Origin of the sequence: Citrobacter sp. wls619 (genome assembly GCF_005281345.1) — a bacterium.
Lineage (GTDB): Bacteria > Pseudomonadota > Gammaproteobacteria > Enterobacterales > Enterobacteriaceae > Citrobacter.
Genome location: NZ_SZXJ01000078.1, coordinates 114,490 through 169,378 on the forward strand (window position 1 = coordinate 114,490; position 54,889 = coordinate 169,378).

Annotated in this window: 67 protein-coding genes and 1 other annotated feature (2 of these 68 running past the window's edge); of the genes, 19 read left to right on the forward strand and 48 right to left on the reverse strand. The window is 51.4% G+C overall.

All coding sequences use genetic code 11. The features are described from left to right. The 4 genes in view from chuS to FDX19_RS15220 are tightly spaced (each overlapping or abutting the next) and all read left to right on the forward strand, a layout consistent with a single transcriptional unit that may run on beyond the window. Positions 1–454 carry the end of a hematinate-forming heme oxygenase ChuS gene (gene chuS, locus FDX19_RS15205; protein WP_137383353.1) on the forward strand. It extends 575 nt beyond the left edge of the window, so the window shows 454 of its 1,029 coding nt (coding positions 576–1,029); its start codon lies beyond the left edge, outside the window; the stop codon is at positions 452–454. After that, complete coding sequence (locus FDX19_RS15210) at positions 451–1,272, forward strand: hemin ABC transporter substrate-binding protein (protein ID WP_137383354.1); 822 nt, start codon at positions 451–453, stop codon at positions 1,270–1,272. Before chuS ends, FDX19_RS15210 begins: the two co-directional genes overlap by 4 nt. Next, entirely contained in the window at positions 1,272–2,264 is a 993-nt protein-coding gene (locus FDX19_RS15215; protein ID WP_137383355.1) for an iron ABC transporter permease, read from the forward strand. The genes FDX19_RS15210 and FDX19_RS15215 overlap by 1 nt, the downstream gene beginning before the upstream one ends. Then, complete coding sequence (locus FDX19_RS15220; protein ID WP_137383356.1) at positions 2,257–3,036, forward strand: heme ABC transporter ATP-binding protein; 780 nt, start codon at positions 2,257–2,259, stop codon at positions 3,034–3,036. Before FDX19_RS15215 ends, FDX19_RS15220 begins: the two co-directional genes overlap by 8 nt. Here the strand turns inward: FDX19_RS15220 and selO are convergent. The 14 genes from selO to thrS all read right to left on the reverse strand — a co-directional run bounded on the left by selO (position 3,033) and on the right by thrS (position 15,825). Then, positions 3,033–4,475, reverse strand: a complete 1,443-nt coding sequence (gene selO, locus FDX19_RS15225; RefSeq protein ID WP_137383357.1) for a protein adenylyltransferase SelO — start codon at positions 4,473–4,475, stop codon at positions 3,033–3,035. The two genes, FDX19_RS15220 and selO, sit on opposite strands and share 4 nt — an antisense overlap. A 61-nt stretch (positions 4,476–4,536) precedes the next feature. Next, a complete protein-coding gene (locus tag FDX19_RS15230) occupies positions 4,537–5,250 on the reverse strand; it encodes an EAL domain-containing protein (RefSeq protein WP_137383358.1) in 714 nt (237 codons plus the stop codon). Between the two features lie 316 nt (positions 5,251–5,566). After that, a complete protein-coding gene (locus FDX19_RS15235) occupies positions 5,567–6,031 on the reverse strand; it encodes an NlpC/P60 family protein (protein WP_005120307.1) in 465 nt (154 codons plus the stop codon). Between the two features lie 77 nt (positions 6,032–6,108). Further along, positions 6,109–6,858: a vitamin B12 ABC transporter ATP-binding protein BtuD gene (btuD, locus tag FDX19_RS15240; protein WP_137383359.1), complete on the reverse strand. Its 750-nt coding sequence runs from the start codon at positions 6,856–6,858 to the stop codon at positions 6,109–6,111. Next, positions 6,858–7,409 carry a glutathione peroxidase gene (locus FDX19_RS15245; RefSeq protein WP_137383360.1) on the reverse strand — a complete coding sequence of 184 codons (552 nt, stop codon included), beginning with the start codon at positions 7,407–7,409 and terminating at the stop codon, positions 6,858–6,860. The genes btuD and FDX19_RS15245 overlap by 1 nt, the downstream gene beginning before the upstream one ends. Positions 7,410–7,483: 74 nt before the next feature. Then, positions 7,484–8,464, reverse strand: a complete 981-nt coding sequence (gene btuC / locus FDX19_RS15250) for a vitamin B12 ABC transporter permease BtuC (RefSeq protein ID WP_101741707.1) — start codon at positions 8,462–8,464, stop codon at positions 7,484–7,486. A 120-nt stretch (positions 8,465–8,584) separates the two neighbouring features. Then, complete coding sequence (gene ihfA, locus FDX19_RS15255) at positions 8,585–8,884, reverse strand: integration host factor subunit alpha (RefSeq protein WP_003030571.1); 300 nt, start codon at positions 8,882–8,884, stop codon at positions 8,585–8,587. Between the two features lie 4 nt (positions 8,885–8,888). Continuing rightward, positions 8,889–11,276, reverse strand: a complete 2,388-nt coding sequence (gene pheT, locus FDX19_RS15260; protein ID WP_137383361.1) for a phenylalanine--tRNA ligase subunit beta — start codon at positions 11,274–11,276, stop codon at positions 8,889–8,891. A 15-nt stretch (positions 11,277–11,291) separates the two neighbouring features. Then, the gene (gene pheS, locus FDX19_RS15265) at positions 11,292–12,275 is read right to left on the reverse strand and encodes a phenylalanine--tRNA ligase subunit alpha (protein WP_137383362.1); all 984 of its coding nucleotides are present in this window, start codon (positions 12,273–12,275) and stop codon (positions 11,292–11,294) included. Positions 12,276–12,399: 124 nt separating this feature from the next. Further along, positions 12,400–12,524, reverse strand: a sequence feature (Phe leader region). Further along, on the reverse strand, positions 12,475–12,519 hold the full coding sequence (gene pheM / locus FDX19_RS25130) for a pheST operon leader peptide PheM (RefSeq protein ID WP_001386830.1): 45 nt from the start codon (positions 12,517–12,519) through the stop codon (positions 12,475–12,477). (Overlaps the previous feature by 45 nt.) Before the next feature lie 120 nt (positions 12,525–12,644). Next, positions 12,645–13,001 (reverse strand): 50S ribosomal protein L20, encoded by a 357-nt coding sequence (rplT, locus tag FDX19_RS15275; protein ID WP_003030578.1) that lies wholly within the window; start codon positions 12,999–13,001, stop codon positions 12,645–12,647. Between the two features lie 55 nt (positions 13,002–13,056). Further along, positions 13,057–13,254: a 50S ribosomal protein L35 gene (gene rpmI, locus FDX19_RS15280; RefSeq protein ID WP_003030583.1), complete on the reverse strand. Its 198-nt coding sequence runs from the start codon at positions 13,252–13,254 to the stop codon at positions 13,057–13,059. Positions 13,255–13,350: 96 nt separating this feature from the next. Further along, positions 13,351–13,893, reverse strand: coding sequence for a translation initiation factor IF-3 (gene infC, locus FDX19_RS15285; protein WP_048997935.1), 543 nt, complete (start codon positions 13,891–13,893; stop codon positions 13,351–13,353). A gap of 3 nt (positions 13,894–13,896) precedes the next feature. Beyond that, positions 13,897–15,825, reverse strand: coding sequence for a threonine--tRNA ligase (gene thrS, locus FDX19_RS15290; protein ID WP_040233697.1), 1,929 nt, complete (start codon positions 15,823–15,825; stop codon positions 13,897–13,899). A gap of 303 nt (positions 15,826–16,128) precedes the next feature. On the opposite strand from thrS, the gene yniD reads away from it, so the two are divergent. Further along, positions 16,129–16,236 (forward strand): small membrane protein YniD, encoded by a 108-nt coding sequence (gene yniD / locus FDX19_RS15295; RefSeq protein ID WP_003030590.1) that lies wholly within the window; start codon positions 16,129–16,131, stop codon positions 16,234–16,236. A gap of 236 nt (positions 16,237–16,472) precedes the next feature. On the opposite strand, the gene FDX19_RS15300 is transcribed toward yniD, so the two are convergent. Further along, positions 16,473–17,231, reverse strand: a complete 759-nt coding sequence (locus FDX19_RS15300) for a YdiY family protein (protein ID WP_137383363.1) — start codon at positions 17,229–17,231, stop codon at positions 16,473–16,475. Between the two features lie 287 nt (positions 17,232–17,518). Here FDX19_RS15300 and pfkB point away from each other — a divergent pair, with 287 nt between their 5' ends. Continuing rightward, a complete protein-coding gene (pfkB, locus tag FDX19_RS15305) occupies positions 17,519–18,448 on the forward strand; it encodes a 6-phosphofructokinase II (protein ID WP_137383364.1) in 930 nt (309 codons plus the stop codon). 271 nt (positions 18,449–18,719) lie between these two features. Next, entirely contained in the window at positions 18,720–19,580 is an 861-nt protein-coding gene (locus FDX19_RS15310) for a fructosamine kinase family protein (protein WP_101741711.1), read from the forward strand. Positions 19,581–19,655: 75 nt separating this feature from the next. Here FDX19_RS15310 and FDX19_RS15315 read toward each other — a convergent pair whose 3' ends face one another. Beyond that, complete coding sequence (locus FDX19_RS15315) at positions 19,656–20,192, reverse strand: YniB family protein (RefSeq protein ID WP_048211877.1); 537 nt, start codon at positions 20,190–20,192, stop codon at positions 19,656–19,658. 167 nt (positions 20,193–20,359) lie between these two features. Here FDX19_RS15315 and hxpB point away from each other — a divergent pair, with 167 nt between their 5' ends. The 4 genes from hxpB (at position 20,360) to tcyP (ending at position 24,146) form a co-directional block, all read left to right on the forward strand. Next, positions 20,360–21,028 (forward strand): hexitol phosphatase HxpB, encoded by a 669-nt coding sequence (gene hxpB / locus FDX19_RS15320; RefSeq protein WP_137383365.1) that lies wholly within the window; start codon positions 20,360–20,362, stop codon positions 21,026–21,028. A gap of 146 nt (positions 21,029–21,174) precedes the next feature. Next, positions 21,175–21,936 (forward strand): 2-dehydro-3-deoxy-D-gluconate 5-dehydrogenase KduD, encoded by a 762-nt coding sequence (gene kduD, locus FDX19_RS15325; RefSeq protein WP_137383366.1) that lies wholly within the window; start codon positions 21,175–21,177, stop codon positions 21,934–21,936. A 95-nt stretch (positions 21,937–22,031) separates the two neighbouring features. Next, a complete protein-coding gene (locus FDX19_RS15330) occupies positions 22,032–22,619 on the forward strand; it encodes a metal-dependent hydrolase (RefSeq protein ID WP_170974385.1) in 588 nt (195 codons plus the stop codon). A gap of 135 nt (positions 22,620–22,754) precedes the next feature. Next, positions 22,755–24,146: a cystine/sulfocysteine:cation symporter gene (gene tcyP / locus FDX19_RS15335; protein ID WP_137383368.1), complete on the forward strand. Its 1,392-nt coding sequence runs from the start codon at positions 22,755–22,757 to the stop codon at positions 24,144–24,146. Between the two features lie 64 nt (positions 24,147–24,210). Here tcyP and cedA read toward each other — a convergent pair whose 3' ends face one another. The 8 genes from cedA to osmE all read right to left on the reverse strand — a co-directional run bounded on the left by cedA (position 24,211) and on the right by osmE (position 30,553). Next, the gene (cedA, locus tag FDX19_RS15340; protein ID WP_170974386.1) at positions 24,211–24,474 is read right to left on the reverse strand and encodes a cell division activator CedA; all 264 of its coding nucleotides are present in this window, start codon (positions 24,472–24,474) and stop codon (positions 24,211–24,213) included. A 168-nt stretch (positions 24,475–24,642) separates the two neighbouring features. Continuing rightward, the gene (gene chbG, locus FDX19_RS15345) at positions 24,643–25,401 is read right to left on the reverse strand and encodes a chitin disaccharide deacetylase (protein WP_137383370.1); all 759 of its coding nucleotides are present in this window, start codon (positions 25,399–25,401) and stop codon (positions 24,643–24,645) included. Between the two features lie 12 nt (positions 25,402–25,413). After that, positions 25,414–26,769: a 6-phospho-beta-glucosidase gene (locus tag FDX19_RS15350; protein WP_137383371.1), complete on the reverse strand. Its 1,356-nt coding sequence runs from the start codon at positions 26,767–26,769 to the stop codon at positions 25,414–25,416. A gap of 123 nt (positions 26,770–26,892) precedes the next feature. After that, positions 26,893–27,732, reverse strand: coding sequence for a transcriptional regulator ChbR (chbR, locus tag FDX19_RS15355; protein WP_137383372.1), 840 nt, complete (start codon positions 27,730–27,732; stop codon positions 26,893–26,895). A gap of 13 nt (positions 27,733–27,745) precedes the next feature. Next, a complete protein-coding gene (chbA, locus tag FDX19_RS15360) occupies positions 27,746–28,093 on the reverse strand; it encodes a PTS N,N'-diacetylchitobiose transporter subunit IIA (RefSeq protein ID WP_137383373.1) in 348 nt (115 codons plus the stop codon). 54 nt (positions 28,094–28,147) lie between these two features. After that, a complete protein-coding gene (gene chbC, locus FDX19_RS15365) occupies positions 28,148–29,506 on the reverse strand; it encodes a PTS N,N'-diacetylchitobiose transporter subunit IIC (protein WP_040233680.1) in 1,359 nt (452 codons plus the stop codon). A gap of 86 nt (positions 29,507–29,592) precedes the next feature. Beyond that, positions 29,593–29,913: a PTS N,N'-diacetylchitobiose transporter subunit IIB gene (gene chbB, locus FDX19_RS15370; RefSeq protein ID WP_137383374.1), complete on the reverse strand. Its 321-nt coding sequence runs from the start codon at positions 29,911–29,913 to the stop codon at positions 29,593–29,595. Positions 29,914–30,214: 301 nt separating this feature from the next. Further along, the gene (osmE, locus tag FDX19_RS15380) at positions 30,215–30,553 is read right to left on the reverse strand and encodes an osmotically-inducible lipoprotein OsmE (protein WP_137383375.1); all 339 of its coding nucleotides are present in this window, start codon (positions 30,551–30,553) and stop codon (positions 30,215–30,217) included. Between the two features lie 210 nt (positions 30,554–30,763). On the opposite strand from osmE, the gene nadE reads away from it, so the two are divergent. Continuing rightward, a complete protein-coding gene (gene nadE / locus FDX19_RS15385; protein WP_137383376.1) occupies positions 30,764–31,594 on the forward strand; it encodes an ammonia-dependent NAD(+) synthetase in 831 nt (276 codons plus the stop codon). A 57-nt stretch (positions 31,595–31,651) separates the two neighbouring features. On the opposite strand, the gene ves is transcribed toward nadE, so the two are convergent. The 7 genes from ves to FDX19_RS15420 form a co-directional block, all read right to left on the reverse strand. Next, on the reverse strand, positions 31,652–32,227 hold the full coding sequence (gene ves, locus FDX19_RS15390) for an environmental stress-induced protein Ves (RefSeq protein ID WP_048211887.1): 576 nt from the start codon (positions 32,225–32,227) through the stop codon (positions 31,652–31,654). A gap of 351 nt (positions 32,228–32,578) precedes the next feature. Then, positions 32,579–33,064 (reverse strand): ATP-independent periplasmic protein-refolding chaperone Spy, encoded by a 486-nt coding sequence (gene spy / locus FDX19_RS15395; RefSeq protein ID WP_048211888.1) that lies wholly within the window; start codon positions 33,062–33,064, stop codon positions 32,579–32,581. Positions 33,065–33,412: 348 nt separating this feature from the next. Next, positions 33,413–34,378, reverse strand: coding sequence for a succinylglutamate desuccinylase (astE, locus tag FDX19_RS15400; RefSeq protein WP_137383377.1), 966 nt, complete (start codon positions 34,376–34,378; stop codon positions 33,413–33,415). After that, positions 34,371–35,714: an N-succinylarginine dihydrolase gene (astB, locus tag FDX19_RS15405; protein ID WP_137383378.1), complete on the reverse strand. Its 1,344-nt coding sequence runs from the start codon at positions 35,712–35,714 to the stop codon at positions 34,371–34,373. The genes astE and astB overlap by 8 nt, the downstream gene beginning before the upstream one ends. Then, positions 35,711–37,189 carry a succinylglutamate-semialdehyde dehydrogenase gene (astD, locus tag FDX19_RS15410; RefSeq protein WP_137383379.1) on the reverse strand — a complete coding sequence of 493 codons (1,479 nt, stop codon included), beginning with the start codon at positions 37,187–37,189 and terminating at the stop codon, positions 35,711–35,713. Before astD ends, astB begins: the two co-directional genes overlap by 4 nt. Continuing rightward, the gene (astA, locus tag FDX19_RS15415) at positions 37,186–38,220 is read right to left on the reverse strand and encodes an arginine N-succinyltransferase (protein ID WP_137383380.1); all 1,035 of its coding nucleotides are present in this window, start codon (positions 38,218–38,220) and stop codon (positions 37,186–37,188) included. Before astA ends, astD begins: the two co-directional genes overlap by 4 nt. Further along, the gene (locus FDX19_RS15420; RefSeq protein WP_137383381.1) at positions 38,217–39,437 is read right to left on the reverse strand and encodes an aspartate aminotransferase family protein; all 1,221 of its coding nucleotides are present in this window, start codon (positions 39,435–39,437) and stop codon (positions 38,217–38,219) included. Before FDX19_RS15420 ends, astA begins: the two co-directional genes overlap by 4 nt. Positions 39,438–39,881: 444 nt before the next feature. Here FDX19_RS15420 and xthA point away from each other — a divergent pair, with 444 nt between their 5' ends. The 7 genes from xthA to FDX19_RS15460 all read left to right on the forward strand — a co-directional run bounded on the left by xthA (position 39,882) and on the right by FDX19_RS15460 (position 47,006). Continuing rightward, positions 39,882–40,688 carry an exodeoxyribonuclease III gene (gene xthA / locus FDX19_RS15430; RefSeq protein WP_116360166.1) on the forward strand — a complete coding sequence of 269 codons (807 nt, stop codon included), beginning with the start codon at positions 39,882–39,884 and terminating at the stop codon, positions 40,686–40,688. Between the two features lie 220 nt (positions 40,689–40,908). After that, positions 40,909–41,568 carry a TVP38/TMEM64 family protein gene (locus FDX19_RS15435; protein ID WP_170974388.1) on the forward strand — a complete coding sequence of 220 codons (660 nt, stop codon included), beginning with the start codon at positions 40,909–40,911 and terminating at the stop codon, positions 41,566–41,568. Continuing rightward, positions 41,565–42,275 (forward strand): TVP38/TMEM64 family protein, encoded by a 711-nt coding sequence (locus FDX19_RS15440; protein WP_137383383.1) that lies wholly within the window; start codon positions 41,565–41,567, stop codon positions 42,273–42,275. Before FDX19_RS15435 ends, FDX19_RS15440 begins: the two co-directional genes overlap by 4 nt. 26 nt (positions 42,276–42,301) lie before the next feature. Further along, positions 42,302–43,471 (forward strand): ABC transporter substrate-binding protein, encoded by a 1,170-nt coding sequence (locus FDX19_RS15445; protein WP_137383384.1) that lies wholly within the window; start codon positions 42,302–42,304, stop codon positions 43,469–43,471. Next, positions 43,444–44,979, forward strand: a complete 1,536-nt coding sequence (locus FDX19_RS15450; protein ID WP_137383385.1) for a thiamine ABC transporter permease — start codon at positions 43,444–43,446, stop codon at positions 44,977–44,979. The genes FDX19_RS15445 and FDX19_RS15450 overlap by 28 nt, the downstream gene beginning before the upstream one ends. Next, on the forward strand, positions 44,979–45,611 hold the full coding sequence (locus FDX19_RS15455) for an ATP-binding cassette domain-containing protein (RefSeq protein WP_137383386.1): 633 nt from the start codon (positions 44,979–44,981) through the stop codon (positions 45,609–45,611). The genes FDX19_RS15450 and FDX19_RS15455 overlap by 1 nt, the downstream gene beginning before the upstream one ends. An 87-nt stretch (positions 45,612–45,698) precedes the next feature. Continuing rightward, positions 45,699–47,006 carry a sulfurtransferase gene (locus FDX19_RS15460; protein WP_137383387.1) on the forward strand — a complete coding sequence of 436 codons (1,308 nt, stop codon included), beginning with the start codon at positions 45,699–45,701 and terminating at the stop codon, positions 47,004–47,006. A 149-nt stretch (positions 47,007–47,155) separates the two neighbouring features. Here the strand turns inward: FDX19_RS15460 and FDX19_RS15465 are convergent, their stop codons facing one another. From FDX19_RS15465 to FDX19_RS15540, 17 genes are all read right to left on the reverse strand, one after another. Continuing rightward, positions 47,156–48,286, reverse strand: coding sequence for a phage integrase Arm DNA-binding domain-containing protein (locus FDX19_RS15465; RefSeq protein ID WP_137383388.1), 1,131 nt, complete (start codon positions 48,284–48,286; stop codon positions 47,156–47,158). After that, positions 48,267–48,500 (reverse strand): excisionase, encoded by a 234-nt coding sequence (locus FDX19_RS15470; RefSeq protein WP_137383389.1) that lies wholly within the window; start codon positions 48,498–48,500, stop codon positions 48,267–48,269. The genes FDX19_RS15465 and FDX19_RS15470 overlap by 20 nt, the downstream gene beginning before the upstream one ends. Before the next feature lie 2 nt (positions 48,501–48,502). Next, complete coding sequence (locus FDX19_RS15475; RefSeq protein ID WP_137383390.1) at positions 48,503–48,847, reverse strand: hypothetical protein; 345 nt, start codon at positions 48,845–48,847, stop codon at positions 48,503–48,505. After that, a complete protein-coding gene (locus FDX19_RS15480) occupies positions 48,837–49,313 on the reverse strand; it encodes a hypothetical protein (protein WP_137383391.1) in 477 nt (158 codons plus the stop codon). The genes FDX19_RS15475 and FDX19_RS15480 overlap by 11 nt, the downstream gene beginning before the upstream one ends. Continuing rightward, positions 49,306–49,563, reverse strand: a complete 258-nt coding sequence (locus FDX19_RS15485) for a hypothetical protein (RefSeq protein WP_137383392.1) — start codon at positions 49,561–49,563, stop codon at positions 49,306–49,308. The genes FDX19_RS15480 and FDX19_RS15485 overlap by 8 nt, the downstream gene beginning before the upstream one ends. Before the next feature lie 48 nt (positions 49,564–49,611). After that, entirely contained in the window at positions 49,612–49,887 is a 276-nt protein-coding gene (locus FDX19_RS15490) for a hypothetical protein (RefSeq protein ID WP_137383393.1), read from the reverse strand. A gap of 29 nt (positions 49,888–49,916) precedes the next feature. After that, positions 49,917–50,216: a hypothetical protein gene (locus FDX19_RS15495; RefSeq protein WP_137383394.1), complete on the reverse strand. Its 300-nt coding sequence runs from the start codon at positions 50,214–50,216 to the stop codon at positions 49,917–49,919. Between the two features lie 198 nt (positions 50,217–50,414). After that, complete coding sequence (locus FDX19_RS15500) at positions 50,415–50,627, reverse strand: hypothetical protein (protein WP_137383395.1); 213 nt, start codon at positions 50,625–50,627, stop codon at positions 50,415–50,417. 135 nt (positions 50,628–50,762) lie between these two features. Then, positions 50,763–51,167: a hypothetical protein gene (locus FDX19_RS15505; RefSeq protein ID WP_137383396.1), complete on the reverse strand. Its 405-nt coding sequence runs from the start codon at positions 51,165–51,167 to the stop codon at positions 50,763–50,765. Further along, positions 51,121–51,348: a hypothetical protein gene (locus FDX19_RS25135; RefSeq protein ID WP_170974387.1), complete on the reverse strand. Its 228-nt coding sequence runs from the start codon at positions 51,346–51,348 to the stop codon at positions 51,121–51,123. Before FDX19_RS25135 ends, FDX19_RS15505 begins: the two co-directional genes overlap by 47 nt. A gap of 100 nt (positions 51,349–51,448) precedes the next feature. Continuing rightward, on the reverse strand, positions 51,449–51,745 hold the full coding sequence (locus FDX19_RS15510; RefSeq protein ID WP_137383397.1) for a Ref family recombination enhancement nuclease: 297 nt from the start codon (positions 51,743–51,745) through the stop codon (positions 51,449–51,451). Continuing rightward, positions 51,742–51,966, reverse strand: coding sequence for a hypothetical protein (locus FDX19_RS15515; protein ID WP_137383398.1), 225 nt, complete (start codon positions 51,964–51,966; stop codon positions 51,742–51,744). Before FDX19_RS15515 ends, FDX19_RS15510 begins: the two co-directional genes overlap by 4 nt. A 77-nt stretch (positions 51,967–52,043) precedes the next feature. Continuing rightward, entirely contained in the window at positions 52,044–52,220 is a 177-nt protein-coding gene (locus FDX19_RS15520; RefSeq protein ID WP_137383399.1) for a helix-turn-helix domain-containing protein, read from the reverse strand. Positions 52,221–52,303: 83 nt separating this feature from the next. Continuing rightward, complete coding sequence (locus tag FDX19_RS15525; protein WP_137383400.1) at positions 52,304–52,894, reverse strand: recombinase family protein; 591 nt, start codon at positions 52,892–52,894, stop codon at positions 52,304–52,306. A gap of 153 nt (positions 52,895–53,047) precedes the next feature. Next, positions 53,048–53,377, reverse strand: a complete 330-nt coding sequence (locus FDX19_RS15530) for a hypothetical protein (protein ID WP_137383401.1) — start codon at positions 53,375–53,377, stop codon at positions 53,048–53,050. 476 nt (positions 53,378–53,853) lie between these two features. Further along, the gene (locus FDX19_RS15535; protein WP_137383402.1) at positions 53,854–54,816 is read right to left on the reverse strand and encodes a hypothetical protein; all 963 of its coding nucleotides are present in this window, start codon (positions 54,814–54,816) and stop codon (positions 53,854–53,856) included. After that, positions 54,816–54,889, reverse strand: the 3' portion of a protein-coding gene (locus FDX19_RS15540; RefSeq protein ID WP_137383403.1) for a hypothetical protein. The gene runs 1,669 nt beyond the window's last position; only the last 74 of its 1,743 coding nucleotides appear in the window; its start codon lies beyond the right edge, outside the window; it ends in the stop codon at positions 54,816–54,818. The genes FDX19_RS15535 and FDX19_RS15540 overlap by 1 nt, the downstream gene beginning before the upstream one ends.

Sequence of the window (54,889 nt, forward strand, 5' to 3'; positions counted from 1 at the left end):
TCACCAGTTCTTCGGACTACTGAAGCGCCATAATCTGACCCGCCAACATGCATTTAATCTGGTAGGTGACGACCTGGCCTGTAAAGTCAGTAATGGCGCGTTGGCACAGTTACTCGAAACCACACGACAAGATGGCAACGAAATCATGGTATTTGTGGGTAATCGCGGCTGCGTGCAGATCTTTACCGGCATGGTAGAAAAACTGGTGCCGATGAAAGGCTGGCTCAATATTTTCAACCCGACCTTTACCCTGCATCTGCTGGAAGAGCGCGTCGCCGAAACGTGGGTAACACGTAAACCGACCGCCGATGGTCACGTGACCAGCCTGGAGTTGTTTGCCGCGGATGGCACGCAAATCGCCCAGCTTTATGGACAGCGTACGGAAGGTGAACCGGAGCAGGCGCAATGGCGAGCGCAGATCGATGCCTTAACGCCAAAAGGACTGGCCGCATGAAAAAACTGCTGGTCCTGATTGCGCTGCTGCCCATCGCAGCGCTGGCTGCTGACGAAGAACGCGTTGTGGCTCTCGGTGGCGATGTCACCGAGATTGTATACGCACTGGGAGCACAATCTTCCCTTGTGGCGCGAGACAGCACCAGCCAGTGGCCTGAAGCGGCAAACACGCTACCGGATGTTGGTTATTTACGCCAACTCAACGCTGAAGGGATCCTGGCTACCCGCCCTACGCTGGTGCTAGCCAGCGCACAAGCGCAGCCTTCTCTGGCGCTAAAACAGCTTGAGCAGAGCAACGTCAGGGTTGTCACGATCCCTGCCAGTAATACGCTTAGCGTGATTGATGAGAAAGTGCAGGTTATTGCGCAGGCTACACACCAGGAGGCTAAAGGCGAAGCCCTGCGCAACACGTTACGCCAGGAGCTCGCGGCATTACCCGCCACGCAGCTTGATAAACGCGTTCTGTTTATTCTCAATCATGGTGGAATGACCGCAATGGCGGCAGGGCAGGAAACGGGGGCAGATGCCGCTATTCGCGCGGCCGGCTTACGTAACGCGATGCAGGGGTTTAGCCGTTACCAGCCGTTATCACAAGAAGGCGTAATAGCCAGCCAGCCCGACCTGGTGGTGATCTCACACGATGGTATTCAGGCCGTTGGTGGTGAAGCTAACCTGTGGGCACTGCCTGGACTTGCGCAAACGCCTGCCGGGCGCAATAAGCAGGTACTGCAGATTGATGATATGGCATTACTGGGCTTTAGCGTTCGCACGCCACAGGCCATTTTGCAGCTACGTGCCAAAGCGGAGCAATTGCCCTGATGGCCCGACGAATCACCTGTTCGTTATGGACGCTGGCCTTTATGCTGGGTGTAATGACGATACTGGCGACCGGTTTTGGCGCGTTGCGCCTGCCGGTAAGCCTGCTCTGGCAGGACGGAGATGACGCATTGCGTCAAATCTGGCTCACCATTCGGCTACCGCGCGTTCTGCTGGCGCTGGTGATTGGCGGCTCGCTGGCACTGGCAGGTTGCGTCATGCAGGGATTATTTCGCAACCCGCTTGCCGACCCAGGGCTACTGGGCATTAGCAGCGGTGCGGCCTGCGCCGTCGCCCTGTGGGTGGTGTTGCCGGTCTCATTACCTGCGTTACTCATGTTGTATGCGCCAATGATAGCGGCATTTCTCGGTGCACTGGCTGCCACCGTGGTGATTTTTATCCTCAGCCAACAGCGCGACGGTTCGCTATCGCGTCTGTTATTGGTCGGAATTGCCATCAACGCGCTCTGCGGGGCAGCGGTTGGCGTGCTGTCGTGGATCAGCAATGATGCGCAGCTGCGCCAGCTATCACTTTGGGGAATGGGCAGCTTGGGTTCTGCGCAGTGGTCAACACTACTGGCCGTCACCTCGCTAATGCTCCCAACAGTACTGGTTATCTGGCGCCTGGCTGCGGCACTGAACCTGTTACAACTGGGTGAGGAGGAGGCGCATTATCTCGGCGTTGATGTCCGGACGATCCAGCGTATTTTGTTGTTGTGCAGCGCATTACTCGTGGCCGCTGCCGTAGCGGTCAGCGGAGTCATTGGGTTCATCGGTTTGGTTGTTCCGCATTTAATGCGTATGTGGCTCGGCTCAGACCATCGGGCCGTGATCCCCGGTTCTGTTCTGGCTGGCGCATTTTTACTACTGATTGCCGATACTCTCGCCCGCACCGCCGTTGCGCCTGCGGAAATGCCCGTTGGTCTGTTGACCAGCATTCTCGGTGCGCCATGGTTTTTATGGCTTATTTTTCGTCAGCGAGGCGCGCATGACTGAACATTTTATTGCAGAAGGGCTTCACTATCGCCTTGCTGGTCGCTCAGTTATTGACGACGTATCGCTCAAACTTGCTAAAGGTGAACTGGTCGCGCTAATCGGGCCGAATGGTGCGGGAAAATCCACCCTGCTACGTCTGTTGACCGGCTTTCTAAAACCGACTGCCGGACACTGTTTGTTGGATGGCAAATCACTGGCTGACTGGAGTACGCAGACGCTGTCGCGCCATCGCGCGGTTATGCGTCAGCAAACGCAGGTAGGTTTTGACTGGCAGACAGAAGCCGTCATCGCGATGGGCCGTGCCCCCTGGTCCCAACATTCCGAGCACGAGCTTATCGCACAGGTAATGGCAATCACCGGCTGCACACCGTTGGCGGGCAGACAATACGCCGCGCTTTCCGGTGGCGAACAACAACGTGTTCAGCTAGCCCGTGCGCTGGCGCAATTATGGTGCGACGCCGAACCTCGTGGTTGGCTATTTCTCGACGAACCGACGTCAGCGTTAGATCTTTACCATCAGCAACATCTGCTGAGATTACTAAAAGCACTCACCGCTTCAGGAAAATTGCATGTTTGCATCATCCTTCACGATCTCAATCTGGCAGCGCTGTGGGCTGACCGGATCATACTGCTCCATCAAGGACGCATTGTGTCTCAAGGAACGCCCAACACCGTGTTGCAGGCTGATGATCTGATACGCTGGTACGGTGCCCAGGTTCACGTTGGCCAACACCCGGCCAACGCCTCCCCACAGGTTTTTCTCGCACCTTAGCTGGAACAACTCACTTCCAGCCGTTTACCCCAGTCAGGTGGACGGCTGATATAATCATCATCCCGATCGGCAAACGGGGTACGTAACGCAGCATGTAACCGATGTAGCTCGGTGTAATCCCCCTGCTCTGCCTGGCTTATTGCCCGCTGCGCCAGCCAGTTACGTAGCACCATAGCCGGATTCGCCGTCTTCATCTGCGCGTGTCTGACAACATCAGCCACATTGTCTTGTTGCAGGCGCGTACGGTAACGTGTGAACCAGCCGTCAAATGCCGCACGATCAATAAACTCATCGCGCAGTGGGGACAAGGCGCTGTGTTGTTCCGTTTGGCTGAGCATGCGGAATGTTCGCGTGTAGTCGCTACCTTCCCGCGCCATCAAACTAAACAGTTCGCTAAGGATTTCGTTATCGTTTTTCTGCTCGCTAAAGAAACCCAGTTTTTGCCGCATGCGTTGCCCATAGCGGGTGAGCAAGGCCAGTTGATAACCGTCCAGCGCATCATTGAGCACATCAACCGGGATGAATGGCGACAGCGTCTGCGCCAGACGTTGTAGGTTCCATAACGCTGCAGCAGGCTGATTATCAAAACTATAGCGCCCCTGATGATCGGAGTGGTTGCAGATAAAATCTGGCACGTAATCATCAAGGAAACCGAAGGGACCATAATCCATCGTCAGGCCAAGAATCGACATGTTGTCCGTGTTCATCACCCCATGCGCAAAGCCTATGGCTTGCCAGTCGGCCATTAACGTCGCGGTGCGCGTGACAACATCCGTAAACCACAACTGATACTTATCCGCCTCTTCCTGCCATTGTGGCCAGTAATGACGGATCGCAAAGTCAGCAAGCTGGCGTACTTTTTCCGGTTCACGACGATAATAAAAGTGCTCAAAATGACCGAAACGCATATGGCTTTGCGCCACGCGAATGAGCATCGCGCCTGCTTCAGTGGTCTCTCGCTGCACCGGAGTCTCGCTGGTGACAATCGACAAGGCCCGGGTGGTAGGGATTCCCAGATAATGCATGGCTTCGCTGGCCAGACTCTCTCTAATCGTCGAGCGCAGCACGGCGCGCCCATCGCCCATGCGGGAATAAGGCGTTAACCCAGCGCCTTTCAGATGCCAGTCAAGGGTTGTGCCGTCTGCAAGCAATTGCTCACCCAGCAGAATCCCTCGCCCATCGCCGAGCTGCCCAGCCCAGACACCGAACTGATGCCCGCTGTAGACTTGTGCCAATGGCGACATCCCAGGTAATAGCGATTCGCCCCCCCATACACCTGCCCCATCGCAAATATCAAACAACGCAGCTGGAATACTCAATTGCTCAGCCAGAGCATCGTTATGCCAGATGATGCGCGCATTTCTCAGGGGGGTGGGCGAAAGAGCGGTATAGGTTGCTGGTAATTCATCACGCCAGCGAGTAGTAAAAGACAGGGTCATAGGGCCTCCTGTCTCTAGTGTAGACTGTTAATAGCCTGTTAAACACCAGCAAATAAAAGGGTTATCCTTTTACCAGTGAAATAATCTTTGCAGGTGATACCGCCGGCCACAGTCCCCCTTGCATCGCGCTGAATCCCAAAGGTAATACCCGCGCCAGCATCTCCTGTGTATCAATACCGCTAATGATGATTGATTCACAGCTGGGGGATAATTGCGCCAGAATAGCCCGCATAAACGGCTCAAACGAAATATGTGTAATCCTTTGTTGAACAAAGTTTTTATCCAGCACAACCCGTTTGAACAGACCATCAAAAATTGCCCGCGTGGATATGCCACCGGCACCGTAGTTTGTCAGTATTAATGGGAATCGCACAGCCAGAGCCGCCAGTGTGGGATTTTCTTTGCCACTGTTTAACTCCGGATAACTTTCATTAATCGTCAATTCAATAAATGAAAATCGTTCAACACGTGAAGCATATTCAGCGTCTGATAATAAAGTCTTAGCGACCGCAGGCGTTAAATTAATCCACGCCGGAATTTTGCGTTGAATAAAAAAGTGTTGGCACGTTTCGATTAATTCCAGCTTCTCGGCAAATAAACGGCATTGCTCGTCGTCTGACATCCGCGTCATAACCAGCTCTGTTGGCATGCGTACGTTGCCATCCGGGCTGACAAAGTTTGTAACAATGTCGACGTACTCAAGGTCACCTTTTTCACTTCGTGCAGGAAGAAAAGAAAACTCTGAATGATAAAGATAATCCAGTGAAACAATCATTGTGCCAGCCCCTCTGCATGGGTGTAATCCGGCATCCTGTAGCAAAGGATGGAAAAATACGTTGCTGCTGATACAAATAGAGGCCCTTTCATTTTTCCCTTTTTAGCCAGTAAATCGAATCCTTTTTTTTTAGCTTATCCTGATTATAAACGAATATCCAGCTTTGCACTTTTTAATATCTCGGGATAAATCATATTTTTAGCAAGATACGCTCTTAATGTTCAGGGTTATTGACCGACAAACAGCAGAAGTGAAAGTTGACATTTAAAATGTGGATGACGAGAAAGCCGCGAGCCGCTCTCGTCACCCGTAATGATTAAATTCGGCGTGCCTGCCAAAAGTTTTTACGCCAGTAGACGTTATCCAGCGAAGAACGCATCACTCCGCGACTGGTTGAAGCATGGATAAATTGATTATTGGTATCGTAAATTCCGACATGCAGACCACTTTCACCGGACCCCGTTTTAAAGAAAACCAGATCGCCGGGTAGCAAATCATCTTTATCTATCTCAGTACCAATCTTTGATTGAGTACGCGTGTCGCGCGGTAATTGCAGATCGAATTGATCACGCATCGTCATCAACACAAATCCCGAACAATCCACCCCGCTACGGCTCATACCGCCATAGCGATAGGGAGTGCCATGCCAGGTTTGCAACTGATCGTTAAGACCCGCGATAACGGCGATAGAGTCCGACAGTCGGGCATTCGGCGCAGGAGCACGATGGCTGCTGCACCCCGCCAAAAACAATGCTGTGATGAAAAGGAGCCAAAAGCGCATTCAGGACGAATCCTCTGATTTTTATTTTTGTGCCAATTTAGCGTGGAAATTATGTGATTTTCAAGAACCCATTTAACTTAAGTGGTTGATATGAGCATTCTGTGGCCTTCAATATCCAGGCGGCGGAAATTTACACCGTAGGCCAACGACAGATTGGCTGGCGTCAGCACCACATCACGCGCACCGCTCGCCAGCAGCTTTCCGCGCTTGAGCAACCACGCCTTGTGCGCATGGCGTAGCGTATGGTTAAGATCATGGCTGCTCATCACAATGGCGATTCCCTGCTGACACAGCTGGCTCAACACCCTGTCCAGCGCGTTTTGTTGCGCGACATCCAGGCTATTCATCGGCTCATCCAGCAACAAAAGTTGCCCATGCGGATTAGACTGTGGACTCATTTGCAGGATGACGGCCGCCAGACGCACACGTTGCCATTCCCCCCCTGAAAGCTGATTAACACCACGTCCCAGTTTATCGCCCAGCCCAAGCGCATCAGCCACCTCCTGCAGCAGGTCTGTTCGGGCTTTATCAGGCTGATGCAGCGTCAGAAAATGCCAGACCGGCATCGCAAATGGTGGATTTTGCTGTTGCGCAAGATAAGCACGATATTGCGCCAGCTTCGCTGCCGGCCAGTCACCGAGCGGTGTATCACCAAAGGTGATGCTCCCTTCTCCGGTCGTCAGCCCCGCCATTCGCGCCAACAACGTACTTTTCCCCGCGCCGTTGGGGCCCACTAAATGCAGGATCTCACCTGCTTTAATTTCACCAGATAGCGGGCCGAGTCGGGTCGATTCCGCAACATCCTGTAGCAGCATTAATTGGGACATTAGTTGGCCAATGCAGTCTTTATAGCGTGTACAAGAACCGGGTCCTCAGGCGTCATATCAGGGGAATAACGCTGCAGCACCTGCCCATCCCGACCGACTAAGAACTTCTCGAAGTTCCACAGAATATCGTCCGGGTAGAGCGGTGCCCGCCCTTTACTCGCCATACGCGCATAAAATCCGCTATCCGCCGGTGCAACCGCTGTGGGTGCCGCATCAATCAGCTTCTGATACAACGGATGGCGGGCTTCGCCATTGACATCAATCTTACTGAACATCGGGAAGGTAACGCCCCAGGTGGTGCTGCAATACGTCTTAATCTCGTCTTCGCTGCCGGGCTCCTGCCCCAGAAACTGGTTGCAGGGAAATCCCAGAACGGTGAAACCCTGCCCATGCCAGGCTTTCTGCAGGTTTTCCAGTTGCTCATACTGCGGCGTTAACCCACATTTTGAGGCTACGTTGACAATTAACAGTACATTTCCGGCATACGCCTGCAATGAGGTCGCCTCGCCGTCGATGGTTGTCACTTCCGTATTAAAAAGCGTGTTTTGCATAGCATCTCCAGACCAACAGGTGAATAGTGGGATGACCCTGTTCAGCTTTTAAGCATAGACCGAACCTGCGCTTTCTAGCGCGCAGCTTTTAACAATAACCAGATAAATACCGGTGCGCCCATCGTGGCCGTCACCACGCCAATGGGTAATTCAGCCGATGCCAGTACCAGACGTGCAACGACATCAGCAAACAGTAGTGCAATTGCCCCCGCCAGCGCACACCCAGGGAGTAAAACGCGGTGATCGGTTAATCCACACAGTCGCAGAATATGGGGGATTACCAGCCCGATAAAACCAATTGCCCCCGCCAGCGCCACGCTTACGCCGACCATCCATCCTGTGGCAACCACCAGCAGGTTGCGCCAGAACCATAGGGGCAGTCCCAGCTGGCGCGCGGAGGTTTCCCCCAGCGCCAGCATATTCATCGGCTGCGACTGACAGCAGATCCACACCAGCACCGGAATCAATGCCACCATGAGCCAGGCCTGATGCCAGTCTACGCCACCGAAGCCGCCCATCATCCAGTACATCAACTGTCGAAGATCAAAAGAGGTGGAAAAATAGATAGCCCAGGTCATCAGCGCGCTGCAGATAATCCCCAGCGCCACGCCTGCCAACAGCAAACGACTGGTCGATAAATGTCGGCGGGCAAAACGAAGAAGAATGAGGGTGATAATCAGCGCACCAGCAATGGCGCACAGGCCTAATGCCCAGCCGGGCAATCGCCCTTGCCCCAACAGTACTGCCGCAATAAGCCCAACCCCCGCGCCATTAGACACGCCGAGTAAGCCAGGCTCCGCGAGCGGGTTTTCAAACAGCGCCTGCATCACCGCGCCAGCCAGGGCCAGTGCGGCGCCTACCAGCAATACGGCAAGCGTACGGGGCAGTCGAATTTGCCAGACGAACAGATCGCCGCGAGCGCTAAACCAATCGCCGGGAGCAATCCACTGTTCTCCTGCGCACAAACTTATCATGGTTGCCAGCAGCATCAGCACTGACAGAGACAGTATCCAGCGCACGTTTCGTCGCTGCTGTTGATGGGCGAAAGTCAGCATGTTTTCCATTCTGCTGAAAAAAGATGGGGAGATTCTACGGTGCTGATTCAGTAGTGAAAAGGAAAAAGGCCGCATAGCGGCCTTTTTAGTTATACGCGTCATACTTTGCGTATCGTTAAATCACTCTTCTTTGGGCGTTGCGTTTTCAACCCGGCTTTTTAACTTCTGCCCGGGTCTGAAGGTCACCACGCGCCGTGCTGTAATGGGAATATCTTCGCCCGTTTTCGGGTTACGTCCCGGACGTTGATTCTTATCACGCAGATCGAAGTTACCAAAACCAGAGAGTTTTACCTGCTCACCGTTTTCCAGAGCACGACGGATCTCTTCGAAAAACAGCTCGACCAGTTCTTTGGCATCCCGCTTGCTAAGCCCAAGCTTATCAAACAGATATTCTGACATTTCAGCTTTTGTAAGCGCCATAGGTTCAATCCCTCAATGATGCCTGGAATCGCTCTTTTAATGCCTCTACACATTTGGCGACGGTAGCGGCAATCTCCTCTTCTTCAAGTGTACGGCTGGTATCCTGAAGGATCAGGCTGATAGCGAGGCTCTTATAACCCTCCGCAACACCCTTACCGCGGTACACGTCAAACAAGTTTACGCCAACTACCTGATTTACGCCAACTTTCTTACATTCGGATAAAATATCCGCTGCGGGAACGTTTTCTGCCACAACAACGGCGATGTCACGGCGGTTCGCCGGGAAGCGAGAAACTTCACGCGCCTGAGGCACCACGCGGTCTGCGAGCTTATTCCACTCCAGTTCGAACACCAGAGTGCGACCGTTCAGATCCAGTTTACGTTCCAGTTCAGGATGAACAACCCCAATGAAACCAATACGTTCACCTTTCAGATAAATCGCTGCAGACTGACCCGGATGCAGCGCTGGATTCGCTTCAGCTTTGAACTGGATGTCCGCCAGTTTGCCGGTCAGGTCGAGAACCGCTTCCAGATCGCCCTTCAGATCATAGAAATCAACCGTCTCTTTCGCCAGATTCCAGTGTTCGTCATGACGGTTGCCGCAGATCACGCCCGCCAGCATCAGATCCTGACGGATCCCGAGGTTAGCCTGTGTATCCGGTACAAAACGCAAACCCGTTTCAAAAATACGCACACGGTTCTGCTGACGGTTCTGGTTGTACACTACCGTAGACAGCAAGCCGGTCCACAGAGACAGACGCATTGCTGACATATCGATAGAGATTGGGCTTGGCAGCAGCAGCGCTTCTTCACCCGGGTGCAGCAGCGACTGGACCTTAGGATCAACAAAGCTGTAGGTAATAACTTCCTGGTAGCCTTTGTCATTCAGCATGGTCTTAACACGTTTCAGCGAGAGGTCCGCTTCACGATGTTCACCCATGATAAGACCCGCCTGAATTGGCGTGTTCGGGATATTGTCGTAACCGTATACGCGGGCGACTTCTTCGACCAGGTCTTCTTCGATCTCCATATCGAAACGCCAGCTCGGCGCGACAGCCTTCCACTCGCCCTGGCCTTCCGTCACGTCGCAACCCAGACGACGCAGAATATCGCTCACCTGCTCATCGGCAATAGGATGTCCGATCAGGCGATCCAGTTTGCTACGACGCAGCGTAATGGTGGCGCGTTTTGGCAACGTCGCTTCGTTGGTCACATCAATCACTGGGCCGGCTTCACCGCCACAGATATCAATCAGCAGACGCGTTGCACGCTCCATTGCTTTGTACTGCAGCGCAGGATCGACACCACGCTCATAGCGGTGAGAAGCATCGGTATGCAGACCGTGACGACGTGCGCGGCCGGTAATAGACAGCGGGCTGAAGAACGCGCATTCCAGCAGAACGTTTTGCGTTTCATCATTCACACCAGAGTGCTCACCACCAAAGATACCCCCCATGGCCAGCGCTTTGTTGTGGTCAGCAATCACCAGCGTATCCGCACTCAGTTTTGCTTCGCTACCGTCAAGCAGAACCAGGGTTTCCCCTTCTTTTGCCATACGCACAACAATCCCGCCTTCAATGCGGTCTTTGTCGAACGCGTGCATCGGCTGGCCCAGTTCAAGCAGCACATAGTTGGTCACGTCAACCACGGCATCGATGGAGCGAATACCGCAACGGCGCAGTTTCTCTTTCATCCACAGCGGCGTTGGCGCCTTAACATTGATGCCTTTCACCACGCGGCCCAGATAGCGTGGGCAAGCTTCTACGGCTTCGACCTGAATCGGCAGGACGTCGCTAATGGTGGCCGCTACTGGCGCCATTTCCGGCTCAATCAGCGGAGCTTTGTTCAGCACAGCCACATCGCGCGCCACACCAATAATGCCTAAGCAGTCGGCGCGGTTCGGCGTAACGCTGATTTCGATAGTGTTATCGTCAAGCTTCAGATATTCGCGGATATCGGTGCCAATTGGCGCATCGGCTGGCAGTTCGATAATACCGTTATGATCGTCGGAAATACCCAGTTCAGAAAACGAGCACAGCATGCCTTCAGACGGTTCACCACGCAGTTTCGCAGCTTTGATTTTGAAATCGCCCGGCAGAACAGCACCCACGGTTGCCACGGCCACTTTCAGCCCCTGACGGCAGTTTGGCGCACCGCAGACAATATCCAGCAGGCGGTCGCCGCCGACATTCACTTTGGTGACGCGCAGTTTGTCAGCGTTCGGGTGCTGAGCACACTCAACCACTTCGCCCACCACAACGCCGTTGAACGCGCCGGAAACAGGCTCCACACCGTCAACTTCCAGGCCCGCCATGGTAATTTGGTTTGACAGCGCATCGCTATCAATTGCTGGGTTAACCCATTCGCGTAACCACAGTTCACTGAATTTCATTGTATTACCCTGCCTTTATTTAAACTGTTTGAGGAAACGCAGATCGTTTTCGAAGAAAGAACGCAGATCGGTAACGCCATAACGCAACATGGTCAGACGCTCCATACCCATACCGAAGGCAAAACCGGAGTATATTTCTGGATCGATACCGACGTTACGCAGCACGTTCGGGTGAACCATACCGCAGCCCAGGACTTCCAGCCATTTCCCGTTTTTACCCATGACGTCAACTTCCGCAGAAGGTTCAGTGAACGGGAAGTAAGAAGGACGGAAACGAACCTGCAGGTCTTCTTCAAAGAAGTTACGCAGGAAATCGTGCAGCGTACCTTTCAGGTTGGTGAAGTTGATATTGGTATCAACGATCAGGCCTTCCATCTGATGGAACATCGGGGTGTGCGTCTGATCGTAGTCGTTACGATATACACGGCCCGGCGCAATGATGCGGATCGGCGGTTGTTTTTCTTTCATGGTGCGGATCTGCACGCCGGAGGTCTGCGTACGCAGCAGACGCGTTGCGTCAAACCAGAAGGTATCGTGGTCAGCACGCGCCGGGTGGTGGCCAGGAATGTTCAGCGCGTCGAAGTTATGATAGTCATCTTCGATTTCTGGGCCCGTCGCCACGGTAAAGCCCAGCTCACCGAAGAAACTTTCAATCCTGTCGATAGTACGCGTTACCGGGTGCAGCCCGCCATTTTCGATACGGCGTCCCGGCAGGGAGATATCGATAGTTTCTTCAGCCAGGCGCGCGTTCAGCGCTGCATTTTCTAATTCGGCTTTACGCGCGTTCAGCGCTTGCTGTACCTGCTCTTTGGCTTCATTGATTACCGCACCTGCTGCCGGGCGCTCTTCCGGTGGCAGCTCGCGCAGGGTTGTCATCTGAAGGGTCAGGTGCCCTTTCTTGCCCAAATATTCGACGCGGACATTGTCTAACGCGGCAACATCTGAAGCCTGGTTAATGGCGGCCGTTGCACTGGCAACCAGCTCTGCGAGATGTGACATGGTTTTCCTCGTTATGTTGCGATATTCACTAGTCGCTCGTATATACGCAAAATCATTCAAGTTGTATCAACGCGGCAAAAGAGCAGATGCAGCCAGCACAGAGACAACTTGAAGGATGACGCGTATAAAAAAAGCCTCCACCAGGGAGGCTTTTAGGCGCTGTTTTCCGTTTCTTCTTTCACGCGCAAGCCTCCTGAGTTCAGGTGCTAAAGTAAAAGAAGAAGCGGAAAATAGCAGCATTCATGCTTGCGTTACCTTGTGTGGTAAAAACCGGACAACCTGTATTGAAAAGGCTTACGGATAAATTGTCAACTAATTGATTGAACTACAAATAAAAGAGAGGGAGCCAGGCTCCCTCTTTTCACCGGCTTATGCCAGAGCTGCTTTCGCTTTTTCGACCAGAGCGGTGAACGCTACTTTGTCGAATACTGCGATGTCAGCCAGGATCTTACGGTCGATTTCAACAGAGGCTTTTTTCAGGCCGTTGATGAATTTGCTGTAAGAAATACCGTTCTGACGTGCTGCTGCGTTGATACGCGCAATCCACAGTTGACGGAACTGACGCTTTTTCTGACGACGGTCACGATAAGCGTACTGACCAGCTTTGATAACAGCCTGGAAGGCAACGCGGTATACGCGAGAACGCGCACCGTAGTAGCCTTTAGCTTGTTTCAAAATTTTCTTGTGACGTGCACGGGCAACTACACCACGTTTTACGCGAGCCATATGTGCTCTCCTGTTTCTATATTCTTAGTAAAAAAATGAATTAAACGTTAACGGCTTATGCGTACGGCAGGCACGCGATAACCAGACCCAGATCGCCTTTAGACACGAGGCCTTTTGGACGCAGGTGACGTTTACGCTTAGTAGATTTTTTGGTCAGAATATGACGCAGGTTTGCGTGCTTACGCTTAAATCCACCACCACCGGTTTTTTTGAAACGCTTAGCAGCACCGCGTACGGTCTTAATTTTTGGCATTTTAATAACTTCCACTTCGCATTGTTAATAAACGAAACGTAGGCGAACAACGGCTGTGGAACCCGCAGGCTCCACAGACATTGCTACTTGAAGGCCTTACTGTTTCTTCTTAGGAGCGAGCACCATGATCATCTGACGGCCTTCGATCTTCGTTGGGAAGGATTCGACTACTGCCAGTTCACTCAGATCGTCACGGACGCGGTTGAGCACTTCCATACCGATCTGTTGGTGGGCCATCTCACGACCGCGAAAACGCAGTGTGATCTTAGCCTTATCGCCATCTTCCAGAAAGCGTACCAGGCTGCGGAGTTTTACCTGGTAATCGCCATCGTCGGTGCCAGGACGGAATTTAATTTCCTTAACCTGGATAACTTTTTGCTTTTTCTTCTGTTCCTTAGAAGACTTACTCTTTTCATAAAGGAACTTGCCGTAGTCCATAATACGACAAACTGGCGGTTCGGCGTTAGGGCTGATTTCAACTAAATCTACTCCAGCTTCTTCAGCCTTTTCGATCGCTTCTCTCAGACTCACAATACCCAAAGCTTCGCCTTCCAGACCTGTTAAGCGAACTTCCAGGGCGCGAATCTCGCCATTGATACGATTCGGACGTGCCGTTTGAACTCGTTTTCCGCCTTTAATACCTTATTCCTCCAGTTGTTGAAGACTGCGGCTGCGAATCTCTTGTTGCAGCTTCTCAATCACTTCATTTACGTCCAGGCTGCCCAAGTCTTTGCCACGACGGGTGCGCACGGCAACTTTGCCTGCTTCTACCTCTTTGTCGCCACAGACCAACATGTAAGGGACACGACGTAAAGTGTGCTCGCGGATTTTAAAGCCAATCTTCTCATTTCTCAAGTCTGCTTTTACACGAATGCCCGCATTTTGTAGTTTCTGCGTTAATTCGTTAACGTATTCAGACTGAGAATCGGTGATGTTCATGACCACAACCTGAACCGGCGCGAGCCAGGTCGGGAAGAAGCCAGCGAACTCTTCGGTCAGGATACCGATGAAACGTTCCATCGACCCAAGAATTGCGCGGTGAATCATAACCGGCACCTGACGCTCGTTATTTTCGCCAACATAAGAGGCGCTTAAACGGGACGGCAGGGAGAAGTCCAGCTGTACAGTACCGCACTGCCATGCACGATCGAGGCAGTCATACAGGGTAAATTCAATTTTTGGACCGTAGAACGCGCCCTCACCCAGTTGGAACTCAAACGGGATGTTGTTTTCTTCCAGCGCCACGGCCAGGTCAGCTTCAGCACGGTCCCACATTTCATCGCTGCCGATACGTTTTTCGGGGCGAGTGGACAGTTTGACGACGATTTTCTCGAAGCCAAAAGTGCTGTACATATCGTAGACCATACGAATGCACGCGTTAACTTCATCACGAATCTGCTCTTCAGTACAGAAGATATGTGCATCATCCTGAGTGAAGCCACGTACACGCATCAGACCGTGCAGCGCACCTGACGGCTCGTTACGGTGACAGCTACCAAATTCAGCCATACGCAACGGCAGGTCACGATAGGATTTCAGACCCTGGTTAAAGATCTGCACGTGGCCCGGGCAGTTCATGGGTTTAATGCAGTATTCACGGTTCTCAGAAGAGGTGGTGAACATCGCATCTTTGTAGTTGTCCCAGTGACCTGTTTTTTCCCACAGCACACGGTCCATCATGAACGGACCTTTCACTTCCTGATACTGATATTCTTTCAGTTTCGAGCGAACAAAAACTTCCAGCTCGCGGAAGATAGTCCAGCCATCGTTATGCCAGAACACCATACCCGGTGCTTCTTCCTGCATATGATACAGGTCAAGCTGCTTACCGATTTTGCGATGGTCACGCTTGGCTGCTTCTTCCAGACGTTGCAGGTATGCATTCAGGGCTTTTTTGTCGGCCCATGCAGTACCATAAATACGTTGCAGCATCTTGTTGTTGCTGTCGCCGCGCCAGTATGCCCCTGCGGTCTTCATCAGTTTGAAGTGATGACAGAAACGCATGTTCGGCACGTGCGGACCACGGCACATATCGACGTATTCTTCATGATGGTACAAGCCAGGCTTGTCATCATGGGCAATGTTTTCATCAAGAATAGAGACTTTATAGGTCTCACCACGCTTCACGAAGGTTTCGCGCGCTTCGTACCAGCTGACTTTCTTCTTAATGACATCGTAGTTTTTCTCAGCGAGCTCGTGCATCCGCTTCTCGAGCGCGTCGACATCTTCCTGGGTTAACGTACGGTCAAGATCGATATCGTAGTAAAAACCGTTGTCAACAACCGGTCCGATCGCCATTTTGGTGTTCGGCCAAAGTTGTTTGATCGCATGCCCTAACAGGTGCGCACAAGAGTGACGAATGATCTCCAGACCTTCTTCATCCTTCGCGGTGATGATGGAGAGTTTCGCATCATGCTCAATCAGATCGGAAGCATCTACCAGCTCACCGTTAACACGGCCAGCAATAGTCGCTTTCGCCAGACCTGGACCGATGTCCAGCGCAACATCCATGGGGCTTACAGCGTGGTCGTAATGGCGTTGGCTGCCATCAGGAAGAGTAATAACAGGCATGTTATATCCTTATTTGCAGTGGTGCCCCACACGTAAGAGCACATACAAAGATTCAATATTTAAAATTATCAAAAAGGTCTGGGCTGATTCCCGCTTCACTCTGCGAAATATGTCACAGGTCACCTGACAGGCAACGCTGGACCTACGCCCGTTTTTTGATAACACCGTTTGACAGTGTACACGGCATTACGAGCCGATCAAAGCTGCAATCAATGCGCTTTCCATGATGTAAATCAATTCACGGACACCCTTCTATCTTTGTTACACTAAGTAGAATGGTCTGACCTGGGCAGGAAAAGAACAATGCCAACAAATCGTTTTGCCAAAAAACACTGGAAGATGGTTGTAATACTGCTGGTTATTTGTGCGGCAATGCTGATGCTACGCTGGGCAGCCATGATCTGGGGTTAAACGTCAGAAGCACTATGCCAACCTGAGCAAATATATTCTACAGACTGTTAATTGTGTTTAATTATGACGGTAATGCTGAAATGCCATTTTCAGGACAGCCTATTTATTCATTAAATTGAAAGCGTCTAAAAATGCGGGATGTCAGAAAAGCATCAAAAATAAAGCGCGGTTAGGATAATAAAAATACTTAACGTTAATTTATCAAAGCCGGGCCAGTTAACTGGCCCGGCTAACTATTACATCCGATAGCCGAGCGAAACCGTCGTGCGGCGATCGGTATGCTCCGGCGCGGTTGCCGGCGGTTCGGAGTTCCAGGTCACGTTGTACGCAACCTTCAACCCAAAGTGTTCGTTGATAGCAACATTCAAAGCCGTTTCAGAATTCAGCGTTGTATCATCGGCACCAAATACCGACACACCCTGCGTAAACTTGGTGTTGTCCGTCATCTGCCACGCATAAGCTCCGGACGCATAACCTAACGGCTGCGTTTCAGTGGTGCCATCAGTGTGCTCGTCATAACGTACACCAGGACCGAATTCAAAGCGGAAACTGTGCACCGGTCCATTGAGAAACTGGCGACCATAACCGGCCGTTAGCACGTCACGCTCACGGTATCCGTTATAACGGTCTGTTAGCCAACTGGCCTGACCAAAGAGATAGTCATAGTCAGTCATGTTATAACGACTACGACCACCTACAGCATATTTCTCAGATGAACGCTCATCATTTGAGGAGGTGTTGCTGGCATTTCCCCACAGAGACCACGCCGTAGATTGACCATACCAGGTCATGGTGGTGTCGGCGGTTAAAGAAGAACTTTTTGTGTTGCCTGACTGGGCAAGATATCCCGCGTTCAGGTTACCTTCAAAGGGTTTTTTCGCGCTGGAAGGGTCATCCATGACAGTAAAAACGGAATCATCGGCGGCGGCATGCATTGACGCAAACACGCACCCCGTCAGCAATACTGCTGCGGGCACTGTCTTCAAAAGCTTCATTTATAAAGAGTCCGTACAACAAAAAAAGAGACCATAACGGTCTCGGAAACTTTCATGTGGATCAATGACAAAAGACCCTTGAAAGGTAACAAATTATAAAAAGACTCGAATAACATAGCAATAAATTCTTATTTCATTTTTTGAATAAGAGCGTTCCTAATCCTTTATTTTATTTATATATCTTTGGCAGGAGAATTTTAAATAAAGCTGCGAGAAATCATGTTGTTAATTACTTCACTTTCGTGGCGTTAAGTGCCAGACTGGGGTCAGCCTAACAGGAGGTAAAGATGATACGTATCTATACGTTAACACTTGCGCCCTCTCTCGATAGCGCAACAATCACGCCACAAATCTACCCCGAAGGTAAACTTCGCTGTACCTCACCGGTTTTTGAACCTGGTGGCGGAGGCATCAACGTTGCCCGCGCCATTGCACATCTTGGCGGAACCGCAACGGCTATCTTCCCGGTCGGTGGTGCGACCGGCGAGCACTTAGTTTCTTTACTTGCCGACGAAAATGTTCCCGTCTCGACTATCGAGGCCAAAGACTGGACCCGACAAAATCTCCATGTCCACGTCGAATCCAGCGGCGAGCAGTATCGTTTTGTCATGCCCGGTGCCGCGCTGACTGATGACGAATTCTACCAACTGCAGGATCAGGTACTGGAAATTGAATCGGGTGCGATACTGGTCATTAGCGGCAGTTTGCCGCCCGGTGTGCAAATAGAAAAACTGACCCGCCTCATCACCACCGCACAAAAACAGGGCATTCGCTGCATTGTCGATAGCTCCGGCGAGGCGCTGACGGCGGCATTAGCCATCGGCGGTATCGAACTGGTAAAACCCAACCTCAAAGAATTGAGTGCGCTGGTGAAACGCGAACTCACACAACCCGATGACGTCCGCAAAGCAGCACAGGAGATTATACAAAGCGGCAAAGCGCTTCGCGTTGTGGTCTCTCTTGGGCCACAAGGGGCATTGGGCGTCAATCAAGAAACGTGCGTCCAGGTCGTTCCTCCGCCGGTGAAAAGCCAAAGTACCGTTGGCGCAGGCGACAGTATGGTCGGCGCGATGACGTTGAAACTGGCAGAAAATGCCCCGTTTGAAGAGATTGTGCGTTTTGGCGTCGCTGCGGGTAGCGCAGCAACGCTGAATCAGGGCACACGGCTGTGCGCGTTGGGCGATACGCAAAAAATATATTCGTATCTTACCCGATGATGACACCATCCCCCTTATCAGGCATTAAGGGGGATTTACCGACAAAACTGTCAGCATGCGTATTATGCGTCTATGATAAAAAATCACGTGATTACAAAGAAGTGAATCATGTTAAACCGAACGTCGCAATTTCTCAGGGAGGTATGGAAGAACGACATACAATAAGTGCCTTTCCAGCGATGACGCGTCTACGGTGTGCGTCAGTTCGTGTTTTTTTACCGCATTCTTGCGCTAACCTTATGATCTGGCAGACAACATGGGGAGAGACATCATGTGGCAGGCTATCAGTCGTCTTTTAAGCGAGCAATTAGGTGAAGGCGAAATCGAACTGCGTAATGAACTGCCCGGCGGAGAGATCCACGCCGCATGGCATTTACGCTATGCGGGGCGCGATTTTTTCGTCAAATGTGATGAAAGAGAGCTGTTGTCTGGCTTTACGGCGGAGGCCGACCAGTTAGAACTGCTTTCCCGAAGTCAAACCGTCTCTGTTCCCAAAGTCTGGGCGGTGGGTGCCGACAGAGATTACAGTTTTCTGGTAATGGACTTTCTCCCTCCCCGCCCGCTTGATGCCCACAACGCGTTTATTCTCGGACAACAACTTGCACACTTGCACGAATGGAGCGATCAGCCACAGTTCGGCCTCGACTTCGATAATGCGCTCTCCACTACGCCGCAACCCAATGCCTGGCAGCGTCGCTGGTCAACCTTCTTCGCCGAACAACGCATCGGCTGGCAACTGGAACTTGCGGCGGAAAAAGGCATCGCGTTTGGCAATATTGACGCCATTGTCGATCATGTTCAGCAACGACTCTCCTCCCATCAGCCACAGCCTTCTCTCCTGCACGGCGATTTGTGGTCGGCAAACTGTGCGCTCGGACCGAATGGCCCCTACATTTTTGACCCCGCCTGTTACTGGGGCGACAGAGAGTGCGATCTGGCAATGTTGCCGTTACATACCGATCAGCCACCGCAGATTTATGACGGTTATCAGTCTGTCTCGCCGCTACCGTTAGATTTTCTCGACAGGCAGCCTATCTATCAGCTGTATACGTTGCTTAATCGGGCAATTCTGTTTGGCGGGCAGCACCTGGTGGTGGCGCAAAAAGCGATGGAAAGGTTACTGGCGGCTTAACGTACAGATAGCCCGAAGGCGGCTTTGTTTATCAGGCCTGACGCTTCACGTAGCCCAGGCCTGATAATAGCGGACTTACAAAAAGCCCAGCAATGAGAAGAAGAAGTAGCCGATCACGATAACGATCACCGGCAAAATATAGAGCGGGAAGATTTGTAAAAAGATCGTATGGTGTGGCACCACAATACGCGACTCAATTTGCTCACGCGATAACCCTTCACTGCCTTTTGCCTGTTCCAGAATCAACTGATCTTCAACGCCCTCGCGTAAAAAACGCGCCTGACGACTCATTCTGGCGCCAGAGTCCTGCAATGCCAGGCCGATGAATATCAGAATAAAAATCAACCAAAAAACAAGATTCAGTCCGGTCTGAAAATCCGGTGTCGGCGAGTTATACCAAAACAGGTTAAGAAACGGCGTATTTACCCGCATCATGTCGATCATCACATGGGCAAAATCGAGCATTACTGCATTAATCCCTTCCTGCTTTTCGCTGTGCGCGTACATAAACTTCAGTACTGAAACCAGTGTTGAAATCAGCGCCGGAATGAAAATTACCCATCCCAGCAACCTTTTCAAGACAGCAATGCGTCCAGCTTGTTGATACGTCATGAGTTCCCCTTGATAAAGACGTGTCATTTTGGCCTAAGTTTACCCGTTGATAACCGTTTTCGCCTGATCTTTAAAGGCGGTATACTGCCAAATTAGCCATAATGAACGCTTAGAGCTCGTTCTGGTGGGCTCTTAATCCCTGTTATCACCCTAAAGGAGAGGTTGTGATGTCAACCCCGCGTCAAATTCTTGCTGCAATTTTCGATATGGATGGATTACTGGTCGATTCAGAACCGCTCTGGGATCAGGCCGAACTGGATGTGATTGCAAGTTTAGGCGTAGATATCACCCGCCGCCATGAACTTCCCGACACGCTTGGTTTACGTATCGATATGGTTGTTGATCTTTGGTTCGCACAGCAACCTTGGAAAGGCCCCTCTCGTCAGGAGGTGACGGAGCGCATCATTACACGGGCCATTGCGCTGGTAGAAGAAACACGCCCCCTGTTGCCGGGCGTACGTGAAGCTGTGGCACTGTGCAAATCTCAGGGAATCAAAGTTGGACTGGCCTCCGCATCACCGCTGCATATGCTGGAAAAAGTGCTGACCATGTTTGGTCTGCGCGATAGCTTTGACGCGCTGGCCTCGGCAGAAAAATTACCTTACAGCAAACCGCACCCGCAGGTTTACCTCGATTGTGCCCACAAGCTGGGCGTATCCCCGTTATCTTGTGTCGCGCTGGAAGATTCCGTGAACGGGATGATTGCGTCGAAAGCAGCGCGAATGCGCTCAATTGTTGTCCCCGCCCATGAAAATCAGGATGATCCCCGTTTTGTGCTTGCCGATGTCAAACTGGCCTCGTTGACTGAGCTCACTGCCGGGCATCTTCAGGGTTAATCTCCCACCGGGCAATGACCATATTGCCCATTTTTTGCCCTCTCAATATTTTTAAAACACAGTTTCATTTTAATTGTATTTTTGTTCAACCTCTTCTATTCTTCTCCTATTGCAAGGCATTAACAGTAAAAATAGCTGAGGTGAACATGGTTCTGGACGCGTTTCGTCTTGAGGGTAAAGTCGCAATCGTCACCGGTTGTGATACCGGGCTTGGACAAGGTATGGCCCTGGCGCTGGCTGAAGCCGGATGTGACGTGGTTGGCGTAAACCGCAAAATCCCGCATGACACCGAGGAAAAAATCACCGCAGTTGGTCGGCGTTTTATGGCTATCCAGGCCGACCTCAGCCAACAGGAGGCGCTGTCCAGCGTAGTGACGCAAACTGTGGCGGCATTTGGTCGGGTCGATATTCTGGTCAACAATGCAGGTACGATTCGTCGCCAGGACGCGCTGGATTTTAGTGAAAAAGACTGGGATGACGTAATGAACCTGAATCTCAAGTCTGTTTTCTTTCTGTCGCAGGCGGTGGCGCGTCAGTTCCTGGCGCAGGGCAACGGCGGTAAAATTATCAATATTGCCTCAATGCTCTCTTTTCAGGGGGGAATCCGCGTGCCGTCCTACACCGCATCGAAAAGCGGCGTGCTGGGGATCACCCGCCTGCTGGCCAATGAGTGGGCGGCTCAGGGAATTAATGTCAATGCCATCGCTCCCGGCTATATGGCGACCAATAACACACAGCAACTGCGCGAAGACAGTGAGCGTAATCAGCAAATCGTCGATCGCATTCCCGCGGGGCGCTGGGGAACACCGGATGACGTGCAAGGCCCGGTCGTTTTTCTCGCCAGCCCGGCTTCTGACTATATTAATGGTTACACGCTTGCCGTGGACGGCGGTTGGTTGGCGCGTTAATCGTGCATTTGTGACAAAGGGTTACAACGTCACCTCTTCCGCCTACTGTATAAAACCCCTATACTGTATGAATTGACAGTTTATTGGGTTTTATCATGACGGCGGAAGGCCACCTTCTTTTTTCTATTGCCTGTGCGGTATTTGCCAAAAATGCCGAGCTGACCCCCGTTCTTGCTCAGGGTGACTGGTGGCATATTGTGCCTTCGGCCATTCTAACGTGTCTGCTGCCCGATATCGATCACCCGAAATCCCTGCTTGGGCAGCGGCTGAAGTGGATCTCAAAGCCTATTGCCCGGGCATTTGGCCATCGCGGGTTTACGCATAGCCTGCTGGCGGTCTTTGCCCTGCTGGCCACATTTTACCTGAAAGTTCCGGATAGCTGGATAATCCCGGCCGATGCGCTACAAGGGATGGTGCTGGGCTATCTCAGTCACATACTGGCCGATATGCTGACCCCGGCAGGCGTTCCCCTGCTTTGGCCCTGTCGCTGGCGCTTCCGTCTGCCAATCCTCGTCCCGCAGAAGGGAAATCAGCTGGAGCGCTTTTTGTGTATGGCGCTGTTTGCCTGGGCCATCTGGATGCCTCAGACGATGCCGGAAAACAGCGCAGTGCGCTGGTCATCACAGATGATTAACACGCTGCAGATGCAGTTTAATCGGTTTATAAAGCACCAGGCTGATTAATAAAACAGCCAAAATGTCATTTTAGGAATAAACAATTCCATTTGAATATAAGAGGCAAGTCACAGTTCTGCTAATCTTGCGCCAACAGAATCACCATTGCATGGTGATACGAATAATAAGATCAGGAGAACGGGGATGAACTTTCCATTAATCGCGAACATTATCGTGTTCGTAGTACTGCTGTTCGTGCTGGCGCAAGCCCGCCACAAACAGTGGAGTCTGGCCAAAAAAGTACTGGTCGGTCTGGTCATGGGCGTGGTGTTTGGTCTCGCCCTGCACACCATTTACGGGTCCGACAGCCAGGTACTGAAAGATTCCGTTCAGTGGTTTAACATTGTCGGCAACGGTTACGTGCAACTGCTGCAAATGATTGTCATGCCGCTGGTTTTTGCCTCTATTCTCAGTGCCGTTGCGCGTCTGCACAACGCCTCTCAGTTGGGCAAAATTAGTTTCCTCACTATCGGAACGCTGCTGTTTACCACGCTGATCGCCGCGCTGGTGGGTGTTCTGGTGACGAACCTGTTTGGTCTGACTGCTGAAGGGCTGGTGCAAGGCGGTGCTGAAACCGCACGCCTGACCGCCATTGAAACCAATTATGTGGGTAAAGTTGCCGACCTCAGCGTGCCGCAGTTGGTGCTGTCGTTTATCCCGAAAAACCCATTTGCCGATCTTACGGGTGCAAACCCGACGTCGATTATCAGCGTCGTTATTTTCGCGGCCTTCCTGGGCGTTGCGGCACTTAAACTGCTGAAAGATGATGCGCCAAAAGGCGAGCGCGTATTAACGGCTATCGATACCCTGCAGAGCTGGGTGATGAAGCTGGTTCGTCTGGTGATGCAACTGACTCCGTACGGTGTTCTGGCGCTGATGACCAAAGTGGTTGCCGGTTCCAATCTGCAGGACATCATCAAGCTGGGTAGCTTCGTCGTTGCTTCGTATCTCGGCCTGGGCATTATGTTCGTCGTACACGGCATCCTGCTGGGTATTAACGGCGTTAGCCCACTGAAATACTTCCGCAAAGTCTGGCCAGTACTGACTTTCGCCTTCACCAGCCGCTCCAGCGCCGCGTCTATTCCACTGAACGTCGAAGCGCAAACCCGTCGTCTGGGCGTCCCTGAGTCCATCGCCAGCTTTGCCGCCTCTTTTGGCGCAACGATTGGTCAAAACGGTTGTGCGGGTCTGTACCCGGCGATGCTCGCCGTGATGGTGGCACCCACTGTCGGTATTAACCCGCTGGACCCAATGTGGATTGCCACGCTGGTGGGTATCGTGACCGTCAGTTCCGCAGGGGTTGCGGGTGTGGGCGGTGGCGCGACTTTCGCGGCACTGATCGTACTGCCTGCCATGGGCCTGCCGGTCACACTGGTTGCTCTGCTGATCTCTGTTGAACCGCTGATCGATATGGGGCGTACTGCATTGAACGTTAGCGGTTCCATGACCGCGGGTACGCTTACCAGCCAATGGCTGAAACAGACCGATAAAACGATTCTGGACAGCGACGATCACGCCGAACTGGCGCATCGCTAACAGCCTGTCTGCGCAAAACAAAAAACCGCCGGGGAGTTATTCCCCGGCGGTTTTTTATATCCGATTAATCGCTCAGCTCGTTTTCCTGGCGAATCTGGTTAGCCCAGCGCTGTGCCGACTCCGGAACCGTAAATGCAGGCGAACGCTGAAACGCCTCCCCCATTAAGATAAAAGCGACATATTTTCCGCGCAGTATCCATACGTCACGAAACGCATCCATTTTCACCGCATGCTCTGGTGGAGCTGGCTCCACGCGAGGAACATAGCTGATAACCGGACGATTTTGTTGGCGAAGAGGTTTCATAATCAGTTGCTTCACTAAAGACAAATTCTAAAAATCTGAAAAACGCTATCTTAGCTGATTTTACCCCCGGACGGTGCAAAAACAGTGAATTCGTGAAATGGGTGGCGATAACGGGGGGGACGACAGGTTGCAGCAAATATCAATGACGTAGACAAAAAAATGCGGCGCACCAACGCGCCGCCAACTCAGGAATTAAACGTTCAGAAAACTGCCAAGACGATAACCGCGCTCCGCAATAGCGTATTTCAATGACGAAGACGTCAGTACGTCAAGCTCAGTTAAGCGGGGGTAACAGTAGGCACTTTGTCGAATGATGTCATCGATAAACGCCGGATGACACATCACTTCCAGCGAGGACTCTCCCCGGTCTGCGGACGCGTCCAGCGTCTGCAAAAACAGGGCCTCAGAAATCGCGTCGCCATAAAACTCGCTGCTAAATCCCTGGGAGGTACGCAACGTTTCCGGTAAATCAGACGCCTGGAACACCGTCTGCCGATCGATCCGCAACGCCACCCCCTTCTCCGCGGCAAAACTGGCGACAATCGGGAAAATCTGCGGGAACATATGCACGTGGTGATGACTATCCAGGTGCGTCGGTTCCCGCCCGAACAGGTCAATAAAACGCTGATACTGTGCAGCCAGCTCCTGAGAAATCTCTTCCAGCGGCAACGTCTCTTCCTCTGCCATCTGCCAGATCCATTTCCCTAACACACCGTCACGCGTCAGACCCGGCATCGCCGTTAACGGTTTGCCGAGCGTCAGGACAAAGTGCATCCCAACGGCAAGCTCCGGTATATCGCGACTAAGCTGTACCGCATGCTCTATCGCCTCGCCATTCACCAGGGCCGTGGTTGAGGTGACAATGCCATTGCGACAGGCTTCAACAATGCCGTAGTTTTGTCCTTTGCTCAGGCCAAAATCATCCGCATTCACAATCAGTACGCGTTCCATAGCCAACCTCAGTTAGTGTTGTTCGCTTTTAAGCTTCTCGATGCATCCGGCGAAATTTGGCAGCCATTTTTCATGCGCCAGGATCAGCTCGCGGGCAAGAATTTCAGCATCAGTGTCTGAATGCACCAGTGGACTCAGGTTTAACGCCAGCAGTACATCATTCAACTCGCCGCTTAGTGCTGCGTTGCTCGCCGCTACTTCAAAACCTTTAATGGTATAGATAAGGCCCAGGACCTTTTCATCGAAATGGGTGATACGCGGGTGCGGCGTTGCACCATTGCGTCCCAGCGTGCAGGTCATCTCAACGGCCCAGTCCGCAGGAATATTATCAACATGGCCATGATGAGGAATGTTGACGTAATGTTCGGTTTGTTTGTCGTTGTAGATAGCATTGATGACTTCACACGCGGCATCAGAGTAATAAGCCCCGCCACGCTGTTCCAGCTCTTTCGGCTTAACATTCAGCTCAGGATTTTTATACAGATCAAACAGTTGCTTCTCAACTTTCTGTACTACCTGGGCGCGTGCGCCACCTTTGTAATATTCGCCCATTTCAATCGCCAGCATCTCTTTTGGCTTGAAGTAGTACAGCAAATACGAGCACGGCAGCAGTTTCAGTGAACGAATCAGCCCTTCACTGAACGGCAGATCGAAGATGTTCTTCACGCCAGAGGCTTTCAACTGACCCGACGCTACGCCGTCCAGCAGTTCATCAAAACGTGACACACCGTTGACCAGAACATCCTTAATGAAGACCATATGGTTCAGACCAAACAGATCGATGGATAAATCATCACTCTGTTTCAGCGCCAGGACGTCGCTGATAAACATCTTCATACCGATTGGAATATTGCACACGCCGATAAACTTCTTGAAGTTAGTATGGCGATAGACCGCTTCAGTGACCATACCAGCCGGGTTGGTAAAGTTAATCACCCACGCATTCGGGCACAGTTCTTCCACATCCTTCACAATGTCAAAGATCACCGGAATGGTACGTAGTCCTTTAAACAGGCCTCCAGCACCGTTAGTTTCCTGCCCCAGATAGCCATGGCTCAGAGGAATACGTTCGTCCTGTTCACGAGCCTTAAGTTGTCCTACGCGCAACTGCGTGGTAACAAAATCAGCATCTTTCAGCGCTTCTCGGCGATCCAGCGTTTTATACACTTTCATCGGGACGCCAGCTTTATCAATCATGCGCTGGCAGAGGTCAAAAATAATGTCCAGCTTCTCTTTACCACCGTCGACATCCACCAGCCACAATTCAGAGACCGGTAATTCATGATAACGCTTAATAAAGCCTTCAAGTAATTCAGGGGTGTAGCTGCTCCCGCCACCGATAGTGACGACTTTTAATTTCTGGCTCATAATTTCTCCCTTCAGTGTAAAAACACTGACACGTATTATGCTCAACCCATTCGTCAGGTATAGCGTGGCAGTCCCAACGCTATTTTGGGCAAGCTATAAAAATTGGTTATTGGTAAATAAAATTTACTGATTAAATTCCGTTAATTTCTTACGATAGCTATTTGGTGTAAACGACGTCAGCTTTTTAAACGTTTTAATAAACAGGCTCGGACTACTGTAACCAGACTCATAGGCAATATCAGTTACAGAATAGTTAGTCATTTCCAGCTGTTTTTTAGCAAAATTAATGCGGATTTCATTAATAATCTGCATTGGCGTTTTACTGTAATAACGCTGGGTTGCACGGGTCAGATACTCCTGGGATTTTGCGGACAGGTGTACCATATTTTCCAGCGCATTTTCGCTGAACTTCCTTTTGTCATGCATGCTTTCCACGGTAGTTTTAAGCCATTGTGGAATATCATCCAGCACCTGTTCTTCCCGATGATGGCGTAACCGATTAATAATATAGAAGGTGACCACTTCTACAAATTCATCCAGTCCGCTTTCACGAAAGTTCAGTGATGCTATAACCGTTTCGATGTAAGTAAGAAACGAGCTGTTCGCCCGATACACCTGCGATGCAACAAAACAAAATGGTAGCAACGGGTGGTAGTGCTGTTCAAAAAAACGTTTACTGATACCAACGTTAAGAATTCGCGTCGCGCCGAAATCATAGAAACTTTGATGATGCGATCCCAACGGGATAAAGACAAAGTCTCCGCGCTCAAGCAGTACACGCTTACCGTTGATCTCCTGATAGTAACGTCCCGTTAAGACCAGGGTAAATTCGTAGTAATCATGCTGATGCAGCCCACTGATGCTCTCAGTTTTGTTATAGATGAACACATGAAAATTTTTGCCATTAAAAAGCTGCTGCTCATAGACGGTTTTGATTTCCGGTGCGTTAATCTGTAGCTGCATTCTGCACTCCTCGTTATTTCAGCTTCTCGTGAAGCTCAATCAGTTCTGTCACCAGTTCACGTGCCAGCATCGACGTCATCAGGTGGTCCTGTGCATGGACCAGCACCAGGCTGACTTTCATTTTACCTTCACCCTGATCGCCTTCAATCAGTTTGGTCTGGACAAGGTGTGCTTCGTTCAGCGCCATGCGAGACTGTTCCATCATGGTCTTCGCTGACTCAAAATCACCCTGTTTGGCCAATTTAAGCGCACCGTACGCCAGACTACGTGCCTGACCCGAGTTGATGATGAGCCCCATCACCACTTCTTCAAGCTCTTCAGCCTCTGACTGCGTATCGACGATATTTTCGATATCTAACATACTCTTTTCCTCTGGTTCAGTCCGGCATGGCCGCATAGCCATGCCGGATTAAATTTAGAATTTCAATGCGTTAGCGATATCTTCTTCGCTTTCTTCTTTATCAATGACGTTCTGAGCTTTGTTGGCGACGACCACGAACGGCAGATACACCAGCGTTGCGATACCAAGGTTAAACAGTGCGACCAGCAGAGCAGCGACGCTACCGTTGGTGTTAAAGAATGCGCCCAACCCGGTTGGCATCGTCCACGGTGCAATGTTGGTAATCGGTGGAATAATGCCTGTGTAATAAGCGGCCAGTGTAATCGCTGCCAGAATCGGCTGAACCAGGATGAATGGAATAAACATAACCGGGTTCATGATAATCGGCAGACCGAACAGAATGGGTTCGTTAATCTGGAACAGACCTGATGGCAGTGCCAGTTTCGCTACCTGACGATAATCAGCGCGACGAGAAGCCAGGAAGATAGCAATAATCAGACCCAGCGTTGCCCCACTCCCTCCCAGGAAAATATAGGAGTCCAGCATCGGCTTCGCCCAGACGTGGAACGTCTTACCCGCTTCCAGTGCCGCGTCTACGGAACCAAACTGTTGGTAGATAGAGATGTTTTCCAGCGCCCAGGGGGTCATGATACCGCTGTCCAGTGCAGTCAGTGCCAAAGAACCGTGAATACCGAAGAACCACAACAGCGGAACAAAAATCACGTACGCCCAACCCACCACGCTACCCAGTGACGCCAGCGGAGTTGAAATGGAATCCATGATGATCTGGTGGAAGTTCGTTCCCCAGGTGTTCAACGCCCAGGCGATGATCCCCATAATAGAGAGGATAATGAAGCCAGGAATCAGTGCAGAAAACGAGCGAGAAACAGAAGCCGGAACGCTATCAGGTAATTTAATAACCCAATTACGATGCACGACGAAGGTGAACATTTCCGCGACCACCAGGCCGATAATAATACCGGAAATAATGTTCGCACCGCCCAGCCAGTTAGCACCCACGGCATAGGCCTCGCCCACGCTGTAAGGTGTGACTGTCATAAATGCGGCGACAGATAATAAACCAGCAGCCAGTGCATCGACTTTGCGTTCTTCCGCCAGCGCCATACCGATAAAGAATGGCGCCATCAATGACATAATACCCAGCGTACCGTTATAGACGTTCCCACCGATGCCTTTTAAACTATTTAGCGTTTCAATAGTTGAAGCATCAAGTCGAATGCCCATGGAATAAAAAAACGACCCCTCCCCAAAGCTCAGGAAAACGTTATTGATTAATACAAACATAGCCCCTGCGAGGGTTAACGGCATTAAACGAATAAAACCGTTTTTGATTGCATTAACGTGTGGCTGCTTTCCAATTTTTACAGCAAAAGGAAGGAGTACCTTTTCAAGTGAAGCAATAGCGTTACTCATAGAAAAATACCCTTAAATACCGCAATTAACAATTGCGGTGAATGTTAATGAAATAACTCTTTGACGGGAAATTTAAAATAAAATAATTAATTTGCTGCGGCTTTTTTAATTGCTGCAACTGCAGCCTTAAGCACGCCTAAACCATCGACTTTGCCATACAACAGCGAGTCAATCACTTCTACAGGTTTGTTGGGTAACAAACGCTGAATTTCGGGCAACATATAAGCAATCTGTGGACCTAATAACACAACATCGGCTACCTGGCCTTTTTCTCCGGCCAGCGTTTCGGGAAACGCTTCAATGATAACCGGCACTTCGTATTTTTCAGCCTGAGCACGCATCTTCGAGACCAACAAAGAAGTCGACATGCCCGCAGAACAAAACAGATAAATGTGTTTCTTTTCCATTAAAACGATCCTCATGTGCGATTATCTGTGTACCAGACACTCCGCAAGCCATAACCTGCATCCATGCTCTGGGTAACTTGCGTCAGCTAAATTACTTTTTTAGGTGGCTGAAATGAGTATACGGGATTGCACTCGCGGATGGTATTTCATTGACCAACTAAATTGTCTCTCCTTGACCTGTGGTTATGACACCCCTCACACTTCGGGCAAATAATTCGCGACAATAAATAAGATCGTGTGGCACAAAAAAACCGGCACAGCGGCCGGTTCGTCAGAGTGCTCAGGCAATAAACAGATGCAACTACTTAGCAGACTGCGGGTCGGTGTCGTACTCCGCACAGGTCTGATAGCCGGAATTAATCACGTGCCCAGTATCATCTAATGCAACAAAATAGGTCTCTGCTTTACCATCTCGTTGACCCAGGATGTAGGTCTGACATGTACCACGCGCATGGATCATGCTGACTTCAGATGACGGTTTACCGGCAATCTGCATCACTTGCGCCCGGCTCATCCCTTTCTTCACATCTTTCACCACGGGCTGCACAAATTGGTCTTTGGTACGGTCGTAAGCCGTACACCCTGCCAGCATAGTCAATACCGCCGCTGCGCTCAGAATTCCTGTTAGATTCTTGTTCATATTCCGTCCTCTTGTTTTTCAGCGTGTTATATAAGCCTGGAGCACAACAACGCATTTTTCAAGCTGTCAGTGGATACTCAGGTCATTTCAGAAAATTCTATCAAAACAAAATGATGTTATATCCGGCTGCATCCCTTGTCGTTTGGGCGTCAACGCGTTAGCTTTAACACATCGTTATTTTTGATCATTTCATTTTTTGGAGGGGGTTAAATGACTCTGCAGCAAGAGATAATCCGGGCACTTGGCGCCAAACCACACATTAATGCAGAAGAGGAAATTCGCCGCAGCGTGGATTTTCTGAAATCGTACCTCAAAACCTACCCTTTCCTTAAATCACTGGTGTTAGGGATTAGCGGTGGGCAGGACTCCACCCTGGCCGGAAAGTTATGCCAAATGGCGATTTCTGAGTTGCGCGAAGAAACGGGTAACGATGCGTTACAGTTTATTGCCGTGCGCCTGCCTTATGGTGTGCAGGCCGATGAACAGGACTGTCAGGACGCGATCGCGTTCATACAACCTGACCGTGTACTCACCGTCAACATCAAAGGCGCAGTATTGGCCAGCGAGCAGGCATTGCGAGACGCAGGTATTGAACTGAGTGATTTCGTGCGCGGCAATGAAAAAGCCCGCGAGCGTATGAAGGCACAATACAGTATCGCCGGAATGACCAGCGGTGTTGTCGTGGGTACCGATCACGCCGCAGAAGCCATTACCGGATTCTTTACTAAGTATGGCGATGGCGGTACGGACATTAACCCAATATTCCGCCTCAACAAGCGTCAGGGTAAGCAGCTTCTTGCGGCATTAGGTTGCCCTGAGCATTTATACAACAAAGCGCCAACCGCCGACCTCGAAGACGATCGTCCCTCTCTGCCCGATGAAGCCGCATTAGGCGTTACCTACGACAACATTGACGATTATCTGGAAGGAAAAACGTTGGATGCCGACGTTGCGAAGAAAATTGAAGGCTGGTACGTGAAGACAGAACACAAACGCCGCCCTCCGATTACGGTGTTTGACGACTTCTGGAAAAAAGCGTAATTCGCTGATTTACCCGTGCCGGATAACCACAAAAGGGCTTATCCGGCCCAAACGACGTCATTGCACCGAATCAGGCGAAAAACCAGGCTTCCAGTTAATCTCACTGAACAACAACTTCCCCTCGCGCTCCAACAGTCGCAACGTATGCTTACCGTCATGCCAGCACGCCCCCTGGTCAGCCGTCAGCAACTTATCCCCCAGTTGCCAGGCTCCGCTAATCACAAATACCACGCCGCCACGCGAACCAAAGGTCGTAAACGTCCGGTCAGCCACACGAACTTTCGCCTGGCAAACATCCCGACGGGTCATGATATTAAAATCCATCGACATCTGCCCTTCCGTCAGCTTCGCTTTTACCACACGGTCACCGGCGAAAGTAAAAGGCTGATGCTGTTTTAGCGTATGCGGTAGCGTGTTAGCGCCTTCCAGCGTGACTTCTCCCCCTTCGAGCAGCGTAATAACGCGCTCAACGCCGGGGAAGAGTGAAAATTCGCCGTTCGCAGCAATGGAGGCAATACTCGCCCGCCAGTGAAAGTCGCGCGTTGCTGGCGGAAAACAACATATTTCACGCGTTTCTCCCGCACCATTACGCCAGAGATTAACCGGCATTTTGCGGATATCAAAGTACTCCATCATCCCTCCAGAAAGGCACCGTGCGCCGACATGCCGTCATCAGGCAGCCAAATCATCATTGTTATCATTCACCCTACTCGTTGTTATCGGCAGCAGAGTTGATTTGCCTTAGCGATGACCATGGCGTTTTGCAAGAAAGTTTAACGCGCTGATCCAGGTAGCATTTTCGCGGGCTTCAGGAGCATAACGTGTCCGAAGCGCGGTGCAATAGGTAGGAAAGAAAAAACCGCCGATCCTGCCCACATCGTTAAACGTGTTGTGGACAAGGCCGGCGGTCTTGAGTTTTTTTCACGCTGTCTGGGGCAATCTGCTCCGACACAGCGTGAATGATTGAGTATAGACGCCTACCGATTATTCGGCAGCCTGTGGCATTTTACCTTTCTGCGCTGCACGTTCTGTCAGACGCTTCTCAAAATTGGCATTAAACTGTTTTTTCTGTTCCGGGGTCAGAATGTTATAAATTTTGTTCTGCGTTTCCATATGCGCCAGCATGTTAGCTTTGCGCTGCTCTTCCATCTTCGCAATCTGCGCTTCAGCTTTCGCTTTATCGAAGCTATCGCTGGCGATGATATCGTGCATTGCACGGCGTTCTTCCAGCGGAGGACGTTTCATCTGATCGCGCTGACCTTTCATGATGTCGCGGATCTGCTGTTTCTGTGCATCGGTCAGGTTCAGGTCTTTAAACATCATGTCATGATGCGGGGCAAACTTACCGTTGTGGTGCATCATCGGTTTGGCATCTGCCGGAGCGGCTGTGGTAGCGTCAGCGGCATGAGCCAGGTTTGCAGCGCCCAGCGCCAGGGTAGAGGCAACAAACAGAGCAGTCAATTTACGCATAATTTCTATCCTTCCTTTCAGTTATTCTGACGACATTCATGCGATGCTTATGCAATGTGATGTCGTGTTGACGGGATTAACTTTACCGGCTCAAGCGTCAATTAATCAGAGCAACGGTAAAACAATGAAAGTGTAAAAAACAAACTTTCATCAATTATGAAGAAAAAAAGAATAAATTGCGGAGAGTTGAAATAAAAAATTACAACAGGATGATTTTGAAAGGATTATGAAGAACTATACCTGAACTCTGGTTATTAAGAAAGCAACTTACCAGGAATAATCCGTAATAAATATAAACAGCACGCAAAAATAAGCCCTCAGAGATTAACCCGAGGGCGGATATATCTTTTACACCCTTTCCAGCATCAGTCCCGCGCGTAAACCACAGGCCACATTTGGATTAGGAAAGAGAACATATTCAACGCTATGGGTGACGATAAAACGTTCATCGCCATCCTGAGCCAGCACGGTTCCCTCTTTAAACGCGGTAAAGTTTAGCGTCTGGTTGTCCATGTAGAGAATGAAATCGTCGCTGCGCCGTGTAATTTGCGCGACCACGCGATAGCGTAACGGCGGCGTCTCAGCTGCCGCTACGGGTCTGCCTGTCAACAACATTGCCAGCGCCTGCGCAGTATGAGCAAACTGTGACAGGTTGTTTTGCCCAAACGGCAGCGCCTTGCCCAACTCCAGCGTGCAGGCCAGCGCGCCAAAATGCTCCCCACTAAAATGGGTAAACGTTCCGCCTGGCGCCTGATGGAAAACCAGAGCCTCCAGCCCCGCATCCCCCAGCCAGTGAAGAAACGCCTCATCCCATGCCACATCACGCTGCGGTAGCACGCCAAAACGCAAATGATGTGACCCGCGAATAGCCGTGTGGAGATCGAGATGCCAGCGAACAGGTGCCTTTGCCCGCGCGTAAAAATCTTCCAGACACCGTTCAAGCTCGCGGGCACGCCGTGTTTCACCGCTCTCATCGAAGAGCTGCCAGCGACCGCCAAACATACGGTTCAGATCGCTATGACAATAGCGTTTGCCCGCAGCTAACGCCTGCGGATTGCCCAGGATCAGCAATAGCCGCCATGTCAGCGGCAGCGTGCCGCTAAACAACCCGGACAGCAATGTATCCAGTATTTCTACTGGTGCGGTTTCGTTACCATGAATGCCCGCAGACAAAACCAGCGAACGCTCAACCGGAGCAACCGGCGTCAGTTCCAGCATGCCATGCCCAATCCATTGCCAGTCAAAACCGTGAACTTTCCCCCGGGAGGTATCTGGCGAGTCCCCCGCAAGCGTCAGCGCAAGAAAATTATCCATGACGTGTACGCTCCTGCTGGAAGGGATACACCGAACCGAGCTTGAGTAATTGTGTCAACGTATCCAATGCTTCACGCCCTTCGCGCAGCAACTGCGGGTCAGCAAGATCGGCTGCGGTAAGGCGATCGCGATAGTAACGATCAACCCAGTTATTCAGCGTGTTAAACAGCACATCATTCATGAGAACCGCCGGGTTCACCGCCTGTTGCTCCTGTGGGGTTAACACGACCCGAAGGCGCAGACACGCCGGGCCACCACCGTTGGACATGCTTTCGCGCAGATCGAATACCCGTAGATCGTCAATCGGGTTGTCATCTTCAAGCAGACGGTTTAAATAATGCCATACCCCTGCATGCTCCCGGCATTCCTGCGGCAAGATCAACATCATTGAACCGTCATCACGACTGAGTAGCTGGCTGTTAAACAGATACGTTGCCACGGCATCCTGCACTGACACTTCCGCCAGGGGAACTTCCAGCGCCGTAAATCCCGCCACCTGGCTACGCAACTGCTGTAACAACGCCTGCTGGTTGGCAAACGCCAATTCATGACAAAACAGCACCTGACGATTTGATACCGCAATAACATCGTTATGAAACACCCCAAGATCGATAACATCCGGGTTTTGCTGAGCAAAGATAATCTGCTTAGGGTTCACCTGATTCAGGCGCGCAACAGCTTCGCTGGCCTCACGCGATTGCCTCGCCGGATAACGCTTCGGCTGCGCGCCGTTGCCCTCTTCACGACCATAGACAAACACCTGCACGCCGGGATCTCCATAATCACCGCCGAGGCGGTTGTGGTTAGCCGCACCTTCATCACCCAGTAACGCAACCTGTGGCAATGCACTATGGACCGTAAAGCGGCTCTCATCGCGGAAGATCGCGCTTAGCAACGCTTCCGTGGTCGGAGCCTCCAGCGAACGGTGAAACTTGTTATTCAGGTTGGCGACGGTCAGATGCACTTTCCCGTCCAGCGAATCTGCCGAAGGACAGACCGTGGCCGCATTCGCCACCCACATCGGCGAAGCGGAACTGGCACTGGAGAGCCAGTGAGGCGACTGACGCGCCACTTTCTCCAGCACCTGTTCGTCACTGCCGCTAAATCCCAACTGACGCAGAACCGGAATATAAGGCCGCTCGTGGGGCGGGATCACCGCCTGAGCAAATCCCGCATCCGCCAGCGCTTTCATCTTTAGCAGACCCTGCTTCGCCGCCAGACGGGGATTCGACACCTGAAAACGGTGTCGGGTTGAGGCCTCATTGCCAAATGACAACCCCGCATAGTGGTGAGTCAGTCCCACCAGACCGTCGAAATTTACTTCGCGCGCTTTCATGGCTTATCCTCGCATGAAAAATCGAGTCCTGGGCTAAGCGCTGTCGGCAGCGTCAGGGTTGGAGATTCCAGGCTCGCCATCGGCCAGGCGCAATAATCTGCGGCATACCACGCACTGGCGCGATGGTTGCCTGAGGCGCCAATCCCACCGAACGGCGCGGTGCTTGTTGCGCCGGTTAGCGGTTTATTCCAGTTGACGATGCCCGCACGAGCTTCCAGTAGCAATTGGTCAAACTGATTGCGATCCGGCGAAACCAGCCCGCACGACAAACCAAAGCGGGTATTGTTGGCCATGCGAATCGCATCATCAAAGCTGTCATAACGCCAGACACCGAGCAGCGGGCCGAAAACCTCTTCATCCGCGACATTCGCCACGCCGGTCAGTTCAATAATGCCGGGGGTCAACAGTGAAGTTCCCGCTTGTACCTGGCGCGGTGCCAACAGGGTTCGCCCTCCCTGCGCTGCAAGGCGTTGCCAGGCGTCACAAACATGTTGCGCGGCCTGTTCAGAAATAAGCCCGCCAATAAACGGCTGCGGTTGTGCATCCCAGTTGCCCGGCATTAAACGCTGGCTGACGTCCACCAGCCGCGCCAGAAACGCATCGCCCTGCGCCCCTTTTTTAACCAGCAGACGACGGGCGCAGGTACACCGTTGCCCGGCTGTAACAAATGCTGACTGAATAGTCAGATGTACCGCCGCATCAATATCTTCGGGGTTCTCGATAATCAGCGGGTTGTTCCCGCCCATCTCCAGCGCGAGGATCTTTTCCGGCTGGCCAGATAGCTGACGATGCAGCTGATAACCCGTATTGGCGCTACCGGTAAACAGCAGGCCATCCAGGTCGTCCAGTGCACTCAGTGCCTGTCCTGTTTCGCGCCCCCCCTGTACCAGGTTCAATACGCCCGGCGGTAATCCCGCCTGTTCCCACAGTTTGATCACCGCCTCACCGGTCCACGGCGTCAGCTCGCTGGGCTTAAAAATGAGCGTATTGCCAGCCAACAGCGCCGGAACGATATGACCATTGGGTAAATGACCGGGGAAGTTATACGGGCCAAACACGGCCAGCACACCGTGTGGGCGATGACGTAACGTCGCTGCGCCATCTGGCAGCGCGTTATGCTGTTCACCGGTACGGGTGTGATACGCCTTCACGGAGATGGCAATTTTATTGATCATCGCCGTCAGTTCGGTTGCAGCTTCCCAACGCGGCTTGCCGGTTTCCCGTGCAATGATCGCCGTCAGTTCTGCTTTATTACTCTCCAGCAGCGTCGCGAATTTCTCGACAATGTCCTGGCGGGCGGCAAAAGCCTGTTTCGCCCAGCCCGGAAAAGCGGCCCGCGCCGCCTGGCATGCCAGTGCTACCTGAGTCGCATCGGCATCATTGCCTTGCCACAGCACATCCCCGCTCACCGGGTTCGTTTTCACCCGTCGTGCACCCAGCCCGGTCACCCAGTCACCGTTTATCCATAATGTCATACTGCTTTCTCCTCCGCACAAAGGCGCACAAAACGTACATGGTCACCCGCGTGGCATTTCAGGGCGTCCAGTTGCGCTGCCGTCAGCACCAGTCGTTGGGTATTCGGGTCGGCACGCACTAACATGACGCGGAAGTTTTGATAATTTTCATTAGCCACCAGGCAGGCAGGATATTCGCCCGGTGCAGGTTGACCTTCAGCCACTTCCACCAGTCGACTTTTGCGGATAGCGCGTACCCGGTCGATATCGCATTCCAGCGTCGGCCCGCCGTCGAAAATATCGATGTAGTTGCGGTAGCGAAACCCTTCTTTCTCCAGCACCGCACGGGCTGGCGCCGTTTGGGGATGCACTTCGCCAATCACGCTTTGCGCTTCTTCCGACAGGAAGTGGGTGTATATAGGATGTTTAGGCATCAGCTCTGCAATAAACGCTTTTTGTCCGGTGCCACAGAGAAAATCTGCGCGGCTGAATTCCATCGAGAAAAAGCGCTTGCCAAGGCTTTGCCAGAATGGCGAATAACCGTGTTCATCAATGACACCCCGCATCTCAGCAACGACTTTTTCGTTAAAACGGTCACGAAACGCCGCCATGAACATAAAGCGCGACTTCGACAGCAAATAGCCGTTACCTTCTATACGCCAGTCCGGATCGAGAAACAGGGTACAAAGCTCGCTGCTTCCGGTGTGATCGTTACTGAGAAACAGCGTCGGCAATGCGTTATAGACATTCAACTCTTTCGAAGCATGAACCAGCGTGCCAACACGATAGTTGTACCAGGGATCGTTAAGCCCTACCGCCACTTCAATCGCACAAATCCCCGCCACGGTTCCGGTGGTACTGTCTTCCAATACAAAAACGTAGCCCTGCTCGCTTTTAGGCAACTCGCCTTGCCAGGTTTTCAACGAACGATCAATACGCGCCGCCAGCGTGGCTTCATTTGCGGGCAATGACGTCAACCCACCGCCGGTCTTACTGGCAAGCTGCATTAACGCGGCGATATCCGCGTGTTCAATGGGACGGATCACCATCATGATGAACCTCCTGCTTTAATGCGTTCGCATGCCAGCGCAAAACGATCGAGCCCGGTTGCCACCTCTTCCTGGCTGACGTTTAGCGCTGGCGCAAAACGCACCACGTTAGCGCCAGCAATCAGTACCATCACGCCTGCATTGGCCGCTTCTTGCGAGATCTGTTTCGCTTTTCCGGCAAATTCCGCATTTAGCACACAGCCGATCAACAGCCCAAGACCACGGATTTCACTAAACAACCCAAAACGTTCGTTAATGGCGTTAATACGCTCCACAAACCAGTCATGACGCTGTTTAACACCATTGAGGACTTCCGGCGTGTTAACAATGTCCAGCAGCTTACCCGCCACGGCAGTGGCTAATGGGTTTCCGCCGTAAGTTGTGCCGTGAGTGCCCACGGTCATCACGCTGCTGCAACGTTCGGTGGTCAATAAAGCGCCAATAGGGAATCCACCGCCAAGCGCTTTGGCCGTCGTCAGCAGGTCTGGTGTCACACCGTAGTGCATATAGGCATACAGTTCGCCGGTACGCCCAACGCCGGTCTGTACCTCATCAAAAATCAGCAGCGCATTATGACGATCGCATAATTCACGCAGCCCCTGTAAAAACGCGGTGGTTGCCGGTACGACGCCACCTTCCCCCTGCACTGGCTCCACAATAACCGCACAGGTGGTGTCATCGATCAATTGGCTGGCGGAGTCGAGATCGTTATACGCCGCATGACGGATATCCGGCGGCAGTGGTGCGAAATCCTGTGAATAGGCTGGCTGCCCCCCGGCACTGACGGTAAACAGCGTGCGACCGTGGAAGGCGTTTTTAAATGCCACAATGCCGCTTTTTTGGCTGCCAAACCGATCGTGGGCAAATTTACGCGCCAGTTTTAGTGCAGCTTCGTTTGCCTCCGCGCCGGAGTTGCAGAAGAAAACCCGCTCAGCAAACGTCGCGTCGATAAGTGTCTTCGCCAGACGCAATACCGGTTCGTTGGTGTAACCGTTGCCGGTATGCCAGAATTTGCTGGCCTGGTCATTTAATGCCTCACGCAATGCCGGATGTGCATGCCCCAGTGCGTTAACCGCAATGCCTCCCGCGAAATCGATATACTCTTTACCCTGTTGATCCCACAGACGTGAACCTTCACCGCGCACCGGAATAAAAGGCGCTGGGGCATAGACAGGCATCATCCATTCATCAAAATTTTCACGCGTAACTGACAGAGACATAGCGACCTCAACGGTAAATAAAAGGTTATTTATATGTTAATAAATATAGTGTTTGCGGTGTAAATGTAGATTGCAGGGTTCGTGCCAGCCAGCGGAAAAAGTGCATAAACGGGGTCTGAGAACGGAATATCAACAAGTTACAGCACAGCGATATTCACCATATGTGCATATAAAGTGAATATGTTTGCGCATCAGCGGACTAAATAGAGGAAAAACCGCAATTTTATTCAGTCGCCAAATATAATTCTGGAATTGTGATCGTATACGAAATTTATCGGAAATTATTGCCCCATAGCGACGCGCTTCGCGCCAAAACGGTGCAGTTTTTGCTCCATCGTTAACACCATTAGCAATCATTGTTGGAATCAGGTGACAAGAAGCAGTCAGTTCGTCGAAATTCTGCTACCATCCTTGCACTATTCATCTTACAAAGTGGCAGCGACTATGAAATTTGTCTCTTTTAATATCAACGGCCTGCGTGCCCGTCCTCATCAACTGGCAGCCATTGTCGAAAAACACCAACCGGATGTTATTGGCTTACAGGAGACAAAAGTTCACGACGATATGTTCCCGCTCGAAGAGGTAGCAAAACTGGGCTACAACGTTTTCTATCACGGACAGAAAGGCCATTACGGCGTGGCACTGTTGACCAAAGAGACACCGATTGCAGTGCGCCGTGGTTTCCCGAATGATGACGAAGAGGCTCAGCGCCGTATCATTATGGCGGAGATCCCGTCTCCGCTTGGCAACATCACCGTCATCAACGGCTACTTCCCACAGGGCGAAAGCCGCGACCATGAAACCAAATTCCCGGCGAAAGCGGCGTTCTATCAGAACTTACAAAACTATCTTGAGACGGAGCTGAAACGCGATAATCCGGTGCTGATCATGGGTGATATGAATATCAGCCCAACCGACCTGGATATCGGCATCGGCGAAGAGAATCGCAAACGCTGGCTGCGTACCGGAAAATGTTCCTTCCTGCCGGAAGAACGTGAGTGGATGGAACGTCTGTTAGGTTGGGGGCTGGTGGACACCTATCGTCACGCGCATCCTGATAAAAACGACCAGTTCTCGTGGTTTGATTACCGCTCGAAAGGCTTCGACGATAACCGTGGTCTGCGTATTGACCTGCTGCTGGCAAGCAATCCGCTGGCGGAACGCTGCGAAGAAACGGGTATCGACTATGAGATCCGCAGCATGGAAAAACCGTCCGACCACGCGCCAGTGTGGGCAAAATTCCGCGTCTAATTATCTGCATTTTTTCGCTCTCCGGGCCTCGCCTGGAGAGTCAGTATATTCTGTGCAAAATCAATAAAGCGACGGTAATACATTGTTGCGAGCGGGATTTTAATATATCTTCGCGCGCACTTTTCGCTGGTGAAAACGCTTCATTGCCCACGGATTTACAGGAGACCCCCCATGAAAAAGAAGTTCGCATAAGGCAGAATACCGACTGCTGATTGTGGCAGTGCTATTCTGCGCCCTGGCTGGGGTTTTCCACTATTTTGGTCTGTCTGACCTGATAACCAATCTCCATCATTTACAAGATGTCATCCGCCAAAGCGGGTTGTTCGGCTACGCGCTTTATATTCTGCTCTTTATCGTCGCGGCGCTGTGCCTGATACCCGGCAGTATTCTGGTGATTGTCGGCGGTATCCTTTTCGGCCCACTGGTTGGCACGCTCATCTCTTTACTGGCCGCAACCGTTGCCTCGGCATTATCATTTTTACTGGCACGCTGGCTTGGGCGGGAACTATTACTGAAACACGTCGGGCATACAGCGACGTTTCAGGCGATCGAAAAAGGCATTGCCCATAGCGGTATCGACTTTTTGATCCTGACCCGCCTCGTTCCCCTGTTTCCTTATAATATTCAAAACTATGCGTACGGACTGACGGCCATTCCGTTCTGGTCATTTACACTGATTTCAGCTATCACCACGTTACCCGGTATCTTTATCTATACGCTGATGTCACACGAACTCGCCAGTGAAGGCATCACCTGGGCGTTTATCGTTAAACTCAGTGTTGCAGGCTTTGCCTTGTTTGCCCTCGTGCAGGCGGCAAAGGCCTGGGCCCGGTATAAACATATCGACCCCTCTGCAAATCGAGAGCTTGCCGGTAAATGAGAACACTGAATAGAACGAATATCAGAAAGTGTTGCCGGGCTGGGTTCATTGCCCTGTTGGTTGTCGCGTTAATGGCGTGGGCATGGCTGCCCGGCGTGAGAGACTTTCTCACGCAGAGCCTGACTGCGTTTACCACGCTTGATCAGCATGCGCTTGAAAATTTCATTCGTTCCTGGGGTCCCCAGGCCGCGGTCGTATCGTTCTTCCTGATGATTTTACAGGCGATCATCGCCCCGCTTCCGGCCTTCCTGATCACCTTTGCAAATGCCTCATTGTTTGGCGCATTCTGGGGCGGTGTTCTCTCCTGGGCCAGTGCGATGGCGGGTGCAGCACTCTGCTTTTTTATCGCCAGGATGTTCGGGCGCAGCGCGGTAGAAAGATTAACCGGTAAAACGGTGCTAAAAAATATGGACGCCTTTTTTGAGCGCTACGGTAAACACGCCATTCTGGTCTGCCGCCTGTTACCTTTCGTTCCCTTCGATCCGGTCAGCTACGCCGCCGGCCTGACGTCCATCCGCTTTCGTCATTTTTTCATCGCCACCGGTATTGGCCAGTTGCCTGCCACTATCGTTTACTCATGGGCTGGTAGCCTGCTGACCGGCGGCACATATTGGTTCGTGACCGGGCTGTCTATTCTGTTTGCCCTGAGTGTCGTGATTTCAGTGGCAAGAGGCCTTTATCTTGAGCGGCACAGGAAGCGTTCCTGAAGCCTCCATAAACGACTGGAGATACTATGCGTTACTGTTTATTGTGCCTGGGTTTGCTGCTCTCTCCGCTGACAACCTTTGCGCAGAGTGATAACTGGCAGCAAATCAAAAACGACGCCCGGGGTCAGACGGTGTGGTTTAACGCCTGGGGAGGCGATAACGCCGTTAATCAGTATCTCGACTGGGTGAGCGGTGAGATGAAAACACACTACGCCATTAACCTGAAAATTGTCCGTCTGGCGGATGCCGCCGATGCTGTAAAACGCATCCAGACCGAAGCGGCATCAGGGCGTAAAACAGGTGGTTCGGTTGATCTCCTGTGGGTCAATGGCGAGAATTTTCGCACCCTGAAAGACGCTGGTCTGCTGCAAACGCAGTGGGCGCAAATGCTGCCCAACTGGCGTTACGTGGATACCCAACAACCGGTGACTGAAGACTTCGCCATTCCCACAGAGGGCGCCGAATCTCCGTGGGGTGGCGCGCAGTTAACCTTTATCGCCAATCGGGATATCACAGAACAGCCCCCTCGCTCTGCGCAGGCACTGCTGGAATTTGCGCGAGCGCATCCCGGCACGGTGACCTATCCGCGCCCACCCGAATTTACCGGTACCGCTTTTCTCGAACAGTTGCTGATTACGCTCACCGCAAAACCACAAGCACTGAAAAGCGCGCCCGATGCAGCCACGTTCGCCGAGGTTACCGCCCCTTTGTGGCAGTATCTTGATGCTTTACATCCCGCACTGTGGAGAGAAGGGAAAGACTTTCCCCCTACGCCTGCCCGCATGGATGCCCTGCTGAATAGCGGCACACTGCGGATATCGTTAACCTTTAACCCTGCGCATGCACAGCAAAAAATCGCTCGCGGCGAGTTACCGAAAAATAGCTATAGTTTTGGCTTCTCTCAGGGCATGTTGGGCAATGTGCATTTTGTCACCATTCCCGCGAATGCGCGTGCCAGTGCCGGGGCGAAAGTGGTGGCTAACTTCCTGCTCTCGCCTGAAGCGCAGCTCCGCAAAGCCGACCCCACCTTTTGGGGCGATCCTTCAGTGCTTGCCCCCCAAAAATTACCAGCCGAACAGCGGGAAGCGCTACTGGCTCGAATCCCGCAAGGACTCCCCGCAGTCCTGCCTGAGCCACACGCAGCCTGGGTAAATGCACTGGAACAAGAATGGCTACGCCGTTACGGTACGCATTAATTCTGCTGCTCTGGGCCTGCATGGCGGCAATCTATTTGCCGCTGGTCCCTGCGGCTTTTACGCTAATTGCGCCAGCGCTTTCCCTTGCACACTGGCTGGCGTTGTTTGCCGATCCCCAACTCCTGCAAGCGTTACTGGCGACACTGGTTTCTGTCACGCTAGCAGCCACTGGTGCGCTCGGTATCGCCCTGCTAACCGTCCTTGCATTCTGGCCCGGCGCTGGATGGGCGCGGCTTTGTACTCGCCTCCCCTGGCTGCTGGCGGTTCCGCACATTGCGTTTGCCACCAGCATGCTGTTACTTTTCGCCGAAGGCGGCATGCTCTACCGTCTATTGCCGTTTCTCAGCCCACTGTTGGACCGCTACGGTGTGGGTCTGGGCATCACATTGGCGGTGAAAGAAAGCGCTTTTTTGCTCTGGATCCTTTCCGCTTTATTGAGTGAAAAGCAGCTGTCGCAGCAGGTCATCGTGCTGGACTCACTGGGTTACAGCCGGTTGCAGTGTCTGAACTGGCTGGTACTGCCCTCTATCGCGCCAGCGCTAGGGAAAGTTATGCTGGCGATTGTCGCATGGTCGCTCTCCGTCGTGGATGTCGCGATCGTCCTTGGGCCCGGCAACCCGCCAACACTCGCGGTGTTGAGCTGGCAATGGTTAAGCCAGGGCGACGCCGACCAGCAGACAAAAGGTGCGCTCGCCAGTTTACTGCTGGTGCTGTTACTGGTCATTTTTGCGCTGGTGGGCTATCTGCTCTGGCGCGGCTGGCGACGCACAATTCCAGCAATCAGCGGTGTACGCCTGCAGTTCTCATCCTGTACAGCCGGACGATCGCTGATCCAACTTCTGCCCATCAGCGGCGTTGTGTGCGCAGTCGTTCTGCTCCTGATGGCAGAATACTCATCGCTGAACCGAGATGCGCTGATCAACAGCCTGCAAATGGGGATGCTGGCCAGTACACTTGCGCTGGTCACACTGTTGATATGGCTGGAATGGGGGCCACAAACCGGACCCCGTTGGGTCTGGTTGCCCATTATCTTACCCGCGTTACCGCTGGTCACCGGCCAATATACGCTGGCGCTATATGCCCAACAGGATGGCCAGTTCATCACGGTGGTCTGGGGGCATTTATTGTGGGTAACACCGTGGATGCTGTTTGTGCTTAAACCTGCATGGCAGCGTATTGACTCGCGCCTTATTGTGATTGCGCAAACGCTGGGCTGGACACAAAACCGCATTTTCTGGCAGGTAAAATGCCCGTTGATGCTGCGCCCGGCACTGATTGCTTTCGCCGTAGGATTTTCGGTTAGTATTGCCCAGTACATGCCAACATTATGGTTGGGCGCAGGTCGTTATCCCACACTCACGACCGAAGCCGTAGCATTAAGCAGCGGTGGCAGCACCGCTATTCTGGCGGCACAGGCGCTATGGCAATTGCTGTTACCGTTGGTTGTTTTCGCACTCGCAGCCTCGCTTTCCGCCTTGGCTGGCCGCTTTCGACAAGGACTCCGCTAATGCTCATAGTGCAAGATGTTTCCCTGTACCTGGGGTCAACGCCCCTGCTGACGGGCGTCAACCTTCAGGTCAATAAAGGTGACATCGTCACTATTATGGGGCCTTCAGGAAGCGGCAAGTCTTCACTATTTTCGTGGATGATTGGTGCGCTCCCCGATCAATTTCGTGCCTCCGGTCAACTATGGCTCAATGAACGGCGCATTGACACACTACCTACCGCGCAGCGCCAGATGGGTATTTTGTTCCAGGATGCCCTGCTGTTTGATCACTTCAGTGTTGGGCAAAATTTATTACTGGCACTACCCGCTGACCTGAAAGGTACGGCGAGACGCGATGAAGTGGAACATGCCCTTGAGCGTGCGGACCTGGCGGGCTTTTATCATCGCGACCCGGCATCGCTGTCCGGGGGGCAACGCTCACGCATCGCCCTGCTTCGCGCCCTGCTGGCGCAACCACAGGCTTTGCTGCTGGATGAACCCTTCAGTCGCCTGGATGCGTCACTTCGGGATACGTTTCGCCAGTGGGTGTTCACCGAAGTGCGGAAGCTGGGGATCCCTGTGGTGCAAGTCACCCACGATATGCAAGACGTCCCCCCGGCAGGCCGGGTAGTACAAATGGATTCCTGGGCGTGAATGTGGCGTTATGCTGCGTTAACGCAAGGATTTTACTTAACCGACGGCACAGAATGTCGTCCTCTTTTTTCAACGTCGGGCTATTCGATGAAACGTGTTTCTCAAATGACCGCGCTGGCACTGGCTTTAGGGCTCGCTTGCGCTTCATCCTGGGCTGCTGAAACAGCACAGACGCTTACCCTCAACCAGTTACAGCAAAAACAAGGCGCGGCAATCGATACCCGTCAGAGCGCTTTTTATAACGGCTGGCCTCAGTCGCTCAATGGTCCTTCCGGGCACGAACCCTCCGCACTGAACCTGTCTGCCGCTTGGCTCGACAAGATGAACGATGAACAACTTACCGCCTGGGTTCAGGCACATCAGTTAAAAGCCGATGCGCCAGTGGCACTGTATGGCAACGACAGCGATGTAAAAGCCGTCAAAGGCCGCCTGCAAAAAGTGGGTTTTAACCATATTTCGACCCTTAGCGATGCGCTACAGGACCCTGCACGCTTGCAGCGTCTGCCGCACTTCGAACAGTTGGTTTACCCACAATGGCTACACGATCTTCAGCAAGGCAAAGACGTTACCGCAAAACCGACTGGTGACTGGAAAGTCATTGAAGCGGCCTGGGGGGCGCCAAAATTTTATCTTCTAAGCCACATTCCGGGTGCGGGCTACATTGACACTAACGAAGTGGAAAGCGAACCGCTGTGGAATAAAGTCTCCGACGAACAGCTAAAAGCGATGCTGGCTAAACACGGTATCCGCCACGACACCACGGTCATTTTGTATGGTCGCGATGTGTACGCCGCCGCACGCGTGGCGCAAATCATGCTGTATGCGGGTGTAAAAGATGTTCGCCTGCTCGACGGTGGCTGGCAAACCTGGTCCGACGCAGGTTTACCCGTCGAACGCGGCACCCCGCCGACGGTCAAACCTGAACCGGATTTTGGCGTCACGATCCCCGCCCAACCACAATTGATGCTGGATATGGCGCAGGCTCGCGGCTTGCTGCATCGCCAGGATGCGTCACTGGTCAGCATCCGTTCGTGGCCAGAGTTTATCGGCACGACCAGTGGATATAGCTACATCAAGCCAAAAGGTGAAATCGCTGGCGCTCGTTGGGGTCACGCAGGAAGTGACTCCACCCACATGGAAGATTTCCATAATCCGGATGGCACAATGCGCAGTGCAGACGACATCGCCGCCATGTGGAAGCAATGGAACATTCTGCCGGATCAGCAGGTCTCTTTCTATTGCGGCACCGGTTGGCGCGCCTCAGAAACCTTTATGTACGCCCGCGCAATGGGCTGGCAAAACGTGTCGGTCTATGATGGCGGTTGGTATGAGTGGAGCAGCGATCCGAAGAACCCGGTAGCCCGCGGTGAACGTGGTCCGGACAGCAGCAAGTAAGATTGGCATCATTGCCGGATAAGCGCATCCGGCAACACAATACGTTACGCCTGACGCTGAGCCGCTTGCATTGCCAGTAACACGCAAGAAACTGATTAATAAAGGGGAAGGCACCTTCCCCAAAATTCCCCCAAAATCCCTCACCAAAACTAGACCGCAATTACGATCCATTTTTTTTCTCTCTCATCTAAATATACTTCCGACATTTCTTTGTTTTTGTGGCCCCATAAAGCCTGCACGTCCAATCCGTGTCGCTTATAAACCCGTCCTGATAACGACCTTTGCTCATAGAATGTCGGCGGCGTCTTGCCCTTAGAGGCAACGATTTCCACCCGGTCGCGAACCATGCTAAATGCGTCGGTAAGCGCCCTTGCTGTAACCCCATCTCCAGCGCTTGCCACGCCCATTCTTTTTGTGTGATGAACAAGATACTTACTAACTACACAGTCACGGCATTTAGATACAACTTCACGTAAATTCATACCTATCTCTTCCATTTTTATAGATAAAGGTATGGCAATTTGAGTGCCAGTTTTGTTTTGAACAACATGCAGGTGATCATCCCAAATATCGCTAAATTTCATTTTGACAATATCACCTGGTCGCTGCCCGGTTAGCATGGCCAGCAACATGGCATTTTTGAGATAAGAGCTGCTTGCGGCTTCGAATATCTTCCACCACTCCTGCATACCCAAACGCTGTCGTGACACGGTTACTTTGGGGTTTCTTGTTGCTTCTGCGGGGTTGAATCCGGGATTTACCACCCCGGCATATTGAGCCTCTTTGAACACCTCAACCCACCCATAGCGGAGAGCCTGAGCCATTCGGTTTTTATCTTGGTCAGTGTATTCGGTGAGTATTGCCGACAATTCACGAGCTGAGACTTCGGTAATCGGAGTGCGCGGGAATCTTTCAGCTAAACGCCTTGCAAGCCTTTTTCCACTTGTGGCTGTACGCACTGATAGGTCGCCCTTGCCTAGCCTTTTATCAAGGATTTCACAGTACCTTTCCACCCAGGCAGACAAAAGCATCTCACTCTTTCGCCCTGCTTTTTCAGATCGAATGTTAAGTATTGCGAAAGACTGGTTTACCTGCTGCTCTGCGTGGATTCTGTTTAGCTCTACTGCGGCGGTTCGTGCGGTGTCGGCATCCGTGCCGAACCCAATGAACTTACCAGATGACGGGTGCTTGTATTGCCAATAAACCTTGTTTGTTCGCTTATCCAGCTTGCAATAAAGATTAGGAATGGAGACATTAAAACTACGTGGTCGAGCTGCCATTTAAAACCCTCTCAACTAACGCCCTGGCATTTTTATCTATCCCTGACGATACCTTGATGGGTGCAATTAGTCCTACAAATTGTGCCGTTTCATCAATAAGCCAGCGCCTGCCCTGTTTTATTGCTGGCGGGTAGGTCTGCCTTGTCTTTGCAATAACCCGAAGCGTAGCGGCACACGGGGGTTCTTTAAAGTGGGCTTTCGCCCACTCGGTCATGCTCACCAGCACCCGCGCCACCACCCATCTTCTGACATTTCAAGCCGGATTCTCCGCTCCCCGCCAGAGATCCCCATTACTACCGAGTATAGATATTTTGGAAAAGAGAATGTTGCACCCCCCTTCGAACTGAGCCCGCACTCAAGCCCCTCCCCAAGCCTTACCCTTATAACTTTCAATTCCTCATCCACCTCTACACGTGCTGATGAATAATTCCCGCCCTCTAAAACATCTTTTGACAGATAGGCCAGGCCATACGCCTTAAGCACCAACACGGGCCCAATAAGACCACTTCTATTTGTTGATACCCTAACCTTCCCATATTCACGAATTGATTTAAAAACCATCAGGATTTACCCCGACAAGCTTGCATCTATCCATCAGCGATTGGGCCGTTACCGTTAGCAGGTTTAAATCAACCTCTGAGCCGTGAAGAATCACAGCCAGCCTCTTTAGCGTGGCTTGCGCTTGGCTATCTGGTGCTGGTTGTGGGGCGGCGTATAGTGGTACGGTTTTATACAGTGTTACGTCTGGCTCTTTGTTCTCGTTCCACTCACCAACCCAATCATCTATAACCGCTTTGCGGGTTGACGCATACTCACCAAAATCTACCCCGTCACCCTGCATTACGTATAATATCGGCTCAGCGCTATCAGCTTTGCGCCGCAGCTGTAGTTCTAACAGCATCACTTCAAACAACCGCGCATCAACTTCTACTGAACCACGAACACAACGAGAATTGTGCTCGGTTATTGTTGCCTGGATTTCAGAGAGGATTTTTGACAGTCGCTCGTCTGTTAGTTTGTTATTCATTACCCTTCTCCTGGTTAGTCATGGAGGTTTTCGGCAGGTGCTCGGCGTCCCACTTCTTCATGCACTCCTCAATTTCCCACGCTGTTTCACCAATAGTGCATAACCCATCAATCACGCGCTGGCGCTCTTTCAGTAAATTTTCGCTATCAGCCTTGCGGCGTTCCTGTAGCTCACACAGAAGCATGAACACGCTACGAAAATACGCCGCTTTAAATTCACTATCCGCTGTATCTATAGAGTTACTTGTCATGCACATAACTACTTCCAGTTCATTGTCTGTTAGTTTGTTATTGGTCAATTAAAAATCCCCGTCGCCTACAGATAAATAGCTGCTAGCAGATAACGCAATCATTGAACTACCGCCCTCAATTTCACCCAGGAGCAGGTTAAACCCGCCTGACGCCGTGTAATAATTCGCGTCCGGGTACTCCTGTTTAACCTCGTCCAAAAGCGCCGCCAGTGCCTTTGTCAGCCGCTTAAATCTGCGCTCAATATTCGGGCACTTCTCATCTAACAGCCTATGCGCTTCGTACGGGTCGCCGTCGATACGCTCTATGAGTTCTTCTGTATTCATTCTGTTATCGCCCCTTATGGGGCGCTCCGTTAAGCTGGGGCGCGTGATGCACTGCCAAAAATCTTATGAATCGCGTAGCCGCTCCAGTTCTGGCGGCATTGGTCGAAGATGGAGCCACCTTGATTGAGTGCGAGACGCCCGAGTTTGTAGGTTGACGGCTTACCACCTCGCCCAACCGTGACGTTCTCTACCAGCGCGTACCCCCTGAGTTTTGCCATCATTGTCGCCACCTTGTTGTAATCTGCTTTCGGGTTCGACTTGATGATTTGGTGAATCGTTGACTCACCATGCGCTCTCAGGTGATCCAGAATTAATTCTCTTGTGCCCATTTCATTTAGCCCCTTCGCACTCGCCGCTATTCACGCATTTATTGCACGGCTCATTTCCCTTGCTCTTACTGTGATCGCACGGCTGGGCATCAAACCAACTAGCCCAAGAATCGGTTAGAGCGTGGCTGGTACCAGTTTTTATTGACACGTCAATCACTCGCGCCACCATGGAGCTTTTCAACATTCCAGCTACGGTTTTCATTCATTGCCCTTAATTTTTGTATTGATTGTTTTTAATGCATTCACTACCTTTTCCGGGTCAGTGTTGGTGCATGCCACCTGATAAGAGTCGGCCTGGACGTTGACTGCGCACCCTTCCCCAAGAGAAACAGCTTCGTTCTTGCCCGACTCGCTTTTAGCCACACTACAACCAGAAATTAGAACAATTAAAATAAGCGGTATTTTTCGCATAAAATATCCTCTGCTTCTTTGCTGTAATTGCCTGAATTAATTAATTTAGAACGCTCGCGTGCCGCCTTTATAAAGACATTCCGCACTTCATCCGACTGTCTTTTCCTTGTATCGCTCCTAATACAGAATGTTTGTCTATTTTCCCTTTGATTTACTATCCTTTTTTTGCTCTGAGATTTTAACCCCATAATTAGCACTCACCCCCAAACAATGGGCATTGTGCGTCCCTTCGCCAATCATTGCGCCAACCATTCCACGAAAGCGCATTTCCGAAATCATCTTTCCATTGGAATAAATATGTTTGCATACCTTGACGAAGTAGCGCTCCTTCGCACTCGCCACCTTGTCATGCGCCGCGCTCAGCTCATGCGACATAGACAACATCTCTACATCCTTCTTAGCTGCTTCACGAACAACAACATCGGCAATATCGCGATATGCCTTTACCTCGCCCTGTAAATACGCGATATAAGAATTCGCCGCCGCTAATTCATTACACGCGGAAAACCATTTCTTTGCTTTTTTCAACAATTCTTTCATTTCTAGCCCTTAGTTCATTTTTAATTAAATTAATTGTCAGGGAGTTTTCTGAATTTATTTTTTTAATAAAAACCTTATTCCCCTCGGTAATTCCACGCGCATGCGAACACCAAGCTAAAAGCTCAGTAAGCTCACTTACTTTCATTGACTTAATTATTTTTTGAAAACTACCTTCCTGCATTTATCGTCACTCCGCATCCTCAGTTTATAGAGGTGGGAGACTAGGTATTAGATCTCGCGATCCACTCCCTTACGTAGCAACTAATGCGAAAACATACTTTTCATATATTTTCTAATGTAAGAATTAGTAATTCTTGTTCTTTGCCATACGCTCTTGTAAATGACTCTTTTCCTGCGTGAATAGCTAACTTCCCATCCCCGCTATTTCTGTGATGGTTCGTACACAAACAAATAACCTCAAACCAGCCCGAACGCTGCGCCGCCCCCTGACCTTCGCGGATGTGATGTATCTCACCCGGGGTTCCCCATACACCAGCCTGTATGAAACAGGCCACACAACCCAGCTCTGCCACTTTTCCCACATGAGCCTTTTCCGCTTTCGTCTGGTGCTTGCTCATTGCATCACCTCAAAGCTACGCGCCACTAACTCTCCTTCCGCGTTAAGCCACAGCTCACCGTAAACGCTATCAGGGTGTTTTTTCATTAACTGGCTTACTACATGTTCAAAGCGCTGGAGCTGCTCGTCTGATACGTGAGAGAAGCGGCGAACGTATTCACCTGCTAACGCTGCGTGGATACGGCTTGTTGATTGGTTTAACTGCTGGATTAACTTTTCCATTTACTGCTCCTTTGGCTGATTTTGGGCAATAAAAAGCCCACGCGAAGTGGGCTATTGGAAAAGCTCCGACTACGCTGTTATTTTTTGAGTTCGATTACGGGCAAATCCCGTCGATAGCTGTACAGCTTCCCATCGTCAACGATGTATTCAGCCACCAACCAATCATTCACCCTTTGCGGTGTCGTTCCACATGCCTTTGCAAATGCAGACTTGTTTCCGCTGTAGTATTTTTCAATGTAATCAATGAGCTTCATCAAACCCTCTATTGTTCCGATGTGTTTATTTAACGCTTTTTCCGTTAAGCCATCAAGCCTTATTTAACGCTTTTTCCGCTAAATCACTTAGTCAGCATTTTTTGTTCATTCATAACTTCTTTCTTAATCTTGTAGTATGTCCCCTGCGACACGCCCAGCATCTTCATAACAGCATCGTCGGTAAACCCAGCATCTTTCATTTGCTTTAGCTTGTCGCGGGCCTCGGTGACGTGCTTAGCTTCTCCGCGCTTACCCTTTCCTCTGGCGTAGGCCGCTTTCATTCCTTCTACCTGGCGTTGGCGAATCATCCCGCGCTCAAGCTGAGCTGCGGCAACCATGATGTTAATAATGAACTCACTCATGCCATTTTCATTGCCGGGGGTAAGCTCGATCCCCAAATCCAGAACTTTCAGACTTACACCCATCTGCTTCCAGTCGTTCCACAGGTTTGCAAAGTCCATCGTTGAACGCGACAGGCGGTCTATCGACTTCACAACGACAACGTCACCTCTCCGCAATTTCCCAACCATGCGCTGAAATTGCGGTCGATCCAAATTCTTCCCGCTGGCTCCCTCATCATAAAAAGACTCATCAAACTGGATGCCGTCAAACGCATCCTCTTGTCGGTCTATTTTTTGCTCTTTAGTTGAAACTCGACCATAGACAAAAATCATACAGCACCCACATTCAAAATAAGTGCTTGTGATATACCCTACAATTAAGCTTATGTCCTACATTTTTTTGTACCTTTTAGCGGGGCTTTTTGTTACCTATAAAATAGAATGCTTTTTTGTACCCCACAAAAACAAAAAATCCCCCGAGGGGGATTAAAGAAAGTAACCATTGAAGTACAACTTTGGCTTTGGCGGTAACTCTTCAAGTCGTTTTTTTGCAGCATCCCTGTCTCTACGGGCATCATCTAAATCCATCTTGTCCGTGTAACACTCTACGTTCGTCTGTGCCACGGAATCCCACCCCATATTTACACATCCACTATAGTAACCTTCCTCCTGTTGAAACTTCCACTCCGCCGCCTGAGCGCTGCCCTCTACCATAGCCCGCTCTTCATCCCACCTTAAGAACTCGCGAGCGTTATTTTTACCAAACCACACAATACCAGCAGCAATGACAGTCAATATAACAAACAGTTTTTTCAACTCACTTCCCCTCATGGCACACAAGAGAGGTAAACACCTCCAATCCCACCGCATTCAGCATCGTTACAGTAGCGATTCCCGTTATACTTGATAGAAGTAACACCTCTTCCGCTCCATTGCTGAACGCCAACTTATACTGCCTTGACGCTCTCGTCTGATCGTCCATTGACATCATGCTAACCACTATGGGCTTAGGACTATTTTCTGCAACCATCGTAGTGCTTGCTCCGCCCGGTATTTCTTGCACCGTTAGCGCGGCATCCCTCCCGGTACTAACCCCAATACATGTATAGTCGTGGTTAATGTGATCCTTACCATTTAATGGCAAATCTTTTGCGAAAGCCCCTCCAGCCACTAGCAACCCCAAACACACAATCACCTTTCTGAATTTCATAAGATTTCCCCAGCCAATAAAAAACCCGCACATCATGCGCGGGTTCGTTTGGTGTTTTGTGGCTGTGAGTGCTAGTGCAGGGTTACTCCTGCTGTGGGTTTTCGACAACTGGAACCACCAGCCCTGAGTTAAGCGCCAGCAGTTCGGTGTAAATCTCTGCTTTGAGTTCCTGCCGGGTGAGTGCGACGGTCATTCCTATGTAACTCTCCATCGTGCTTGTTTTCGCCAGCAGGCCACCATTCATATAGGCGTGTCCATCAGAGCGAATTTCGAACGTTGTCGCCCCGGTTCCATCCCACGCCATGTTCCATTGACTGTAGTGATAGGCGCTAGTTGCCCCTCTGACCTGATATAGATTATCCCGCGTGTCTTCGTTCAGATATAGCGGAAATGCCGCGATTGCCGAACCACCACCATTAAGATTGTAAGTCCCCCCCCATTGCTGGAACGCCTGCGCCGCCTGACCATGAACAGTGGAGTTACATGTAATCTGTGTTCCGGCGTTAAGGCTTATTGCCCCAGCGGCATGCGCCTCTATCGTACCAGCCTCGTGCGCAATCTGCGTTTGCTGGTTGGTCGCCCATGATACGCGATACCCTGACGTTGATTGGTCTGTGTAACCAAAGTACGTATTTCCCCACGTCGTCCCGGTATAGGTAAACGCGTCGTCCTGCGCCGTAAAATCCGTTCGTTCCCAAAGCGCTGACCAGTCCACGTCGTGGCCGTCAATCTCCAGACCGCCAGCAAAATTCACAGTCTTATCGAACGTTACCCCGTCCTGGTTGGCGTACTGGTCTTTCACTCGCTCCCATATGCTCAGCACTACTGATTGGCTCTGCTCAATCTTCTGTAGCTCTGAGTGAAGAACCTTAATCATTTCCGTCATATCGGCTGGAACGTTTAATTTTTCCAGTCGGTAGACAGTTGGCGGGGAGCTGGTTAGCTGTGAGTTTTGCGTGGAGCTACTGGACGTAGTGCGTACTCGTGTCTTGCTCCTGGTCGCTGCATTGGCCTTTGCCAGCGCCTTAGCTTGCTGCGGGTTCATTAGAATGCCCTCCCCGTGCTCTTGATTGTGAAACTAACACCCACCGGAATAGAGCCGCTGCCAGCAATTTCCA

Excerpts from the sequence above, each read along its gene's own strand:
- FDX19_RS15235 (WP_005120307.1), bottom strand. The coding sequence starts at position 6,031 with ATGCGCTTTTGGCTCCTTTTCATCACAGCATTGTTTTTGGCGGGGTGC.
- thrS (WP_040233697.1), bottom strand. The coding sequence starts at position 15,825 with ATGCCTGTTATTACTCTTCCTGATGGCAGCCAACGCCATTACGACCAC.
- FDX19_RS15495 (WP_137383394.1), bottom strand. The coding sequence starts at position 50,216 with ATGGGCACAAGAGAATTAATTCTGGATCACCTGAGAGCGCATGGTGAG.
- rplT (WP_003030578.1), bottom strand. The coding sequence starts at position 13,001 with ATGGCTCGCGTAAAACGTGGTGTAGTTGCCCGTGCACGTCACAAGAAA.
- kduD (WP_137383366.1), top strand. The coding sequence starts at position 21,175 with ATGGTTCTGGACGCGTTTCGTCTTGAGGGTAAAGTCGCAATCGTCACC.
- ves (WP_048211887.1), bottom strand. The coding sequence starts at position 32,227 with ATGGAGTACTTTGATATCCGCAAAATGCCGGTTAATCTCTGGCGTAAT.
- chbR (WP_137383372.1), bottom strand. The coding sequence starts at position 27,732 with ATGCAGCTACAGATTAACGCACCGGAAATCAAAACCGTCTATGAGCAG.
- btuC (WP_101741707.1), bottom strand. The coding sequence starts at position 8,464 with ATGCTGACTTTCGCCCATCAACAGCAGCGACGAAACGTGCGCTGGATA.
- FDX19_RS15245 (WP_137383360.1), bottom strand. The coding sequence starts at position 7,409 with ATGCAAAACACGCTTTTTAATACGGAAGTGACAACCATCGACGGCGAG.
- FDX19_RS15450 (WP_137383385.1), top strand. The coding sequence starts at position 43,444 with ATGGCTACGCCGTTACGGTACGCATTAATTCTGCTGCTCTGGGCCTGC.
- FDX19_RS15475 (WP_137383390.1), bottom strand. The coding sequence starts at position 48,847 with ATGGTTTTTAAATCAATTCGTGAATATGGGAAGGTTAGGGTATCAACA.
- FDX19_RS15505 (WP_137383396.1), bottom strand. The coding sequence starts at position 51,167 with ATGAAAGAATTGTTGAAAAAAGCAAAGAAATGGTTTTCCGCGTGTAAT.
- FDX19_RS15485 (WP_137383392.1), bottom strand. The coding sequence starts at position 49,563 with ATGACAAGTAACTCTATAGATACAGCGGATAGTGAATTTAAAGCGGCG.
- FDX19_RS15445 (WP_137383384.1), top strand. The coding sequence starts at position 42,302 with ATGCGTTACTGTTTATTGTGCCTGGGTTTGCTGCTCTCTCCGCTGACA.
- FDX19_RS15315 (WP_048211877.1), bottom strand. The coding sequence starts at position 20,192 with ATGACGTATCAACAAGCTGGACGCATTGCTGTCTTGAAAAGGTTGCTG.
- astD (WP_137383379.1), bottom strand. The coding sequence starts at position 37,189 with ATGACATTATGGATAAACGGTGACTGGGTGACCGGGCTGGGTGCACGA.
- nadE (WP_137383376.1), top strand. The coding sequence starts at position 30,764 with ATGACTCTGCAGCAAGAGATAATCCGGGCACTTGGCGCCAAACCACAC.
- FDX19_RS15525 (WP_137383400.1), bottom strand. The coding sequence starts at position 52,894 with ATGATTTTTGTCTATGGTCGAGTTTCAACTAAAGAGCAAAAAATAGAC.
- yniD (WP_003030590.1), top strand. The coding sequence starts at position 16,129 with ATGCCAACAAATCGTTTTGCCAAAAAACACTGGAAGATGGTTGTAATA.
- selO (WP_137383357.1), bottom strand. The coding sequence starts at position 4,475 with ATGACCCTGTCTTTTACTACTCGCTGGCGTGATGAATTACCAGCAACC.
- FDX19_RS15460 (WP_137383387.1), top strand. The coding sequence starts at position 45,699 with ATGAAACGTGTTTCTCAAATGACCGCGCTGGCACTGGCTTTAGGGCTC.
- FDX19_RS15455 (WP_137383386.1), top strand. The coding sequence starts at position 44,979 with ATGCTCATAGTGCAAGATGTTTCCCTGTACCTGGGGTCAACGCCCCTG.
- FDX19_RS15470 (WP_137383389.1), bottom strand. The coding sequence starts at position 48,500 with ATGACCGAGTGGGCGAAAGCCCACTTTAAAGAACCCCCGTGTGCCGCT.
- chbC (WP_040233680.1), bottom strand. The coding sequence starts at position 29,506 with ATGAGTAACGCTATTGCTTCACTTGAAAAGGTACTCCTTCCTTTTGCT.
- rpmI (WP_003030583.1), bottom strand. The coding sequence starts at position 13,254 with ATGCCAAAAATTAAGACCGTACGCGGTGCTGCTAAGCGTTTCAAAAAA.
- FDX19_RS15210 (WP_137383354.1), top strand. The coding sequence starts at position 451 with ATGAAAAAACTGCTGGTCCTGATTGCGCTGCTGCCCATCGCAGCGCTG.
- FDX19_RS15215 (WP_137383355.1), top strand. The coding sequence starts at position 1,272 with ATGGCCCGACGAATCACCTGTTCGTTATGGACGCTGGCCTTTATGCTG.
- pfkB (WP_137383364.1), top strand. The coding sequence starts at position 17,519 with ATGATACGTATCTATACGTTAACACTTGCGCCCTCTCTCGATAGCGCA.
- FDX19_RS15510 (WP_137383397.1), bottom strand. The coding sequence starts at position 51,745 with ATGAGCAAGCACCAGACGAAAGCGGAAAAGGCTCATGTGGGAAAAGTG.
- FDX19_RS15535 (WP_137383402.1), bottom strand. The coding sequence starts at position 54,816 with ATGAACCCGCAGCAAGCTAAGGCGCTGGCAAAGGCCAATGCAGCGACC.
- tcyP (WP_137383368.1), top strand. The coding sequence starts at position 22,755 with ATGAACTTTCCATTAATCGCGAACATTATCGTGTTCGTAGTACTGCTG.
- FDX19_RS15220 (WP_137383356.1), top strand. The coding sequence starts at position 2,257 with ATGACTGAACATTTTATTGCAGAAGGGCTTCACTATCGCCTTGCTGGT.
- ihfA (WP_003030571.1), bottom strand. The coding sequence starts at position 8,884 with ATGGCGCTTACAAAAGCTGAAATGTCAGAATATCTGTTTGATAAGCTT.
- btuD (WP_137383359.1), bottom strand. The coding sequence starts at position 6,858 with ATGTCCCAATTAATGCTGCTACAGGATGTTGCGGAATCGACCCGACTC.
- FDX19_RS25135 (WP_170974387.1), bottom strand. The coding sequence starts at position 51,348 with ATGCAGGAAGGTAGTTTTCAAAAAATAATTAAGTCAATGAAAGTAAGT.
- FDX19_RS15440 (WP_137383383.1), top strand. The coding sequence starts at position 41,565 with ATGAGAACACTGAATAGAACGAATATCAGAAAGTGTTGCCGGGCTGGG.
- FDX19_RS15490 (WP_137383393.1), bottom strand. The coding sequence starts at position 49,887 with ATGAATACAGAAGAACTCATAGAGCGTATCGACGGCGACCCGTACGAA.
- osmE (WP_137383375.1), bottom strand. The coding sequence starts at position 30,553 with ATGAACAAGAATCTAACAGGAATTCTGAGCGCAGCGGCGGTATTGACT.
- FDX19_RS15310 (WP_101741711.1), top strand. The coding sequence starts at position 18,720 with ATGTGGCAGGCTATCAGTCGTCTTTTAAGCGAGCAATTAGGTGAAGGC.
- hxpB (WP_137383365.1), top strand. The coding sequence starts at position 20,360 with ATGTCAACCCCGCGTCAAATTCTTGCTGCAATTTTCGATATGGATGGA.
- FDX19_RS15350 (WP_137383371.1), bottom strand. The coding sequence starts at position 26,769 with ATGAGCCAGAAATTAAAAGTCGTCACTATCGGTGGCGGGAGCAGCTAC.
- spy (WP_048211888.1), bottom strand. The coding sequence starts at position 33,064 with ATGCGTAAATTGACTGCTCTGTTTGTTGCCTCTACCCTGGCGCTGGGC.
- pheT (WP_137383361.1), bottom strand. The coding sequence starts at position 11,276 with ATGAAATTCAGTGAACTGTGGTTACGCGAATGGGTTAACCCAGCAATT.
- chbA (WP_137383373.1), bottom strand. The coding sequence starts at position 28,093 with ATGTTAGATATCGAAAATATCGTCGATACGCAGTCAGAGGCTGAAGAG.
- astA (WP_137383380.1), bottom strand. The coding sequence starts at position 38,220 with ATGATGGTGATCCGTCCCATTGAACACGCGGATATCGCCGCGTTAATG.
- pheS (WP_137383362.1), bottom strand. The coding sequence starts at position 12,275 with ATGTCACATCTCGCAGAGCTGGTTGCCAGTGCAACGGCCGCCATTAAC.
- xthA (WP_116360166.1), top strand. The coding sequence starts at position 39,882 with ATGAAATTTGTCTCTTTTAATATCAACGGCCTGCGTGCCCGTCCTCAT.
- FDX19_RS15480 (WP_137383391.1), bottom strand. The coding sequence starts at position 49,313 with ATGAATAACAAACTAACAGACGAGCGACTGTCAAAAATCCTCTCTGAA.
- astB (WP_137383378.1), bottom strand. The coding sequence starts at position 35,714 with ATGAAAGCGCGCGAAGTAAATTTCGACGGTCTGGTGGGACTGACTCAC.
- FDX19_RS15520 (WP_137383399.1), bottom strand. The coding sequence starts at position 52,220 with ATGAAGCTCATTGATTACATTGAAAAATACTACAGCGGAAACAAGTCT.
- FDX19_RS15300 (WP_137383363.1), bottom strand. The coding sequence starts at position 17,231 with ATGAAGCTTTTGAAGACAGTGCCCGCAGCAGTATTGCTGACGGGGTGC.
- chbG (WP_137383370.1), bottom strand. The coding sequence starts at position 25,401 with ATGGAACGCGTACTGATTGTGAATGCGGATGATTTTGGCCTGAGCAAA.
- chbB (WP_137383374.1), bottom strand. The coding sequence starts at position 29,913 with ATGGAAAAGAAACACATTTATCTGTTTTGTTCTGCGGGCATGTCGACT.
- astE (WP_137383377.1), bottom strand. The coding sequence starts at position 34,378 with ATGGATAATTTTCTTGCGCTGACGCTTGCGGGGGACTCGCCAGATACC.
- FDX19_RS15465 (WP_137383388.1), bottom strand. The coding sequence starts at position 48,286 with ATGGCAGCTCGACCACGTAGTTTTAATGTCTCCATTCCTAATCTTTAT.
- FDX19_RS15500 (WP_137383395.1), bottom strand. The coding sequence starts at position 50,627 with ATGCGAAAAATACCGCTTATTTTAATTGTTCTAATTTCTGGTTGTAGT.
- FDX19_RS15515 (WP_137383398.1), bottom strand. The coding sequence starts at position 51,966 with ATGGAAAAGTTAATCCAGCAGTTAAACCAATCAACAAGCCGTATCCAC.
- FDX19_RS15420 (WP_137383381.1), bottom strand. The coding sequence starts at position 39,437 with ATGTCTCTGTCAGTTACGCGTGAAAATTTTGATGAATGGATGATGCCT.
- FDX19_RS15330 (WP_170974385.1), top strand. The coding sequence starts at position 22,032 with ATGACGGCGGAAGGCCACCTTCTTTTTTCTATTGCCTGTGCGGTATTT.
- FDX19_RS15230 (WP_137383358.1), bottom strand. The coding sequence starts at position 5,250 with ATGATTGTTTCACTGGATTATCTTTATCATTCAGAGTTTTCTTTTCTT.